At 69.3% G+C, this 55,854-nt stretch carries 60 protein-coding genes and 1 pseudogene (1 of these 61 only partly in view); 26 read left to right on the top strand and 35 right to left on the bottom strand.

What is annotated here, in order from left to right; translation table 11 throughout:
* From ABZV40_RS35655 to ABZV40_RS35645, 3 genes are all read right to left on the bottom strand, one after another.
* Positions 1–2,515, bottom strand: partial view of a PA14 domain-containing protein gene (locus tag ABZV40_RS35655; protein WP_355451966.1) — the 5' end (the start) only. Its footprint begins 3,677 nt before the window's first position; 2,515 of the gene's 6,192 nt are visible here — the first part of the coding sequence; it begins with the start codon at positions 2,513–2,515; its stop codon lies beyond the left edge, outside the window.
* A gap of 114 nt (positions 2,516–2,629) precedes the next feature.
* Entirely contained in the window at positions 2,630–5,650 is a 3,021-nt protein-coding gene (locus tag ABZV40_RS35650; RefSeq protein WP_355451963.1) for an amidohydrolase family protein, read from the bottom strand.
* A gap of 210 nt (positions 5,651–5,860) precedes the next feature.
* Positions 5,861–6,250: a hypothetical protein gene (locus tag ABZV40_RS35645; RefSeq protein WP_355451960.1), complete on the bottom strand. Its 390-nt coding sequence runs from the start codon at positions 6,248–6,250 to the stop codon at positions 5,861–5,863.
* 256 nt (positions 6,251–6,506) lie between these two features.
* Between ABZV40_RS35645 and ABZV40_RS35640 the strand changes: the two genes are divergently transcribed.
* A complete protein-coding gene (locus ABZV40_RS35640; protein ID WP_355451957.1) occupies positions 6,507–9,308 on the top strand; it encodes a S8 family serine peptidase in 2,802 nt (933 codons plus the stop codon).
* Between the two features lie 32 nt (positions 9,309–9,340).
* Positions 9,341–10,495 carry a metallophosphoesterase gene (locus tag ABZV40_RS35635; RefSeq protein ID WP_355451954.1) on the top strand — a complete coding sequence of 385 codons (1,155 nt, stop codon included), beginning with the start codon at positions 9,341–9,343 and terminating at the stop codon, positions 10,493–10,495.
* Here the strand turns inward: ABZV40_RS35635 and ABZV40_RS35630 are convergent.
* The 8 genes from ABZV40_RS35630 to ABZV40_RS35595 all read right to left on the bottom strand — a co-directional run bounded on the left by ABZV40_RS35630 (position 10,482) and on the right by ABZV40_RS35595 (position 18,097).
* Entirely contained in the window at positions 10,482–11,012 is a 531-nt protein-coding gene (locus tag ABZV40_RS35630; RefSeq protein ID WP_355451951.1) for a histidine phosphatase family protein, read from the bottom strand. The two genes, ABZV40_RS35635 and ABZV40_RS35630, sit on opposite strands and share 14 nt — an antisense overlap.
* A complete protein-coding gene (locus tag ABZV40_RS35625) occupies positions 11,009–11,926 on the bottom strand; it encodes a hypothetical protein (RefSeq protein ID WP_355451948.1) in 918 nt (305 codons plus the stop codon). Before ABZV40_RS35625 ends, ABZV40_RS35630 begins: the two co-directional genes overlap by 4 nt.
* A 289-nt stretch (positions 11,927–12,215) precedes the next feature.
* Positions 12,216–13,406, bottom strand: coding sequence for a sugar efflux transporter (locus ABZV40_RS35620; RefSeq protein WP_355451945.1), 1,191 nt, complete (start codon positions 13,404–13,406; stop codon positions 12,216–12,218).
* Positions 13,407–13,469: 63 nt separating this feature from the next.
* Entirely contained in the window at positions 13,470–14,822 is a 1,353-nt protein-coding gene (locus tag ABZV40_RS35615) for a gamma-glutamyltransferase (RefSeq protein ID WP_355451942.1), read from the bottom strand.
* 70 nt (positions 14,823–14,892) lie between these two features.
* Positions 14,893–15,675 (bottom strand): hypothetical protein, encoded by a 783-nt coding sequence (locus ABZV40_RS35610; RefSeq protein WP_355451939.1) that lies wholly within the window; start codon positions 15,673–15,675, stop codon positions 14,893–14,895.
* 180 nt (positions 15,676–15,855) lie between these two features.
* Entirely contained in the window at positions 15,856–16,482 is a 627-nt protein-coding gene (locus tag ABZV40_RS35605) for a response regulator transcription factor (protein ID WP_355451936.1), read from the bottom strand.
* Positions 16,479–17,540, bottom strand: a complete 1,062-nt coding sequence (locus ABZV40_RS35600; RefSeq protein ID WP_355451933.1) for a histidine kinase — start codon at positions 17,538–17,540, stop codon at positions 16,479–16,481. Before ABZV40_RS35600 ends, ABZV40_RS35605 begins: the two co-directional genes overlap by 4 nt.
* Positions 17,537–18,097 (bottom strand): DUF1453 domain-containing protein, encoded by a 561-nt coding sequence (locus tag ABZV40_RS35595; RefSeq protein ID WP_355451930.1) that lies wholly within the window; start codon positions 18,095–18,097, stop codon positions 17,537–17,539. The genes ABZV40_RS35600 and ABZV40_RS35595 overlap by 4 nt, the downstream gene beginning before the upstream one ends.
* A gap of 116 nt (positions 18,098–18,213) precedes the next feature.
* On the opposite strand from ABZV40_RS35595, the gene ABZV40_RS35590 reads away from it, so the two are divergent.
* Positions 18,214–18,807, top strand: a complete 594-nt coding sequence (locus ABZV40_RS35590; protein ID WP_355451927.1) for a DedA family protein — start codon at positions 18,214–18,216, stop codon at positions 18,805–18,807.
* Here the strand turns inward: ABZV40_RS35590 and ABZV40_RS35585 are convergent.
* Positions 18,714–19,940, bottom strand: a complete 1,227-nt coding sequence (locus tag ABZV40_RS35585) for an MFS transporter (RefSeq protein ID WP_355451924.1) — start codon at positions 19,938–19,940, stop codon at positions 18,714–18,716. The two genes, ABZV40_RS35590 and ABZV40_RS35585, sit on opposite strands and share 94 nt — an antisense overlap.
* A gap of 169 nt (positions 19,941–20,109) precedes the next feature.
* A complete protein-coding gene (locus ABZV40_RS35580) occupies positions 20,110–20,847 on the bottom strand; it encodes a carbonic anhydrase family protein (RefSeq protein WP_355451921.1) in 738 nt (245 codons plus the stop codon).
* A 325-nt stretch (positions 20,848–21,172) separates the two neighbouring features.
* On the opposite strand from ABZV40_RS35580, the gene ABZV40_RS35575 reads away from it, so the two are divergent.
* Together ABZV40_RS35575 and ABZV40_RS35570 are read left to right on the top strand one after the other, a co-directional pair.
* Positions 21,173–21,373, top strand: coding sequence for a hypothetical protein (locus tag ABZV40_RS35575; protein ID WP_355451918.1), 201 nt, complete (start codon positions 21,173–21,175; stop codon positions 21,371–21,373).
* Positions 21,373–21,717 (top strand): MmcQ/YjbR family DNA-binding protein, encoded by a 345-nt coding sequence (locus ABZV40_RS35570; RefSeq protein ID WP_355451915.1) that lies wholly within the window; start codon positions 21,373–21,375, stop codon positions 21,715–21,717. Before ABZV40_RS35575 ends, ABZV40_RS35570 begins: the two co-directional genes overlap by 1 nt.
* Before the next feature lie 2 nt (positions 21,718–21,719).
* Here ABZV40_RS35570 and ABZV40_RS35565 read toward each other — a convergent pair whose 3' ends face one another.
* Positions 21,720–22,586 (bottom strand): MBL fold metallo-hydrolase, encoded by an 867-nt coding sequence (locus tag ABZV40_RS35565; protein ID WP_355451912.1) that lies wholly within the window; start codon positions 22,584–22,586, stop codon positions 21,720–21,722.
* A gap of 82 nt (positions 22,587–22,668) precedes the next feature.
* Between ABZV40_RS35565 and ABZV40_RS35560 the strand changes: the two genes are divergently transcribed.
* From ABZV40_RS35560 to ABZV40_RS35550, 3 genes are all read left to right on the top strand, one after another.
* On the top strand, positions 22,669–23,493 hold the full coding sequence (locus tag ABZV40_RS35560; RefSeq protein WP_355451909.1) for a LysR substrate-binding domain-containing protein: 825 nt from the start codon (positions 22,669–22,671) through the stop codon (positions 23,491–23,493).
* 64 nt (positions 23,494–23,557) lie between these two features.
* Positions 23,558–24,955, top strand: coding sequence for a fatty acid desaturase (locus ABZV40_RS35555; RefSeq protein ID WP_355451906.1), 1,398 nt, complete (start codon positions 23,558–23,560; stop codon positions 24,953–24,955).
* A complete protein-coding gene (locus ABZV40_RS35550; protein ID WP_355451903.1) occupies positions 24,952–25,509 on the top strand; it encodes a TetR/AcrR family transcriptional regulator in 558 nt (185 codons plus the stop codon). The genes ABZV40_RS35555 and ABZV40_RS35550 overlap by 4 nt, the downstream gene beginning before the upstream one ends.
* A 3-nt stretch (positions 25,510–25,512) precedes the next feature.
* Here ABZV40_RS35550 and ABZV40_RS35545 read toward each other — a convergent pair whose 3' ends face one another.
* Entirely contained in the window at positions 25,513–25,923 is a 411-nt protein-coding gene (locus ABZV40_RS35545) for a MarR family transcriptional regulator (protein ID WP_355451900.1), read from the bottom strand.
* 55 nt (positions 25,924–25,978) lie between these two features.
* Here ABZV40_RS35545 and ABZV40_RS35540 point away from each other — a divergent pair, with 55 nt between their 5' ends.
* Positions 25,979–26,662 (top strand): alpha/beta fold hydrolase, encoded by a 684-nt coding sequence (locus ABZV40_RS35540; RefSeq protein WP_355451897.1) that lies wholly within the window; start codon positions 25,979–25,981, stop codon positions 26,660–26,662.
* On the opposite strand, the gene ABZV40_RS35535 is transcribed toward ABZV40_RS35540, so the two are convergent.
* On the bottom strand, positions 26,659–27,051 hold the full coding sequence (locus ABZV40_RS35535) for a hypothetical protein (RefSeq protein ID WP_355451894.1): 393 nt from the start codon (positions 27,049–27,051) through the stop codon (positions 26,659–26,661). The genes ABZV40_RS35540 and ABZV40_RS35535 overlap by 4 nt on opposite strands.
* 161 nt (positions 27,052–27,212) lie before the next feature.
* Here ABZV40_RS35535 and ABZV40_RS35530 point away from each other — a divergent pair, with 161 nt between their 5' ends.
* Entirely contained in the window at positions 27,213–28,577 is a 1,365-nt protein-coding gene (locus tag ABZV40_RS35530; RefSeq protein ID WP_355451891.1) for an alpha-amylase family protein, read from the top strand.
* Between the two features lie 7 nt (positions 28,578–28,584).
* Here the strand turns inward: ABZV40_RS35530 and ABZV40_RS35525 are convergent, their stop codons facing one another.
* Positions 28,585–29,115 carry a class I SAM-dependent methyltransferase gene (locus ABZV40_RS35525; protein WP_355451888.1) on the bottom strand — a complete coding sequence of 177 codons (531 nt, stop codon included), beginning with the start codon at positions 29,113–29,115 and terminating at the stop codon, positions 28,585–28,587.
* 160 nt (positions 29,116–29,275) lie between these two features.
* On the opposite strand from ABZV40_RS35525, the gene ABZV40_RS35520 reads away from it, so the two are divergent.
* Positions 29,276–30,451, top strand: coding sequence for an SGNH/GDSL hydrolase family protein (locus ABZV40_RS35520; RefSeq protein WP_355451885.1), 1,176 nt, complete (start codon positions 29,276–29,278; stop codon positions 30,449–30,451).
* A gap of 17 nt (positions 30,452–30,468) precedes the next feature.
* Here the strand turns inward: ABZV40_RS35520 and ABZV40_RS35515 are convergent, their stop codons facing one another.
* From ABZV40_RS35515 to ABZV40_RS35495, 5 genes are read right to left on the bottom strand one after another with little or no spacing between them, the layout of a single operon-like run.
* Positions 30,469–31,155, bottom strand: coding sequence for a phytanoyl-CoA dioxygenase family protein (locus ABZV40_RS35515; RefSeq protein ID WP_355451882.1), 687 nt, complete (start codon positions 31,153–31,155; stop codon positions 30,469–30,471).
* 4 nt (positions 31,156–31,159) lie between these two features.
* Positions 31,160–32,143 (bottom strand): ABC transporter ATP-binding protein, encoded by a 984-nt coding sequence (locus tag ABZV40_RS35510; RefSeq protein ID WP_355451879.1) that lies wholly within the window; start codon positions 32,141–32,143, stop codon positions 31,160–31,162.
* Positions 32,143–32,964 (bottom strand): carbohydrate ABC transporter permease, encoded by an 822-nt coding sequence (locus ABZV40_RS35505; RefSeq protein WP_355451876.1) that lies wholly within the window; start codon positions 32,962–32,964, stop codon positions 32,143–32,145. Before ABZV40_RS35505 ends, ABZV40_RS35510 begins: the two co-directional genes overlap by 1 nt.
* On the bottom strand, positions 32,961–33,839 hold the full coding sequence (locus ABZV40_RS35500) for a sugar ABC transporter permease (protein WP_355451873.1): 879 nt from the start codon (positions 33,837–33,839) through the stop codon (positions 32,961–32,963). Before ABZV40_RS35500 ends, ABZV40_RS35505 begins: the two co-directional genes overlap by 4 nt.
* Positions 33,820–35,199: an extracellular solute-binding protein gene (locus ABZV40_RS35495; RefSeq protein WP_355451870.1), complete on the bottom strand. Its 1,380-nt coding sequence runs from the start codon at positions 35,197–35,199 to the stop codon at positions 33,820–33,822. The genes ABZV40_RS35500 and ABZV40_RS35495 overlap by 20 nt, the downstream gene beginning before the upstream one ends.
* A gap of 124 nt (positions 35,200–35,323) precedes the next feature.
* Here ABZV40_RS35495 and ABZV40_RS35490 point away from each other — a divergent pair, with 124 nt between their 5' ends.
* From ABZV40_RS35490 to ABZV40_RS35480, 3 genes and pseudogenes are all read left to right on the top strand, one after another.
* The gene (locus ABZV40_RS35490; RefSeq protein ID WP_355451867.1) at positions 35,324–35,875 is read left to right on the top strand and encodes a BTAD domain-containing putative transcriptional regulator; all 552 of its coding nucleotides are present in this window, start codon (positions 35,324–35,326) and stop codon (positions 35,873–35,875) included.
* Positions 35,872–36,036 (top strand): annotated as a pseudogene (locus tag ABZV40_RS35485) (ATP-binding protein); the annotation flags it as partial. The gene ABZV40_RS35490 and the pseudogene ABZV40_RS35485, both read left to right, overlap by 4 nt.
* Before the next feature lie 134 nt (positions 36,037–36,170).
* Positions 36,171–36,506: a UTRA domain-containing protein gene (locus ABZV40_RS35480; protein WP_355451991.1), complete on the top strand. Its 336-nt coding sequence runs from the start codon at positions 36,171–36,173 to the stop codon at positions 36,504–36,506.
* 68 nt (positions 36,507–36,574) lie between these two features.
* On the opposite strand, the gene ABZV40_RS35475 is transcribed toward ABZV40_RS35480, so the two are convergent.
* Positions 36,575–36,976: a hypothetical protein gene (locus ABZV40_RS35475; RefSeq protein ID WP_355451864.1), complete on the bottom strand. Its 402-nt coding sequence runs from the start codon at positions 36,974–36,976 to the stop codon at positions 36,575–36,577.
* Positions 36,977–37,059: 83 nt separating this feature from the next.
* Entirely contained in the window at positions 37,060–37,455 is a 396-nt protein-coding gene (locus ABZV40_RS35470) for an ATP-binding protein (RefSeq protein WP_355451862.1), read from the bottom strand.
* 135 nt (positions 37,456–37,590) lie between these two features.
* Between ABZV40_RS35470 and ABZV40_RS35465 the strand changes: the two genes are divergently transcribed.
* Positions 37,591–38,139, top strand: a complete 549-nt coding sequence (locus tag ABZV40_RS35465; protein WP_355451859.1) for a copper resistance CopC family protein — start codon at positions 37,591–37,593, stop codon at positions 38,137–38,139.
* Here ABZV40_RS35465 and ABZV40_RS35460 read toward each other — a convergent pair.
* Complete coding sequence (locus ABZV40_RS35460; RefSeq protein ID WP_355451856.1) at positions 38,047–39,273, bottom strand: DUF6596 domain-containing protein; 1,227 nt, start codon at positions 39,271–39,273, stop codon at positions 38,047–38,049. The two genes, ABZV40_RS35465 and ABZV40_RS35460, sit on opposite strands and share 93 nt — an antisense overlap.
* Positions 39,270–39,620 carry a YciI family protein gene (locus ABZV40_RS35455; RefSeq protein ID WP_355451853.1) on the bottom strand — a complete coding sequence of 117 codons (351 nt, stop codon included), beginning with the start codon at positions 39,618–39,620 and terminating at the stop codon, positions 39,270–39,272. The genes ABZV40_RS35460 and ABZV40_RS35455 overlap by 4 nt, the downstream gene beginning before the upstream one ends.
* 67 nt (positions 39,621–39,687) lie before the next feature.
* On the opposite strand from ABZV40_RS35455, the gene ABZV40_RS35450 reads away from it, so the two are divergent.
* Genes ABZV40_RS35450 through ABZV40_RS35440 form a run of 3 tightly spaced genes read left to right on the top strand, consistent with a single transcriptional unit; the run spans position 39,688 to position 41,704 of the window.
* A complete protein-coding gene (locus ABZV40_RS35450) occupies positions 39,688–40,110 on the top strand; it encodes a helix-turn-helix domain-containing protein (RefSeq protein ID WP_355451850.1) in 423 nt (140 codons plus the stop codon).
* Positions 40,107–40,610: a hypothetical protein gene (locus ABZV40_RS35445; protein ID WP_355451847.1), complete on the top strand. Its 504-nt coding sequence runs from the start codon at positions 40,107–40,109 to the stop codon at positions 40,608–40,610. The genes ABZV40_RS35450 and ABZV40_RS35445 overlap by 4 nt, the downstream gene beginning before the upstream one ends.
* Positions 40,607–41,704: an MAB_1171c family putative transporter gene (locus ABZV40_RS35440; RefSeq protein ID WP_355451844.1), complete on the top strand. Its 1,098-nt coding sequence runs from the start codon at positions 40,607–40,609 to the stop codon at positions 41,702–41,704. Before ABZV40_RS35445 ends, ABZV40_RS35440 begins: the two co-directional genes overlap by 4 nt.
* 18 nt (positions 41,705–41,722) lie before the next feature.
* Here ABZV40_RS35440 and ABZV40_RS35435 read toward each other — a convergent pair whose 3' ends face one another.
* From ABZV40_RS35435 to ABZV40_RS35415, 5 genes are all read right to left on the bottom strand, one after another.
* Complete coding sequence (locus tag ABZV40_RS35435) at positions 41,723–42,211, bottom strand: RICIN domain-containing protein (RefSeq protein ID WP_355451841.1); 489 nt, start codon at positions 42,209–42,211, stop codon at positions 41,723–41,725.
* A 23-nt stretch (positions 42,212–42,234) separates the two neighbouring features.
* Entirely contained in the window at positions 42,235–42,624 is a 390-nt protein-coding gene (locus tag ABZV40_RS35430) for an RICIN domain-containing protein (protein ID WP_355451838.1), read from the bottom strand.
* A 516-nt stretch (positions 42,625–43,140) separates the two neighbouring features.
* Positions 43,141–43,434, bottom strand: coding sequence for an HPF/RaiA family ribosome-associated protein (locus ABZV40_RS35425; protein WP_355451835.1), 294 nt, complete (start codon positions 43,432–43,434; stop codon positions 43,141–43,143).
* Positions 43,435–43,578: 144 nt separating this feature from the next.
* Positions 43,579–44,049, bottom strand: a complete 471-nt coding sequence (locus tag ABZV40_RS35420) for a redoxin domain-containing protein (RefSeq protein ID WP_355451832.1) — start codon at positions 44,047–44,049, stop codon at positions 43,579–43,581.
* An 8-nt stretch (positions 44,050–44,057) separates the two neighbouring features.
* The gene (locus ABZV40_RS35415) at positions 44,058–44,849 is read right to left on the bottom strand and encodes a cytochrome c biogenesis protein CcdA (RefSeq protein ID WP_355451829.1); all 792 of its coding nucleotides are present in this window, start codon (positions 44,847–44,849) and stop codon (positions 44,058–44,060) included.
* 23 nt (positions 44,850–44,872) lie between these two features.
* On the opposite strand from ABZV40_RS35415, the gene ABZV40_RS35410 reads away from it, so the two are divergent.
* Positions 44,873–45,511: a DedA family protein gene (locus tag ABZV40_RS35410; protein ID WP_355451826.1), complete on the top strand. Its 639-nt coding sequence runs from the start codon at positions 44,873–44,875 to the stop codon at positions 45,509–45,511.
* Positions 45,512–45,717: 206 nt separating this feature from the next.
* On the top strand, positions 45,718–46,236 hold the full coding sequence (locus tag ABZV40_RS35405) for a lytic polysaccharide monooxygenase auxiliary activity family 9 protein (RefSeq protein ID WP_355451823.1): 519 nt from the start codon (positions 45,718–45,720) through the stop codon (positions 46,234–46,236).
* A 1-nt stretch (position 46,237) separates the two neighbouring features.
* Here the strand turns inward: ABZV40_RS35405 and ABZV40_RS35400 are convergent, their stop codons facing one another.
* The 4 genes from ABZV40_RS35400 to ABZV40_RS35385 are packed head-to-tail and all read right to left on the bottom strand — an operon-like array spanning position 46,238 to position 49,783.
* A complete protein-coding gene (locus ABZV40_RS35400; protein ID WP_355451820.1) occupies positions 46,238–46,645 on the bottom strand; it encodes a DUF1992 domain-containing protein in 408 nt (135 codons plus the stop codon).
* Positions 46,642–47,553, bottom strand: coding sequence for a prolyl aminopeptidase (pip, locus tag ABZV40_RS35395; protein WP_355451817.1), 912 nt, complete (start codon positions 47,551–47,553; stop codon positions 46,642–46,644). Before pip ends, ABZV40_RS35400 begins: the two co-directional genes overlap by 4 nt.
* Before the next feature lie 13 nt (positions 47,554–47,566).
* Positions 47,567–48,532, bottom strand: coding sequence for a hypothetical protein (locus tag ABZV40_RS35390; RefSeq protein ID WP_355451814.1), 966 nt, complete (start codon positions 48,530–48,532; stop codon positions 47,567–47,569).
* Positions 48,533–48,583: 51 nt separating this feature from the next.
* Entirely contained in the window at positions 48,584–49,783 is a 1,200-nt protein-coding gene (locus ABZV40_RS35385) for an MFS transporter (protein WP_355451812.1), read from the bottom strand.
* A gap of 199 nt (positions 49,784–49,982) precedes the next feature.
* On the opposite strand from ABZV40_RS35385, the gene ABZV40_RS35380 reads away from it, so the two are divergent.
* The 6 genes from ABZV40_RS35380 to ABZV40_RS35355 all read left to right on the top strand — a co-directional run bounded on the left by ABZV40_RS35380 (position 49,983) and on the right by ABZV40_RS35355 (position 55,647).
* Positions 49,983–50,309, top strand: a complete 327-nt coding sequence (locus ABZV40_RS35380; protein ID WP_355451809.1) for a hypothetical protein — start codon at positions 49,983–49,985, stop codon at positions 50,307–50,309.
* 103 nt (positions 50,310–50,412) lie between these two features.
* Complete coding sequence (locus ABZV40_RS35375; protein ID WP_355451806.1) at positions 50,413–51,480, top strand: PLP-dependent cysteine synthase family protein; 1,068 nt, start codon at positions 50,413–50,415, stop codon at positions 51,478–51,480.
* The gene (locus tag ABZV40_RS35370; protein ID WP_355451803.1) at positions 51,477–52,649 is read left to right on the top strand and encodes an MFS transporter; all 1,173 of its coding nucleotides are present in this window, start codon (positions 51,477–51,479) and stop codon (positions 52,647–52,649) included. The genes ABZV40_RS35375 and ABZV40_RS35370 overlap by 4 nt, the downstream gene beginning before the upstream one ends.
* A 75-nt stretch (positions 52,650–52,724) precedes the next feature.
* A complete protein-coding gene (locus ABZV40_RS35365) occupies positions 52,725–53,696 on the top strand; it encodes a C40 family peptidase (RefSeq protein ID WP_355451800.1) in 972 nt (323 codons plus the stop codon).
* 265 nt (positions 53,697–53,961) lie between these two features.
* Positions 53,962–54,906 (top strand): NlpC/P60 family protein, encoded by a 945-nt coding sequence (locus tag ABZV40_RS35360; RefSeq protein WP_355451797.1) that lies wholly within the window; start codon positions 53,962–53,964, stop codon positions 54,904–54,906.
* Positions 54,907–55,077: 171 nt separating this feature from the next.
* Positions 55,078–55,647: a LysM peptidoglycan-binding domain-containing protein gene (locus ABZV40_RS35355; RefSeq protein WP_355451794.1), complete on the top strand. Its 570-nt coding sequence runs from the start codon at positions 55,078–55,080 to the stop codon at positions 55,645–55,647.
* The last annotated feature ends 207 nt before the right edge of the window (positions 55,648–55,854 follow it).

Below are 55,854 nucleotides of genomic sequence, written 5' to 3'. Positions count from 1 at the left end.
GCACGCCGTCCTCACCGTCGGGCGCGGTGTAGCCGCCGGCGCTCTTCTTCGTCCAGGTGTGCTTCGCACCGGTGGCGTCGGTCAGCACAACCGTCTGGTCGGTCACCTGCGCGCTGGTGTACGTGGTCCCGCTGCCGTCGAGATCGGCGGACAACGTCCAGCCCTGCGGCAACGCGGGCAGGTCACTGCTGAACAGCCAGTCGGCCGGCACGATCTGCGCGGGCACCGTCGTCCCGTCGGAGGTGCGCGTGAACAGTCGCATCATCGCCGCACCCGTGACCTCCTGCAGCTCCACCTTGATCGGCACCCGCTGGCCCGCGGCGAGCGCGACACCGGTGGCCTGTGTCCAGTTCAGGTCGCTGGCCGTGTCCCCGTCGTAGACCTTGGTGTTGTCGATGAACACCTCGGCACCGTCGTCGTGGACGCCCGCGAACTGGTAGGTACCCGCGACCGGTGCCTGGAAGAAGCCCTCCCAGCGCGCGACGAAGTAGTCCGCCGGCAACGCGGGCGCGAAGGGTGACCCCGTGCCCCAGTCGACGTTGACCTGCGGCTCCGTGCGGACGAGCACCGGCTGCTGTCCGGGGTTGATGATCCCGTTGTGGCTCAGGTCCTCGAAGTAGGACGCGCGCAGGCCCTTGGCGTCGTGCTGCTGCGAGTTGTAGCCGAACGTCAGCCCGGCGTTGCCGCCGACCGTCGAGAAGGTCGGGCTGGCCTCGGACAGCGACACGTTGCCGTTGGCCAGGTTCACCGAGACCGCGCCCACGGCGTCGTCGGGCGACGGGCCGTGGTCACCGATCCGCTGGTCGATCCTGATGTGCCCGACCCACGTGGGCGTCACCATCGTGGTGCCGGAGTACGCCGCCGCGCGCCAGGTGTAGGCGACACCGTCCTGCAGGACGCCTTCCGGCACGGACCAGGACGGTGCCGGCAGGCAACCGGAGTCGACCACGACACCCGACTGCGCGTCGGGCCCGGTGGCCACCTTGAAGCAGTAGGTGACCTTGTCCCCGTCGGGATCCGTGACGGGGCTGACGGCCAGGGTCGGGGTCAGCGAGCTGAGCACGCTGTTGTCCGGCGGGGAGGCGAGGGCGGGAGCCGGCGCGGCCGAACCGGTGTCGACCACCAGCGTGGCGTTGAGGTGCTTGTACGTCCAGGTGCCGGGTTGTTCGGTGCCCGTCAGCACGAACGCGACGTTGGTGTCGTGGGCGTCGACGCGTCCGCGCAGGTAGTTGGTGAACACGTTGTTGCTGAAGCTGCCCACGTCACCGACCAGGGCACTGCCGAGATACTCGCCGAGCGCGTTGTAGTTGCGATCGGTGGCGTGGTACAGCCCGGCGTTCCACGACTTGATGGACCCGGTGGTGTCGGTGTCCCGTGTGACGTCCAGCCGTGCGCCGACGACGGTCTTGCCCATCAGCGACGAGTAGTCGACGTAGAACCAGCTGCGGTTGTACGAGTCGCCGCCGTTGAGGCTGTTGCCGATCCGCAGTCCGCAGTTGTCACAGGTGTAGCCGTCGGAGCGGTAGGTGTGCGACTCCCCCACGCCGAAGCTGAACGTCGGATCGACGCTCACCGGGTAGACCCGTTTCGGATCCCGCAGCCAGGCCGGATCCACCGACACCGTCAGCCACCAGGCGTCGCCCGCTCTCTCCAGCGCGTACTTCCCCCCGGTCAGCGCGGGAGCCTTGTGCTCGTCACCCGACGAGTCCCAGGTCTCCACCGGCGGGATGACCAGTTTCGCCGCACCGGCACCGTCTCGCAGCGACACCGAGCCGGTCGGCTCGACCTCGGGCGTCAAGCCGCCGGTGACGAGCCGGAACCGCCAGGACGCCTGGTCCGGCACCTTCTTGAGGGTGATCGTCTCCTTGACCAGGCCCGCGGTGACCTCGTACCCGAGGTCCGTGTCCGGGGCGACGCCGGGATAGTCGACCTTGTCCTTCGCGACCTTGGCGGTCGAAGGCGCCGCGCGGTCCATCGCGAGCGTCACCTTGTGCCCGTCGACCTCCACCGACAGCACCGAGGCGTCATCGGCCCGGCCCGCGAGCGACGGGTTCAGCGGATGCCTCTTCGCCGTGGCGCGCTTCGACTTCCCGTCGACCTGCAGACCGGTGTCGACCGGCTGCCACACACCCGCGTCGTCCTTGGCGTTCAGCGGATCCGTCGACTGCCGGACGGTGTGCGTGCCGTCCGGGTTCTCGTACTCCTCCGCGAACATCGACCGGGAGACCACCTTCGACCGCTTCGGGTCGAAGTGGCTGCCCTCGCCCGCTTTGGTCAGCGGGGTGAAGTCGGCGCCGGAGTCGACCACGACGGCACCACGCGGCGGAGCGGCCGGTGGGCGCAGGAGTCCGACGTTTCGCGGATCGGTGGCTTTGGCGGTTTTGGTGTCCGCCACCGCGTGCGGTGGCGGTTCGGCGGCGGTCAGGGCGGTGGCGCCCAGGCTCACCACCACCCCGAGCACCATCGCGTCTCTGAGCCGGCCGTACGGCCGTTGTCGGGCACGCCGAAAACGCATCGCTTCCCCCAGTTGATGAAACCTGCGCTTACGCGCTCCCACCTGCCGCACTGCCCCTCTGCCGCACGGCTTCGCGAGCGGCAGAGGGGGTGGCCGACCTGGAGCCCTGACGCGTCAGTGCTCGCAGCAGACGTGCTCGGACCACTCCGGCTCGTGCCACCAGTGCTTGTTCTCCGCCGACGGCAACGGGTCGAGCGCGTCCGTCGTGGACAGCGGCTGGGCCTGCTTCTGGTACGGCTTCAGCAGATCCGCGACCGAGTGCAGCCGTCCGCCGACCATGACCTGCCGGACGTTCGCCGCCGCCTTGATGTCCGCGAGCGGGTTGCCCTCGACGAACGAGATGTCCGCCGGGGCGCCGGGCTTGATCGCGCCGAGCGGCAGGCCGAGCCAGCGGGCCGGGTTGCGGGTGGCGGTGATCAGGGCCTCGCGCGGGGTGAAGCCGTACTTGACCATGGCGCGCAGGTTCATGTGGGTGGCGGTGGCCGGGGAGTCCAGTGGCGCGTCGGTGCCGCAGATGACCAGGCCGCCGCCGCGGTGCACGGCGAGGGCGAACGTGACCCAGCCGCGCAGGACGTCCGGCGACCAGGAGGAGGCCGGGGTGCCCGCGTTGTTGGCGTCGGTGACGTAGCGGTCGTACTCCCACGGCGGGAACAGCACGCGGGTGCGCTCGTCGGTCACCAGCGACTTGTCCTCGGTGAACAGGGCGCGGCTGTGGAACAGGGTCGGGGTCATCGACATGCCGGAGCTCGTGAAGATCTTCACCACGTCCTGGTAGGCGTTGCCCTGCCGGGTCACGGTGTGGGAGTAGCCGAGGCGGTTCGTGGCGCCGACGTGTTCCATGCCGTCCATGCCGAGGTTGGCGGCCGGGTAGTGGTAGTGCGAGGACAGCGGAACCTTCGAACGCTGGACGGCCGCGCGCTGCAGTTCCACGGGCAGGCGGACGTAGGTTTTGATCAGGTCGTACGCGAGCTCGTGGGCGCGGCGCAGTTCCAGGTCGAGCTGGGCCCGTGACAGCGTGGGGCGCATGAAGTTGTAGTAGACGCGGGAGCCGTCGACGGCCTCGCCGGTGGCGTAGAACCGCGGCCCGGTCAGGGTTCCCGCGGCCAGCGCCTCGCGGGTCTCGACCATCTGGTAGACCGGGTCGCCGGGCGAGCGGACCGTGGTGATGCCGTACGAAAGCCACAGGTTGCCCTGGCGCGCACCCCACTGGCGGCCGCGCAGGTGCCAGTGGTTGTGGGCGTCGATCAGGCCGGGGATGGCGGTCAGGCCCGACGCGTCGACGTCGGCACGGCCCTGGTGCGGACGGATTTCGCGGACCACGCCGCTCTCCACGACGATGTCGACGTCTTGGCGCAGGTCCTGCGCCTCGCCGTCCCAGTACGCACCGGCGTGGACGACCTCGCGCTCAGGCGCCTTGGGCCTGGCCCAGTTGAGGTGCACCCGGATCGTGGAGGTCTTTCCGTCCAGAGTGGACTTCCGGAGCCTGCCGTTGTTCAGGTACACCAACGCATCGCTGCCGTGCCACGCCAGCGAGTCGGTGACCTCGTGGGTGACCTGGCGCGGCTCGCCGGTGAAGTTCCCCTTGGCGTCCACGGGAACAACCCAGGCCACGCTCTCCACGACGAACGCGAGGTGCTTGCCGTCCGGCGACCAGACCGGACCGTCGTCGCCGCGGGTGGCGATCGACCGGAACGGCATGGGCTCGGTGTACTTGAGCTCGCCGCTGACGAGGTCGACGCTCAGGATCTGGCTCGTGCCCTCGCGGAACCGGCGCGAGAACGGCTTCACCGCCGCCAGCGCGACGACCGTGCCGTCCGCGGACCAGGTCGGGCGGCCGGGCTGGAAGAGCGTCGGCGTGATCTGACGACGGCCGGTGGCGTCGACGACCCACACCTGGCCGTCCTGGTCCACGTAGGCGACCTTGGTGCCGTCCGGGGAGAAACGCGGCGTGGTCTGCGCACCCGGCGCGGGCGCGTAGAGCTCGTCCTCACCCGTGTTCAGGTCGCGCAGCCAGAGCTGGGCGACGCCGGTGCGGTCGCTGGCGTAGATCAGCTTCGTGCCGTCCGGCGAGAAGTCGGGGTCGGAGTCGAAGTACCCGCCGTCGGTCAGCTTGGTCGTCTTGCCGTTGCCGAGCAGGTAGAGGGAGTTCAACGCGCGGAACGCGATCTTCGAGCCGTCCCTCGACACGACCGGTCCGGCGATGCCCTTGACCGGCCCGGCGACGAGGTTCCTGGTGCGCCGCTGCGGCCGTGCCGTGCGCACGGGAACGGTGACCTCGAACGGCACGTCGGTGACGGAACCGTTGGCGTACCAGCGAATCTTGCCGTCCGCGGTGTAGAGGGCGCGGTCGCCGTCCCACCGCGGCGCGAACCCGAACACGTCCTGACCGGTGACCAACGCCGTCGTGCCGAGCACCAGCTCGGCCTGCCCGGGCCGCATCCGCGTGTAGCTGGGCTGGTCACCGGGCCCGAACGCGGCACCGAACAGCTGGAAGCCCGCGGGTGCCGTGACGAGCCGTTCCCGCTTGCCGTCCAGCGTGACCGTGTCGACGGCCGCATTGCCGACGGTGAAGATGATCCGCTTGCCGTCCCGCGACCACTGCGGTGCGGCCGCCTCGTCCGGAACCCCGGTGAGCTGCGTGATCGCCCCGGAAGCCACGTCCAGCACGTGCACGCCGTAGCTGCCCGCCCGGTCGCTGACGAACGCGATCTGCTTGCCGTCCGGCGAGAACGCGGGCTCGCGGTGGTCGTACCTGCCCTGCGTGAGCTGCCGGAGACCGCTGCCGTCGAGCTCGATCACGTAGAGGTGGTAGTTGCCGTCCCGATAGGACTGGAACGCGATCCGGTTGCCCGGCCCGAACGACGGCAGCGTGGCGTCCTGCAGCTCGTCGGTCAGCTTCCGCGCGGCACCACCCGCGGCCGGCAACACCCAGATCGCCGTGACCAGGTCGATGGCGAGCCATTTGCCGTCCGCGGAACGGGAAACCGAGATGTTGGTGCCCTGCGTCAACCGGACACCGGACCCGGCCTGCGCAGAAGCGGCCTGCGCGGAGCCGATGGTGAGCGTGGACGCGGCCGTGGCGACGGCGGCGGCCTGGCCGGTGCGGGTCAGCAGTTCACGACGTGACAGATCCATGTTGCGCGGCACTCCCCCGAGAGTTGATCCCCAGTGGGTTCCACCCTGCCACCGCAGGTCCGGAACACATCGGCCATTCAGCCCAGCGTCCGGCCAGTGACCGCCTTGACGTCCGTCCCTCCGGCACCCAGTTGGCGTGCGGAGTGCCGGATGAAGGGCTCCTTCATCCAGCTGAGGTGCAGGAAGGAGCCCTTCATCGACGTCGGCCTACTAGATGACGAGCGCGCCCTCGATGCGGGCCACCATCGCGTCCTCGGCGTCCACCACCACGCCGTCGGCCTCAGCGACCTCGCGGCAGATGGCCAGCACGGCGCGCGGGAACGACGAGGCGTCCTCCGGCGAGCGGGCCGAGAGGATCTTCATCGAGCGGCGCAGTGCCTCCAGGATGACCGGCTCGATCTCCTCGTCCGTGCCGGCCGGGACGGACGGGCGGGCGGCGCCCATCACGGTGCGCAGGTCGGGGCTCAGGTTGCTCAGGGCGCGCAGGCCGGCGAACCGCTCCTCCAGCACGGGGCCGGGGTCGGCGTGGGAGACCAGCAGCATCGCGCCGTACACGGCGGTGCGCAGCGTGCGGCTCTCCTCGTCGGTGTAGAAGATCATGGGCCCCACTCTATGTCGGCTCGTTCGGACTACGGTCAACGGTTGTGGCCGTTCCGGCACTTGTCCCGGAACGGTCGGCGCCGGAAGCGTGACCTGCATGAAAACGTTTCGCAGATCCGCTCTGGCCACAGCCGCCGTCTTGTTATCAGGACTCGCGGTCGCGCCGGCGGTTGCCTCTCCAACGCGAACTGGGACCGTCCTCATCACCGGCGACCGCGTGAATGTCGTCACACAGCAGGGAAAACCACCGAAAGTCGTGATCAAACCCGCTCCCGGACGCGAGCGGATGCCGTTCCTGCAGACCGTCGACGAGGGCCGGGTGTCGGTCATCCCGTTCGACGCTCAGCAGCTCGTCGTCAACGGTGTGCTGGACGCGAAGCTGTTCGACGTCAGCAAGCCCGCGACCAAAGCGATCATCCACTACGCCGGCGACCACTTCACGTCGATGAACATCACCGAGAACCTGTGGCACCAGCTCAACCCCAAAGCACCCGCACAGGCCACCGAACTGCCCGGCATCACGAAGATCAGCCCGGACCGGATCTTCCGGCCGCTCGACCACGAGAGCGTCCCGCAGATCAAGGCCCCCAAGGCCTGGCAGCGCGGCTACACCGCGAAAGGCGTGAAGGTCGCCGTCCTCGACACCGGCGTCGACCAGGACCACCCCGACCTCAAGGGCCGCATCAAGGCCACGAAGAACTTCACCGGCGATGACAACGATGTCACCGACGAGCACGGCCACGGCACGCACGTCGCGGGCATCATCGCGGGCTCGGGACCGGAGCCGGGCACGGCACCGGACGCGGACCTGTTGATCGGCAAGGTCTGCGGGCCGAGCTCTTGCCAGGAGTCCGCGATCATCGCGGGCATGCAGTGGGCGGCCGAGCAGGGTGCCAAGGTCGTGAACCTCAGCCTGGGCGGTGACGCGACCGACGGCACCGACGAGCTCAGCCAGGTGCTGAACACGTTGAGCGCCAAGTACAACACGCTCTTCGTCGTCGCGGCGGGCAACGAAGGGCGCGAGGAGTCGGTCGGCTCACCGGCGGCGGCGGACGCGGCGCTGGCGGTCGCGAGCGTGACCAAGCAGAACCGGCTCAGCTACTTCTCCAGCCGCGGCCCGCGTCTCGACGGCGCCGTGAAGCCGGAGGTCAGCGCGCCCGGTTACGCGATCGCGGCGGCACGGGCGCGCAACACGTCCATGGGCTACCCGCTCAACGACCGGTACACGCTGGCCAGCGGCACGTCGATGGCCACCCCGCACGTCACGGGCGCGGCGGCGATCCTGGCAGGCCGGCACCCGGACTGGTCCGCCGCCCGCCTCAAGGCCGCTCTCACGAACACCACGGATGCGGCCGGCGCGCAGGTGTTCGAGGAGGGCACCGGCGTCGTGAACCTCGACAGGGCAACGAAAACGCAGGTCACCGCCGAGCCCGCGACCCTGGAGCTCGGCACCGGCACCATCACCTACCGCAACGACGGCCCGCAGAAGATCAAGCTCACGATCACCAAGCCCAGCAACGTCGAAGCCGACCGCACCACCGTCGAGGTCCCGGCCAAGGGCACCGCGACCGCGACGTTCAAGGCCGTCAGACCGGGTGCCGGTGACGTGATCATCGCCAAGGACAACAACAACGTCCTCCGCACGGCGGTCTCCACACGAACGAAGAACGAACCCACCGGCCGGCTCGAGGTCGGGTCGATCGCCAGGGACGGCGCACCGAACGGCACCGGCGGCTACGGCTTCCTGGTCGCGATGGCCGATCACACGAACAAGAAGCTGTACGCCGGTGGCATCGGCAACGGCCGCGGCCTGCAGGGCGACGTCCCGCAGGGCCGCTACACCGTCTTCGCGTGGGTCCCGAGCCCGATCGACGGCCGCCCGCCGTGGGAACCGTCGCAGACCCTCGTCGCCCAGGACGTCATGGTCGGCCCGAACGGCGCCGAGGTGACGCTCGACGCGCGCGCAGGGCAGCGGCTCCAGGCCACGGTCAACGGCGCCACCGGCACCGGACTCCTCGGCACCAGCCTGGGCACGCCGAACGGTTCGGCGTTCGCGAGCCAGGGCGACGACGTGTACGTGGTCCCCGGCACCGCGAACGGCATGATCTACACGGCGGTGCAGTTCGCCAGGAACGTCCAGGGCAGCACGTCCTGCGGTGACACCACGAGCACCTGCGCGATCGCGGTCAGCGAGGAGAACGCCCTCACCGCGACGTTCCCGGACGTCAAGGACGCCGACCTGGCCAAGGCAACCGCCAAGATCGGCAAACCGGAAGCGACCGGCGAGTGGATCACGTTCGCCGAGCACCCGCTCTCCACGCCCCCGCCCGGTGACGCGGCCGAGAACGTCACGTTCCCCGGCACGCACACGACCTGCTACCACTCGACCGGCGACGTCGAGTGGTGGTCGGCCCAGACGCGGGACCAGCTCGTCCTGCAAGCACAAACCTGGCGCCCGTACACCAATGGCAAGACGTACGAGGAGAAGTGGAGCCACGGCGCGTACGGCCCGTCCGTCACGTCCACCACGATGCGCCGCGACGGCGACATCATCACCGCCAACACCGCGCTGCTGTCCGACTCGACGCCCGGCCACTACGGCTTCGCGGGCGACCGGGAGATCGAGGGCCGCGTGGAACTGCACCGCGACGGCAGGCTGGTCGACGGCATCAGCCACCCCGACGGCGGCACGTTCCAGGTCCCGCCCGGCAAGGCCAGGTACCGGCTGGAGGCCGTCACCAAGACCGTCCAGGCGGCGTGGGAGTTCGACTCGAAGGAAACCGGCCCGCTCCCCCTCACCGCGGTCCGGTTCGACGACCGCGACGGCGGCACCATCCCGTTCCGCCTCGACCGGACGACCACGGCCGGTCGAACCAAGAAGCTGACCGTGGACGTGTCCTACGACGACGGCACGACGTGGCAGCGGGCGTCCTACGCATTGTTCGGCGACCACGGCGTTCTGCTCAAAGTGAAATCCGGCCCGATTTCGCTGAGAACACGTGTGACCGACGTCAACGGCAACTCGGGCGAGCAAACCCTCATCCGCGCGTTGACATAAATTGAAGTTCAGGACCCTCAGGAGGATGAGCGATGACGACCACGGCGACCCGGCCCCGCATCACGGTACGGCGTGTGGTCTTCACGCTCGTCCTGCTGAGCGTCACGACGCTGCTGTTCTGGGTCCCGTTCGAGGGCCTGTTCGCCGCGAGCGCGGAGTGGCCCGACCCGGTCCGCCCGATCGCCGCGGTCGTCTTCGCCGCCGGCGCCATCAGCATGATCGTGCTGTTCACGCAGCGCACGAGCGACCGGGCCGCGCGGATCTCCCAGTTCCTGCTCGGCTTCGTGTGGATCGCGTTCGTGTGGACGCTGATCACCGACGTCCTGCGGCTCGCCCTGGCGATCGGCGGCGTGGAGAACCCGTTCCGCTCCCGCCTCATCGCCGTGTTGTTGGCCGTTCTCATCGTCACGATCACGGCCTACGGCGTGTACGAGGCCATGCGGGTGCCGCGGATCAAGCGCCAGGACGTGACGATCCCGCGCCTCGACCCGGCGTTCGACGGCCTGACCGTCGCGGTCATCACCGACACCCACTACGGCGCCATCAACCGCACCAAGTGGTCCAAGGGCATGGTCAAGGCGGTCAACGAGCTGAACGCCGACATCGCCGTGCACGTCGGTGACATCGCCGACGGCACCGCCGACCAGCGCCTGGAGCAGGCCACCCCGCTCGGCGACGTCAACACCGAGCACCGCTTCTACATCACCGGCAACCACGAGTACTACTCCAACGCGCAGGGCTGGATCGACCTGATGACCCGCCTGGGCTGGAAGGCGCTGCACAACGAGCACGTGGCGCTCGAACGCGGCGACGCCCGCCTGGTGTTCGCGGGCATCGACGACATCACCGCCGACCACTCCGGCGAACCCGGCCACGCCGCCGACCTCGCCCTGGCGCTGCGCGGCACGTACGGCAGCGACCCGGTCGTGCTGCTCGCCCACCAGCCGTCGGAGATCCGCAAAGCCGTCGAGGCGGGCGTGGACCTGCAGCTGTCCGGGCACACGCACGGCGGGCAGATCTGGCCGTTCCACTACCTGGTGCGGCTGCAGCAGCCGGTGGTCGCCGGCCTGAGCAGGCACAGCGACCGGACCCAGCTCTACACCAGCCGCGGCGCCGGCTTCTGGGGCCCGCCGATGCGCGTCTTCGCCCCCAGTGAGATCACCTTGCTGACGCTCAAAGCCCGCTGAGGTGGCCGCCGTCGTTGAACCTGAGCAATGACGGCGGTTTGCCCGTGGTGTAGCGGATGACGGTCAGCGCGGCGTTGTCGTGGTTCAACGACAGCCACCGCTCGGGCGGGGCGTCCAGCGCGTCCCGCACCAGCCAGCCGATCAGGAACGAGTGCGTCACCACCAGCACCGGGCCGTCGCCGGGCCGGGCGAACCGCGTCTCGGCCTCGTGCGCCAAAGCAGGACCGCGCGTGCGTTCCGACTCGGGGAACTGGTCGAAGAACTCGTCGTGGTCGGGAACGAAGTGCGGCACGAAGTCGTCCGCCGCGGCCTCGACCCGGCAGGGCACCTTCAGCACCTCGGCGATGATCGACGCGGTCTCGGTCGCCCGCGGCGCCGGACCGTGGTGCACCGCCGCGAAACCAGTACTCCGCAACCGTTCCGCGAGCAGCTCGGACTGCCTGCGGCCGCGTGCGGTCAGCCTCGACTCGTCCTTCGTCGCCTCACCGTGCCGGACCAAGTGCAGATCTCTCGTCACGCCGTGCAGTCTGCCTTGATGGCACTCGCGGCGTGATGGGCGTAGGTGGGTCCGGAGTTGTTCCAGTCCTGACCTCGCGTAAGAAGCTGCACGGTGAGGTTTCCGCTGGCCTTGAACTTCCCGACGCCGACCCACTGGCCGCGCTTCTCGACCTGCTTGATCGCGAACGACGCCATCGGGGTGCCGCCGATGCCGTTGCGGTCGAAGACGTAGTACACGGTCGGGTTACCGCCGACCTCCTCCAGGCTGCCGTTCGGGATGAACACCGAGACGTCGCAGCTGCCGGCGGCGGTGAACGTCCACAGCCCGTACGCCGAGGGGTCGTCGCGGCGCGCGTCGCCGGACATCGGGATGGACACGAACGTCGACCCGCACTTGCCGTCACCGTGGTCGACCCAGCCCTTGCGGCCGTCGCGGTACTCGCCGACGCTGCTGTAGCCACCGCAACCGGGCCCCATCGTCACCGACCTGGGGCCGCCAGGAGCCTTGTTGTCGGCGGGCGGCGGTGCGTTGACGGGCGTCGTCGTCGGCGTGATCAGACCTAGTGCCGACGACGCGAGCGTGGGGTCCATGCTGTTCGACGGCGCCGACGACGACTCGTCCGGCAGCTCCTCCGGCGGCGTGATCAGGCCGGGCACGTAGCTGTGCGAGGGCTGCGCGACGTTGGTGTCCCCCTCGCCCGACCCGCCGCTGAACGTCACGATCGCCACCCCGGCGAGGACGAGCAGCGCGACCACCGCGACGATCACGGCGACGCGCGGCGTGAGCTGGCGGCCCGGCGGCTTCTCCTCCGGTGCCGGCAGGTCACCGGCCGCGGCCCAGCGTTCGCGGCCCCTGGCGCGGGCGGCCTCCATCAACGCCGGGTCGGGCGCGAGGTGACGCTCGGTCGGTTCGTCGGGGTACTGGGTCGGCACGGAGCGCAGTGTGCCAGCACCACAGGGTCACCCGAACGCGTGGTTATTTCACCAATAGGTCGTTTGTGACCAATTAACCGCACGCTGTGTTGACGGGCAGACTGTTTCGTCTACGTTCCGTCACGATGAACAGGTAGGCCACCTGACCGTTCTTGACTCGTGAGTCAGGCTAACTACCGCCCCGCACCTGCGCACACTCGATCCGCCTGTGACACACGACCGGATCTTGTCCCGCTCGTCCGGTCACGGTCGGGAAACACCTGCAGCACGCCTTGATCTCACGGGCGGTTCAGCGCAGCAGAACCGGTTCGGAACGGCGGGTGAACCTGCCCGCAACGAGAAGCAACATCAGTCCGAGCACACACATAGTGAGGGTGAACCCGTAGATCCAGCGGAACCCGAACTGCTGCGCCACGCCGAGCAGCGCGCCCGAGATCATGCCGCCGACGACCTGGGTGTTGCTGAAGATCGTCGTGGCGTGGCCGGGCCGCTCGGGGTCGAGGCTCTGGAAGTACGTGATGCCCACCCCCATCACCAGCGAGATGACGGTGGCGTGCAGCACCTGCAACGCCAGCACCTGCCAAACGGCGTGCGTGAACAGCATCAGTCCGTGGTAGCTCAACGAGATCGCGGCACCGATCACCACGAGCTTGTGCTGCGACATTCGGTTGGCCAGCGCCCCGAACCACAGCATCATCGGGATCTCCAGCGCCGCGCACAGCCCCATCGCGAGTCCGGCGTCGCCCGCGGTGCCCTTCAGCTCGGTCGTGACGAACAGCGGCAGGCCACCCACCGCGAGCCCGACCGAGCCCTGCAGGAACACGAAAGCCGCAGCGACGAACGGGAAGCCGGCGCGCGTGTGGCCCGTTTCCTCGACCACCGGCGTTTCCTCGGGCTCCGCGGCCGGCACCGGCAACAGCACGGCGAGCACCGCGACGCCGAGCTGCAGCAGGGCCGTCGCACCGTACAGGCCCACCCAGCCGACGTTCGCGACGACCAGCGCGGCCAGCGGCGGGCCGGCCACCCACGCGACGGAGAGCAACGTGCGCAGGACGCTGACGACCATCGACGGTCCTTGTGAGACCTGACGGCCGTACGCGAAGAGCTGGGGCAGCAACGACGACGTGATCGCCACGAAGATCACCGTGGTGCCGAGCAGGAGCCAGTAGTCGCGCAGGACGGCGAACAGGCCGTAGCCGATCACGCCGGCGACACCGCCCGCGGCCAGCGTGTACCGGCGCTGGACCCGGCCGTCCGACAATTTGCCCAGGATCGTGCTGGCGACCACGGACGCGAGCGGGCTCGCGATCAGGAACACGCTGAGCTGGAGCGGTGTGACCTTGACCTCGGTGGTCAGGAACAGCGAGTTGAACGGCAGCGCGAACGCCATCGAGACGCCGCACACGACGCTGATGACGGAGAGTTGCAGGAACGTTCGGGACAGGAGCGGCGAGGATGTTCTCTCGCGAAGTGCCGTCACCGCTCCATCGTGCTTGTCGACCCGTCAATCAGGAACTGAATTTCCCATTCTGCGGGCAAAGTCTCACACAATGATCACCGCACCGTCGCGACGGTGATCCCCACCACCCCTGAGCAGTCCTGATCCGGTCATCTCGACGACCTGGCAACCGCCGAAGAACATGTTCAGCGCGCGGAATCGCGTCACCGGGAGTTCACTTTCCGGTCTGATTCCCGGTTCGACGTGGAGGTGGTCTCCACCCAGGTGCAGCCGGGGCGCGTCCACGGCGTCCTGGGCGGGCATGCCGCGGTCGAGGACGTTCACGAGCACCTGCAGGATCGCGCCGCAGATCCGGCTCGACCCGGCGCTGCCCAGCACGAGTTCGGCCTGGCCGTGCCGGGTGACGACGGTCGGCGCCATCATCGACGGCAGCCGGTCGCCGGGCGCGTGGCTGAAGAACCCGTCCGGTGACAGGTCCTCCTCGCCCATCATGTTGTTGAGGTGCACGCCCGCGATGGAGATGCCGGAGCCCGCGCCGTTCGTGGTGGTGACCGAGCAGGCCGTGCCGTCGGCGTCGAGCACGGAGATGTGCGTGGTGGAGCCGAGGCGGTTCAGGTGCGTCTTCGGCGCCGCCATCGCGCGGATGAGGTCTCGCTGCGACGGGTTGTCCGGCAACGCTTCCAGCATCTGCGTGAGCAACGCACCGCCCGCCGCGGGTGGTGGGTTCGTGTGCACGTCCCGCCCGCGATGGCGCACGTGCAGCGGTTCCCTGGACACGACCCGGTAGGCCGCGAGGTCCGCGCGCGAGAGATCGCCGCCGTCCGCGGTGATCGTGTCGGTGATCTCGGCCGCGATGTCCCCGGTGTAGAACGGGGCGGCGCCGTCCTGGCCGAGCCGGTCGAGCGCCTCGGCGAGCTCGGGCTGGACGAGGAGCTCGCCCTCCTCGAACGCGGTCAGGCCGGCACTGCGGGCGAGCGGCACCAGCAGTGAGGTGACGTAGGCCTGGTAGCGGTTGACCCGGTGGCCTTCGCGGGCGTGTTTCGCCGCCGTGGCCACGAGTTCGCTCAACGGCGCACGGCCGTACGTGGCGGCTTCGGCGGCACCGGCGGGCATGCCGTAGGCGGCGACGGAGGACGGTCCGACGTGGAACTCCTGCTCGGCGTCACCGAAGTGGACGATGATCGGGGTGAGCGGAGCCCTTGTGCCACTTGCGTTCCGGCCCGGCGCCTCGGCCGAGAAGTCCAGCAGCACCGGAGGTTCGCCGACCGGGGCGATGAGCATGTACCCGGCCGCGCCGAGACCGGTCAGCAGCGGCTCCGTCACGCACGACGTCAGCATCGCCGCGATGGCCGCGTCGACCGCGTTCCCCCCGTCGCGCAGCATCGCCGCGCCCGCCTGTGCGGTGAGCGGGTGGCCCGCCGCGATCGCGCCTCGCACCGTTGACCTCCACAAAAGAGAAGGCAATCAACGGTAGACCTGTCCGCGATCAGCGGACCACCCGACCCACTTACTTCTTCGTGGCCGTGTAGTTCCGGAAGTTGATGTACGTGTCCAGGATGTCCGAGGAGTCGCTCTGGACGGACCGGTAGATGCCCCACTTCGGGCGCACGTAGTCGCCCTCGTCCGGGATCTTGACACCGGAGCGCTTGCCCTGCGCCGCGATCGGCGCGCTCGAACCCGTGCCGTTGCGCAGCACGAAGCCGACCGTGCCGCTGGCACCCGGCGTGATCGTCCACTCGACGGTGACCCACTTGTCGCGCAACGGGGCCAGGTTGGTGGAGGCGATGTCCGGTGCGCCGGACGTGCTGAACGCACGCGCCCGGATGGTTTCGGTGCTACCGCTGCGGCTCAACGACAGGGTCGTCCACGGGCCGCCGTTGGTGCTGGGCGTCTTGGTCTGGAAGATGTGCGTGAACTTGCTGGTGCCGTGCAGGGACGACGGCATGTACATCTCGTACGAGATGACCCACGTCTCGCCGTTCTTCATCTTCAGCGCGTTGCCGTTGCTCACCATGCCTTTGGACTCGGTGCGCTGACGGTCGCCGCCACCGGTCGAGTCGCGGTCGTTCTTCCAGATGTTGAACCGGTAGTGATCACCCTCGACGACGATGTACTTGTCCTTGCGCTCCGGGAACTTGCCGGCCCGGTCGACCTCGATGCCCTCGAAGGCCTTGAGGCCGTCGGTCCCGGGGTTCGGGTTCCACGCGGGAGCCGCGTTGGCCGGGCTCACGGTGACGAGCATCAGGGCGGCGGCAGTCAGCGCAGCCCTGCGGGTGATGCGAGATTCCATCGTTCGGTGCGTCCTTCCTGGCGGCGTACGACAGGGGGAGCACATCGGGCGGCGGATCGATGCCCGTGCACGAAGGTAGGAGGTCTCTACCTGTTATGTCAACGAAAGTGACCGAGGTTGCCGACGCTTGACAAGATTCATCGGATTAGTTCCGCTGGAAACGCGATCATTCCTCATGAGTCAGGAGCGCAGGGCGAGGGCGAGCCGGACCGCGTCGGCGCGGGAGTGCAGGCCCGCCTTGGCGAACAGGTTGTTGATGTGCGTCTTCACGGTCGCCTCGCTGATGAACAGCCGCTGGGCGATCTCGCCGTTGCGCAGGCCCTCGCCGATCAGGTCGAGCACCTCGCGTTCGCGGGCGGTGAGGTCCACGCCCGGCTGCTCAGCGGGTCTGCGGCCGGCGAGGTCGAGCAACCGCAGCTGCACCGCCGGGTCGAGGATCGCGTTGCCCGCGTGCGCACCGCGCACGGCCTGGATGATCGTGCCGCGGTCGGCGTCCTTGGTCAGGTAGCCGCGGGCGCCCGCGCGCAACGCCGCCAGGATCGACTCGTCGTCGTCGAACGTGGTGAGCACGACGACCGGCAGCCCGGGGTGCGACTCGCGCAGCGCACCGGTGGCCTCGGCGCCGCCCATCACCGGCATGTTGAGGTCCATCAGCACGACCTCGGGCGCCAACTCCTCCACGGCGGCAAGGGCTTCCCGCCCGTTGGCCGCGGTGCCGACCACGGTGATGTCCGGGTCGAGGTCGAGCATGACGGCGAGCCCGTCGCGCACCGCCGCCTGGTCGTCCACGATCAACAGCCTGATCACCGCGGCAGCTCCATCCGCACCGTCCACCCCGCACCTTCCGGTCCGGCCACCAGTTTTCCACCCAGCAGAGCGGCCCTCTCCCGCATCCCGGCCAGCCCCATCCCGCTGCCGGCGTGCTGCTCCCCCGCCGAACCGGTGTCGGTCACGGTGAGCCGGACGATCTTCGGTTCGTACTCCAGCACCAGGCGCACGTCCGCGCCCGGTGCGTGCTTGTGCGCGTTGGTCAGGGCTTCCTGCGCGGCACGGATGACGGCCTGCGAGATCCCGACGCTCACCGGTTCCGCCGTGCCCTTGACGCGGAACGACGCGCCGTGGCTTTCCGCGAGCTGGGAGATCGCCTCCGGCAACGGCAGGGCGTTCTCCCGCAACGCGTGCACCGCGCGCCGTGTCTCCTTGAGCCCGGACACCGCCAACGCGCGTGCGCGCAGCACGGCTTCGTTGGCCTCATCGGTTTTGCCCGCGGCGTGCAGGGCATCTGCCATGTCGAGCTGCACCGCGATGCCCGACAGCGAATGCCCGACGACGTCGTGGATCTCGCGGGCGATCCGGCCGCGTTCCTCCAGCGCCGCCGCGTACTCGGCGGCGGCCTGCGCGGCGGCGCGTTCCCGGCGGATCAGGCCCAGCAGCACCGGCAGCCCCGCGGTGAGGCACAGCCACCACGGCGGCACGTCCGGAGCTCCCAGGGACTCGGCCACCCACGTCGACAGCATCCCGAGCACCGCGCCCGCGCCGGCCAGCGCGACCGCGACCTGCCGCGACCGCAGCACGCGTCCCGCCCTGCCGGTGGCGAGGAAGATCAGCGCGACCGCCGCGGTGGCCGGTGCCAGCGCGAACAGCGGTGCCGAGGCCAGCACGAACACCGCCAGCAGCGTGATCTGCCACCGTTCGGGCAACCGCTCGACCACGAACACGGACGTGACCGCCGCGGCGATGGCCACGGCGGTCACGGTCCAGGTCAGCGCGGGCAGGCCCGGCGGCCGGTTGACCAGCTGGATCACCGTGATCGCGGAGATCACCAGCGTGGCCACCGGGCGGAACAACTCGTCTGCGACCGTCATCGGGAGGAATCATGCCCGTTGCGGACGCCGTGCACCTTCTGCTGCCACGAGTCCAGCAACGGCGAGGTGCGGTGCGGCGCGCCCCGGCGTCCCTTCGACCACACGACCTGACCACGCACCCGGACGGCCTTGGACATGACGACCAGGCCCTCGGCGAGCAGGCCGGCGCCGACCACGAGCATCAGGCCGTTGGCCGCCGGTACCGCGTTCGGGCCGACCAGGTTCATCGCGAACGTCGCGGCGAACCGCACGGCGATGCTGACCGCCCACAGCACGATCGTCATGACCGTGTAGCGCAGCATCACGATGCCGTTCTGCTCGTACGTCCGGATGGTCAGCCCCCGCAGCGCACCGAAGACGACGCTGAGCACCGCGCTGGCCGCCAGGAACCCGAGCGCGGTCACCGAGTGCACCGACGTCTGCGCCAGCCCGATCACGCCGAACACCGCCGGGAGCACCAGCAGCCGCTTGCCCACGGCGGGCTCCCCCATCAGCCGGCGCGCCATCACGTAGATGATCACGGCGGCGATCAACACCACCTGCAGAGTCGCTGTCATGGCGGCAACGTTAGGAATTCGGGCAGCCCGGCGCGTGGGTCACGGGTTGGAGCTCGGGTGGAGATCCCTCTCCACCCGAGGGTTGAGAGGCGAGGCAAAACGGGTAAATCAGACGAATGGAGTGGATCATCCGGTTGATGGAGGCGCTGGGCTCGCCCGGCGCGGGACTGGCGGTGGCGCTGGAGAACCTGTTCCCGCCGGTGCCGAGCGAGGTGATCCTGCCGCTGGCCGGGTTCACCGCGGGGCAGGGCAGGATCTCGCTGCTCGCCGCCATCCTGTGGACCACCGCGGGATCGGTCGCCGGCGCGCTGGTGCTGTACGGCCTCGGCGCCTGGCTCGGGCTGGACCGGGTGCGGCGGATCGCGGACCGCCTGCCGTTCGTCTCCGTGTCCGATGTGGACAAAGCCGACGCGTGGTTCGACCGGCACGGCAACGCCGCCGTGTTCGCCGGGCGGATGGTGCCGGTGGTGCGGAGCCTGATCTCCGTCCCCGCCGGGGTGTCCGGGATGCCGATCGTCCGGTTCACGCTCCACACCGCGGCGGGCAGCCTGGTGTGGAACACCGCGCTGATCCTCGCGGGCTACGCGCTCGGCGAGAACTGGGAGCTGGTGGGCCGCTACCTGGGCTGGGTCTCCACGGCCGTGCTGGCCACGCTCGCCATCGCCATCGCCCGGTTCGCGGTCTCCCGCCTGAAGGCACGCCGTTCGTAGGCCACCGCCGCGGCCGCGATCACCAGTCCCGCCAGCGAAAGCGCGACACCGACCCACGCGGTGGAGGTGTAACCCCAGCCCGCCGCGATCGCCAGGCCACCGAGCCACGCGCCCGCGCCGTTGGCGACGTTGAGCGACGAGTGGTTCGACGAGGACGCGAGCGAGGGCGCGTCCGGCGAGGCGTCCATCAGCCGGATCTGCAGGGCGGCGGCCAGGATCTGGACGACGAACCCGAGCAGGAACAGGAAGAGGAACATGAACGCGGGAACGGTCGCGGTGAGTCCGAAGAGGACCAGGATCAGGCAGACCGCGACCAGGCCGCCGAACACCGAGCCCATCGCGGACCGGTCCACGAACCGGCCGCCGAACGTCGCACCGAGCGTCATGCCCAGCCCGAACACCGCCAGCATCCACGGCACCGCACCGGCCGGCAGCCCGGCGACCTCGGTGGTCAGCGGGGCGACGTAGGAGTAGACGGCGAACATGCCGCCGAAGCCGATCATGCCGGTGAAGATCGCGAACCACACCGTCGGCCGGCCGAACGCGCGGACCTCGCCCTTCATCGACGCGCCCTCGACCTTGGGCACCCGCGGCACCCACACCGCGATGGCCGCCGCCGTCACCGACGCGATCACCGCGACCGCCAGGTACGCGGTGCGCCAACCGATCTGCTGCCCCGCCGCCGTCGCGAGCGGTACGCCCACGAGGTTCGCCACGGTCAGACCGACCATCACGCGCGCAACGGCCGTGCCGCGCCGTTCGGGAGCAACAAGAGTTGCCGCCACCACGGCCGCGATGCCGAAGAACGCGCCGTGCGGCAGTCCAGCGACGAACCGCGACACGAGCAGAAGCGTCTTGTCCTGAGCCGCGGCCGACAGCCCGTTGCCCAGCGCCACCGCGAGCATCAGGCCGATGAGCATGCCTTTGCGGGGCAGCTTCGCCCCGAGCACCGCGATCAACGGCGCCCCGACGACGACTCCGGCGGCATAGAGGCTGATGGCGTGGCCGGCCTCGTAGTCCGGGATCTGGAAGGTCGCCGCGATCTGGGGCAGCAGCCCCATCGTCGCGAACTCGGTCGTACCGATGCCGAACCCGCCGAGCGCGAGCGCGGTCATGGCGCGGGTCGTGTTCAAGACTTCCCCAGACTGCAGACTAGTTAGCTACCGAAACGATTTTACGTCCCTTCTGACGCGCTTCAGAAGCCTTCCCGCCGGTGCCGCTGCTCACACCCCGCCCGAGATCGATGAAGGGCGCCTTACTCCACCTGAGGTGCAGTAAGGCGCCCTTCATCGAGAACTGGGTTCAGATGAACGGCACCTCGGCGAGGGTCCGCCCGTTGAGCGGCTGCGTCGCACGGGCGTTGCCCGCGGTGAACAGCCCCTTGAAGCGCGCGATGGTCGCGGCCGTCACGTGCTGCTCGCCCGTGAGGTACCACTCGACGCCCTCGGTGAACGGCGCCGTGGTGAGCGAACCGGTGTAGTGCAGCGTCTCGTGGCTGTACACCGGCAGCAGCCGGTTGAGGTCGATCGGCGCGATCTCGACCGGCGTCCCGCACTCCGGTGCGAGCGTGGCCAGCACGTCGTCCACGACCGAGTGCGCGCCGACGACCAGCGGAACGCCGATCACCAGCAGCTTGCCCTCCGCGCTGCGGTGGACGAGGTGCATCTCGAGCGGGGTGCCGTGGCCACCGAACCGGTGCTCGGACGGCGTGTGGAAGTGGAACTGCACCAGGTCGTACCGGGTGCCGGCGACGGTGACGTGCCCGGCACCGGGCTCGACGTCCGCCTCCTCGGTCTCCTCGTGGTCGCGGGTCGTGCAGCCGTCCGGCTTCGCCGCGTCCTTGCGGATGTACTTCAGCGCCAGCGCCGAGTGCCCGTACGCGACGTCGGGCTCGGGCGTGTCCGGGTCGAACCGGATCGCACCGAACGTGACGTCGACGGGGCTCTGCTTGGGCGTGACCGACTCGGCCGGACCGGCCGCGAAGAAGGACGCGGCGAGCGCCAGCGATAACAGAGCCGGAAGGGACCGTCTTGAGTTCATTGCGCCACTTTTCACCCGATCGAGTGAAAAGGGAGCGCGAGTGTGGTCCCGCTCTCACCATTCCGGAATTCACACCCGATCTCAATTGGCCTTCCGCCTCGGTAGGGTCTTTCCATGGGGTGGAACCTGACGGAACTCGTTGCGCGGCACCAGGTGCCGGGCGCGCAGGTCGCAGTGCTGGCCAACGGCGAAATCGAGGAACACTCAGCGAGTGCGCTGCCCCTCCGGACACGATCGTTTCGATCACGAAAATCTGGACCGCGACTTTGGCTCAGCAGTTGGTGAACGACGGCGTTCTCGATCTTGATTGTCCGATTCGTAGTTATTGCCAGATTTTGCGCTGAGCAACCCTTCCGCCGCGGAAACCGTCACCGCCAGGCCCCTGCTCACCCGCACGACCGGCGTCTCCGACGACGCCGTTGCGAAGTTCGCCGCCACCCTGCAGGTCATGTCCCTGATCGGTTCCGATGCGCACGGCCGCGCGAACTACCTGCACAACGGCGCCGCGGCGTACAGGATTGCCTGATGGTCACCGTCGCCGACATCCGTGCCGTGGCGCTGTCGTTGCCGCGTACCACCGAACACCTGATCCGCGACCGCGTGAAGTTCCGCGTGGGCCGGATCGTCTACGCGGCGCTGTCGCGCGACGAGACCGTGCTCGGTTTCGGCTATCCGCGCGAGGAACGCGAGGCCCTGGTCGCGAGCGACCCGGTCAAGTTCGCGTTCCCGAGCCGGTCCGACATGCGGTTCCAGTGGGTGCACGCCTCGATGGCCGAGCTGGACGTCGAGGAGATGACCGAGCTCGTCGTCGGCGCTTGGACCATGTGCGTGCCCAAGAAGGTCATCCGCGAGCACCTCGGCGAGGTCTAGCTTTAGTCAGCACTGAAATTACAGAAGCAACCAACACCGCGCTCGATCCACTCCTGCCCGGTCCACTCCGGGTACCGCTCGACCAGCACCGCCCGCACCTCGGCGGCGACGTCGGCGGAGTCACGACGGCGCCACGTCTCGTCCCGCAGCTCGCGCAGGTAGTCCCGCATCCCGGCGAGCACCTCGGGGCCACCGACCGTCCCGTGCCCCGGCACCACGATCCGCGGCGCGGACGCGACCAACCGGTCCATCACCTCGATCCAGCCCACCCCGGAGACGTCGGTGTCGTGCGGCGGGAACCACGGGAAGATCGCGAACTGACCGGTCTCGGCGAGGTCGCCGGTGAACAGCACGCCCGCGTCCGGCACCTCGACCACCTGGTCCCCCAGCGTGTGCCCGCGCCCGGTGGGCCTCAGCACCACCGAACGGCCGCCGAGGTCGAGGGTGCGCACGCCGTCGAACACCTCGTCCGGCACCGGCACGGACACGTCCGCCAGCCGGTCGGCGACCGCGCCGCCGAACCCGCGGAACATCTCCAGGTAGCCCGCGCCCTTCCGGGCGAGATCCAGCGCCTGCGCCCGGTTCACCAGGTAGGAGCCGACGAACACCGCGGCCCCGAAGGCGTGCTCCGGGTGGAAGTGCGTCGTCGTCAGGTGGATCCGCCGTCCGCGCGCGATCTCCGAAGCGAACGCGAGCACCTCCGAGGCGTTGGCAGCACCAAGTCCGGTGTCCACCACGAGAACGGCGTCGGTGCCACCGATGACACCGATGTTGGGCACGAGGCCGACGTGGCCGTTCGGGATCACCACCACGTCCGGGGCCACCTCGACGGCGGAGGAAACCTGGACGACCGGGTCAGGAAGGTTCATGCCCCAACCCCACCGCCAGAACCCACTGGCCGTCCAAGACCAAGTGCGCACCGCCGATACCGCACCAGTATCGTGGCTGGTCATGGAGCTGCGGACGCTGCGTTATTTCGTCGCGGTCGCCGAGGAGCTGCACTTCGGCCGCGCCGCCCGGCGACTGCACCTGAGCCAGCCGCCGCTGAGCCGGGCGATCAAACACCTCGAAGCCGACCTCGGCGTCACGCTGCTGCACCGCTCCCCCGCCGGCGTCACGCTCACCGAGGCCGGCCGGACCCTGTTGCACGAAGCCAAGGTCCTGCTCGACCACGCCGACCGCATCCGCACGACGCTCGCGCGCAGGACGCTCACCGTCGGCATCCTCTCCGACCGCGGCGCCGCCCGGATCGCCACCGCGTTCCGCCGCAGGCACCCCCACGTCGAGATCCGCATCCGCGAGGCCGACCTGACCGACCCCACCTGCGGCCTGCGCACCAACCAGGTCGACGTCGCCCTGACTCGCGGCCCGTTCGACACCCGAGGCCTCAAAACCCTGGTGCTGCGCGAAGACCCGGTCGGCGCGGTGCTGCGCGAGGACGACCCGCTCGCCCAGCGCGACCACCTCACCACCGCCGACCTGGACGACCGCACGTGGTTCCAGTTCCCGGAAGGCACCGACGAGATCTGGCAGAGCTACTGGAACGGCGGCCGGCCGCGCAGAGGCCCGGTCGTCCGCGCGGTGCAGGAGTGCGTGCAGTCCGTGCTGTGGAACGGGACCGTCGGCCTGGCCCCGCTCGGCCACGACCTCGGCGAGCTGAAGGTCGTGCCGCTCACCGACCTGCCGCCCAGCCCCGTCGTCCTCGCATGGGTCCAGGACGACCCGCTCACCTGGGCGTTCGTGGAGGCCGCGAAGCAGGCGTCGCTTTACATCTGACGCCCACTTGTCAAACCGACTTTACATCTCCTACCGTTTTGTCAAGGTAACGGGAGGAGCGGCGATGACAGGCACTGTCACAGAGAGCTCGACCGAGCAGTGGAAGGACCGCAAGCGCTACCTGTGGCTGATCGGCCTGGTGGTCCCGTCGCTCGCCTTCGTGGCGCTGGGGCTGCACGCGCTGACGGGCTGGGGCGTGTGGCTGTGGACCGGCCCGATCGTGGTGCTGGTGATCGTTCCCGCCATCGACCTGCTGGCCGGGCTGGACCGCTCCAACCCGCCCGACGAGCTGATCGAGGCGCTGGAGCAGGACCGCTACTACCGCTGGATCACGTTCCTCTTCCTGCCGATCCAGTACGCGGGCCTCGCGGTGGCGTTCCACACGATCGCGACCGGCGATCTGTCCGTTGTGGACAAGATCGGGCTCGCGGTGTCGATCGGCGCCATCGGCGGCATCGGCATCAACACCGCGCACGAGCTGGGGCACAAGAAGGAGAGCCACGAGCGCTGGCTGTCCAAGATCGCGCTGGCGCAGAGCTTCTACGGCCACTTCTACATCGAGCACAACCGCGGCCACCACGTGCGCGTCGCGACGCCGGAGGACCCCGCGAGCGCGCGGGTCGGCGAGAGCTTCTACCGGTTCTGGCCGCGCACCGTCGCCGGGTCGGTGAAAAGCGCGTGGCGGCTGGAGAAGAAGCGCTACGGCCGTCGCGACCGCCACCCGTGGCGGATCGGCAACGACGTGCTCAACGCGTGGCTGATGTCGGCGGTGCTGTGGGGCGCGATGATCTGGTGGCTCGGCTTCGGCATCCTGCCGTACCTGGTGTTGCAGGCCGTCGTGGGCTTCTCGTTGCTGGAAGTCGTGAACTACATGGAGCACTACGGCATGCTGCGGCAGAAGGTCGGCATCCCCGGCCGCGTCCGGTACGAGCGGGTGAACCCCAGCCACAGCTGGAACTCCAACAACATCGCCACGAACGTGCTGCTGTACCACCTGCAGCGGCACAGCGACCACCACGCGAACCCCGTGCGCCGCTACCAGACCCTGCGGGACTTCGAGGAGTCACCCGTGCTGCCCACCGGCTACGCGGGCATGATCCTGCTCGCGCTGGTGCCACCGTTGTGGCGCCGTGTCATGGACCCGCGGGTGCTCGCCCACTTCGACGGAGACATCAGCCGGGCGAACATCCACCCGCCGCAACGCGAGAAGGTCCTCGCCCGCTACCCGCTGCCGCCCGCGCCGGTCGGCTCCCAGTCCACTGAGGACACCGCCGCGCAGCTCGACGAGGGTGCCGAAGGTGCCCGCTGCCCAGGATGCGGTTACGTTTACGACGCCGCGGTCGGTGCTCCCCGCGAGGGGTTCCCGGCGGGAACGCCGTGGTCGGCCGTCCCCGACTCCTGGTGCTGCCCCGACTGCGGAGTGCGGGAAAAGGTCGACTTCGTAGCCATCGGAGCCCCATGACACCACTGCGTGACGCGATCCTGTCGGTCACCGCCAAGCTCATCACCGACCAGGGCTGGCAGGCCGTCACCATGGCGCGCCTGGCCGCCGAGCTGGGCGTGAGCCGGCAGACCGTCTACAACGAGGTGGGCGCCAAGCCCCAGCTGGCCGAAGCGGTCGTGCTCGCCGAGCTCGACCGCTTCCTCACCGTGGTCACCGCCGCGTTCGACGAGCACCCGGACGACGTGCTGGAAGCCATCCGCGCGGCCGTGCGGAACGTCCTGGAACTGGCGCAGGGCAACGCTTTGCTGCACGCCGTGGTCTCCGCGACGCACGGCGCGAACACCGAGCTCCTGCCGTTGCTCACCACCCACACCGAGGGCCTGCTGGACGCGGCGAAGGCCGTGGTGTCGCGGTGCCTGCAGTCCTACGCGCTGTCACTCGGCGGCCAGGAGCTGGACATCGCGATCGACCTGATCGTCCGGCACGTGCTCAGCCACGTGATGCAGCCGTCGAGCTCACCGACCGCGACGGCCGACGCGGTGACGTGGGCAGCCGCGAAACTGCTGGCCTGAACGTCAGGAGCCCAGCGCGGCCTGAAGCAGGTCGCCCAGCTGGTCGAGCTGTGCGGCCGACAGCGCGTCGAACGACGACTCGGTGACGCGGTCGACCAGCTCCTGACCTTCCGCGCGCAGCCGCGCCCCCTCCTCGGTGAGCCGGTGCCGCACCGCTCGCCCCGGCCCCGCCACCCGTTCGATGAGCCCGCGGTCGGCCATGCGCGCGGCCAGCGAGCCGAAGGACTGGTCGGTCTGGAACGTCAGCACCGCGAGGTCGTGCAGCGAGGCGTCCGGCTGCCGGTGCAGGTGGCGCAGGGTGTCCCACTGCACGAGGGACAGCCCGAGCGGCGCGAGCGCCTGGCTCAGCGCGCGGTGGTGACGGTGTTGCAGTCGCTTCACGGCGAGCGCGACGTCAGCGGGGCGGTGCTTCACACCCGAAAGCTTAACCACCTTGCTTATATAAGCAACCTTATCTAAGGTTCCTTACATGCAGACCACACAGACCTACCTCCTCCTGCACGGCGGAGGCGGCGTGCACACGATGACCAAGTTCGGCGACCTGCTGCGCGAACGCACCGGCGCCCAGGTGCTGGTGCCCACGCATCCGGGGTTCGGCGGCACCCCGAAACCCGCCGGGCTGACCGGTGTCGCCGAGCTCGCCCGGCACTACGTCACGATGCTGGACGAGCTCGGCCTGGAGAACGTGACCGTGCTCGGCAACTCGTTCGGCGGCTGGCTCGCCGCCGAGATCGCCCTCTGCGCGAGCCCGCGCGTCAGCGCGGCCGTGATCGTCAACGGGATCGGCGTCGCGGTCGAGGGCCACCCGATGACCGACATCAGCGGCTTCAGCCTCGCCGAGATCCAGGCGCACTCGTGGCACGACCCCGGCAAGGCACCCCGGCCCAGCGGCACCGGTCCGAGCCCGGACGTGCAGGCGCTGATCGGCTACACCGGCGCGTCCATGACCGACCCGACGTTGCTCGACCGGCTCCGCGACGTGCGGATCCCGGTGCACGTGCTGTGGGGCGAGAGCGACCGCATCGTCGACTCCGCGTACGGCAAGGCCTACGCCGCCGCGATTCCGGGATCGACGTTCACGCTGCTCCCCCGGACCGGTCACCTGCCGCAGCTGGAGACGCCGGAGGAGCTGCTCGAAGCGTTGCCCCGTTAGAAGTCGTCGCCGCTCGTCAGCTCGTGCTCGATAGCGTCGGCACGGGCGACCAGCAGGGTGAGCGGCCGCTCGAACTCCTCGCGGATGCTCAGGTCCTCCAGCGGCGCCGTGTGCTTGAGCAGCGCGAGACCGTCCACGACCGCCGCGCCACCGAACTCCGGCGCGCCGGCCAGCTCCAGGAAGCGGCGGAGGTCGACCTCGTCGGCACGGCCGACGGGCGAGGAGATCTCCACCCACTCCTGGCCGTCCAGGTCAGGCAGGTGGTGCACGGCCACCTGCTGAGTCCGCTCACCGGCCGTGTCCAGCCGGAAGCGCAACCAGTCGCCGGTCTCCTCCAGCACCTCGTACCGGAGCCGGACATAGTTGATCACATCGAGCCACGACGTCACGCCGCTACCGTAGCGCCCGCGAGCGCGCGGACACGCGCGAATCACCGGCATTCCACTGTGGACCGGCCGGACGAATTCGGCCCGAAAGTTCTTGCATCCCCTCCCGAAGGGCGCTACCGGCTGGTACGACCGGGTGAGCATCCCTGCGGCAAGGAGACAACGTGGTTTCCTCGGCTCTTCGCGCGCTGCTCGTGGCCGTCCTGGTCACCGGCCTGTGCGCACCTGTGCAAACTTTTGCGGCCCCTCCGGGCAGCAAGGACGTCACCGTCACCCTGTTCCAGTGGCCGTTCGCCCGAGTGGCCGCGGAGTGCACCGGCGTCCTGGGTCCCAAGGGCTACGGCTACGTGGAGGTGTCCCCCGCCACCGAGCACGTCCAGGGCTCCCAGTGGTGGACCTCCTACCAGCCGGTCAGCTACTCCGTCGCCGGTCGGCTCGGTGACGAGACGGCGTTCCGGAACATGATCACGACCTGCCACAACGCGGGCGTCAAGGTCATCGCCGACGCGGTGGTCAACCACATGAGCGCCGGATCGGGCACCGGCACCGGCGGTTCGAGCTACTCGAAGTACAACTACCCCGGCCTGTACAGCGACTGGGACTTCCACTCGTGCCGCACGGCCATCACGAACTACCAGGACCGGTCCGACGTCCAGAACTGCGAGCTCGTCCAGCTGTCCGATCTGGACACCGGCAGCGACTACGTGCGCGGCGCGATCGCCGGCTACCTCAACCGGCTGATCGGCATGGGCGTGGACGGGTTCCGGATCGACGCGGCCAAGCACATCGCCGCAGCCGACCTCGCCGCGATCAAGGCGAAGCTGACCAACCCGAACGTCTTCTGGGTGCACGAGGTCATCTACGGTGCCGGTGAGGCCGTGCAGCCGGGCGAGTACACCGGTTCCGGCGACGTGGACGAGTTCCGCTACGCCTACGACCTGAAGCGGATCTTCCTCAACGAGAGGCTCGCCTACCTGCGCACGTTCGGCCAGTCGTGGGGCTACCTGCCCAGCGGCCAGGCCAGGGCGTTCGTCGACAACTGGGACACCGAGCGCAACGGCTCCACGTTGTCGTACAAGGACAACTCGACCTACACGCTGGCCAACGTGTTCATGCTCGCCTGGAACTACGGCGCGCCGCAGGTCTACTCCGGCTACGAGTTCACCGACAAGGACGCGGGGGCTCCCACCAGCTCGGTGTGCTTCAGCGGCTGGAAGTGCCAGCACCTGTGGACGCAGATCGCGAACATGGTCGCGTTCCGCAACACCGTCGCCGGCACCGACGTGACGAACTGGTGGGACAACGGCTACCAGGCCATCGCGTTCGGGCGCGGCAGCAAGGGCTTCGTCGCGATCAACCGGGAGACCTTCCCGGTGACGCAGACGTTCCAGACCTCGCTGCCCGCCGGAACCTACTGCAACGTGCAGGAGAACGGCTGCGTCCGCGTCACCGTCGACTCGTCCGGCAGGTTCACCGCCACGCTGGGAGCGGGCACCGCGCTCGCGTTGCACGTCAACGCGCGGGGGTGAGCCCAGGTCAGGCCAGGTGGACCGACACCGCGTAGTCGCCGCCGCGGAACTCCTGCCGGTCCCAGGTGGCGAACCGCTCGGCGAGCCGCAGCCCGGCCCGCGCGCAGTGCTCGTCGTACTCCTCGACCGAATACCCGCGGTCGAGGCTGAACCCGGCGACCAGCACCTCGCCCACGTGCCGCGCGACACCCGCCACCAGCCTGTCCTGCGTCCCCGGCGCGGTGAACAACGGCACGTTGCCCGCCATGACGACCACGTCGAACGTGCGCTGGAGGTCGAGCTCGGCCAGGTCGGACCGCACCCACGTGATGTCCGGGGCGTGGGTGCGGGCGTAGGCGAGCATCGACTCGTCGAGGTCCGCGCCGACGACGTCGATGCCGTGCCTGGCCAGCTCGATCGCGACTCGCCCGGTGCCGCAGCCCGCGTCCAGCACGGTCTTCGGCGCGTAGGCGCGCACGAACGCCGCCTCGCCGTGCACGTCCACGCCCGACTCGGCGAGCTCGTCGAACCTGCGCTGGTACTCAGTCCCGTTCCACACAGCTCGCAGCCTAGGCCGCGCCTCACGCGTTCGACGTCGATGAAGGGCGCCTTCATCCACCTCAGGTGCAGCAAGGCGCCCTTCATCGAGCACTCGGCACAACGCGGACCCGAAGATCGGCGGCTACCGCAGCCGCGAGAGCGCTGCCAAGGTCGAGTGCATGACACGCTTTCTGCTGGCAGTGGCGTTGTTCGTGGCGGCAGCCGCACCCGCGCAGGCCGCACCCGCGAGATGGGTCGGCACCTGGGCCACGGCACCGTCCTCCGCCGTCCCCGGCACGGAGAACGGCTACCCGAACTTCTCGATCCGCAACATCGTGCACATCAGCGCGGGCGGCCGCGAGCTCCGCGTCCGCCTCTCCAACGCCTACGGCCGCACGCCCGTCCAGTTCGGCGCGGTGACCGTGGCCCGCGCGGCCGGCCCGGACACGCCCACCGCGGTGCCCGGCACGATGCGCACCCTGACCTTCGGCGGCTCCCCGTCGATCACCGCGCCACCCGGCGCCGACGTGGTGAGCGACGGCGTGGCCCTGACCGTCCCGGCCGACTCGGACCTCCTGGTCAGCGTCTTCACCCCGGCGCCGGGCGGCCCGGTCACCCACCACCAGCTCACGATGCAGAACTCGTACTTCACCCGCGACGGTGACCACACGGCCGACGAGTCCGCCGCCGCCTTCCGCGAGCGCACGTCGGTCTGGCACTACGTCTCCGGCGTGGACGTCCGCTCGTCGACCTTGCGCGGCAGCGTCGTGGCCCTCGGCGACTCGATCACCGACGGCGCCAACTCGACCTGGGGCGCGAACCTCCGCTGGCCCGACCAGCTCGCCGACCGCGTCAACACCCGTCTGGGCGTGCTGAACGCGGGCATCAGCGGCAACCGCCTCCTGCTCGACGGCGACTCGGCGGGCCCGAACGCCCTGGCGCGCCTGAACCGCGACGTGCTGACCCAGTCCGGCGTCCGCACGGTCATCGTCTTCGAGGGCATCAACGACATCCAGCAGACCCCGCACGAGACCGACCCCGCGAAGATCATCGCCGCGCTGAGGCAGATCGCCTCCCGCTCCCACGACCGCGGCCTGCGCGTGATCGGCGCGACCATCACGCCGTTCAAGGGCTGGCACAGCTACACCGACGAGCTGGAGGCGGTGCGGCAGGCCGTGAACGCGTTCATCCGCGCCGGCACGGACTTCGACGCGGTCGTGGACTTCGACGCGGTGATCCGGGATCCGGCCGATCCGCAGCGGATCCGGCCCGACTACGACCAGGGCGACCACCTGCACCCCGGTGACAAGGGGTTCGAGGCGATGGCGAAGGCGGTCCGGCTCTCCACGCTCTGACGACAACGGGTGCAGGATCACGGCACCGGCGCGTAGGTGTTGCCGGCGTGGTCGCGGCCGCGCGCGAGATAGATCCGGTGTTCGCCGGCCTTCAGGAAACGAACGGTCGTCGGCATGTACCGCATCGTGTAGCCGCAGCGCCGCGTCGTGCTGCGGTTCGGCGGGCTGCCGTGCACCAGCAGGGCCGAGTGGACGCTGCACGCGCCGCGCGCCAGCTCCACGTCGACCGCGCGCGACTCGTCGACCGACGTCTCCTGGTTGAAGAACGAGTCGGCGTTGCCGTGGTGCGAGACGGCCGTCAGATGGCTGCCGGGGATCACGCGCAGGCAGCCGTTCTCCACGGTGGAGGGGTCGATCGCGAGCCACACGGTGACGGCGTCGCCCGGCGGGTCGATGGTGTCGCGCCAGAAGTGCGCGTCCTGGTGCCACGGCACGGGCTTGCCGTCGCCCGCGGGCTTGCAGATGAAGTGCGACGAGAACAGCGCGATGTCCGGGCCGATCAGCGACTCGACGAGGTCCAGCACGTCCGGGTCGAGCAGCCACTCGAACAGCGCCGGGTCGGTCAGGTGCGGCACGTCCATGTGCTCGGGTCGCGCTCCGGCGGGCAGCGCCGCCAGCTTGCGGTCGAAGTGCCGGGCCAGCGCCTCGAACCTGGCCGGCGCCAGCAGGTCGCGGTACGTCTCGTAGCCGTCGGTTTGGAACATCTCCTCACCTCACGAGTAGGCCGGTCTCCTTGTCGTAGCGCAGAACGCGGGCGGCAGGGGCGTCGACGGTCACCGTGGTGCCGACGGCGGGCTCGTGGTCCTCCGGCACGACGTAGCCGATCTGGTCCTCGCCGCAGTCCAGCGTCACCAGCGACGTCACGCCGAGGTTCTCCACAATGGACACACAGCCGGTGAACAGGCCCTCGGCGGCGGGCGTCAGGTACTCCGGCCGCACACCGATGATCTCGGAACCGCGCGGCACCAGGTTCATGGGCGTCGAGCCGATGAAGTTCGCGACGAACGTGTCCGCGGGCCGCTGGAAGACCTCGCGCGGCGTGCCGAGCTGGCGGATCCGTCCGGCGTCCATGACGGCGATCCGGTCGGCCAGCGCCAGCGCCTCGGCCTGGTCGTGCGTCACGAAGACGGTCGTCAGCTCCAGTTCACGTTGCAGCTTCTTCAGGAAAGTCCGCGCCTCCAAGCGCAACCGGGCGTCCAGATTGGACAGAGGCTCGTCCAGCAGCAGCACCTCGGCGGACGCGGCGACCGCGCGGGCCAGCGCCGCCCGTTGCTGCTGACCGCCGGAGAGCTGGCCGGGGCGGCGATCCAGCAACCCGCCGAGCCTCAGCCCGTCGGCCGTGCGCACGGCGGTGTCCTGCCGCACTGACTTCGCCACGCCCCGCACCCGCAACGGGTAGGCGATGTTCTCGCCGACGGTCATGTGCGGGAACAGCGCGTAGTCCTGGAACACCATCGCGACCCGGCGGTCACCGGGCGGCAGCCGCGTGACGTCCCGCGCACCGATCCCGACCGCCCCCTCGGAGGCGCCTTCGAGGCCCGCGATCGTGCGCAGCAGGGTCGTCTTGCCGCAGCCGGACGGGCCGAGCAACGCGAACAGCTCGCCGTCGAGGACGTCGAGGTCGAGCGAGTCCACCGCCCGCACCCCGTTGGGGTAGACGGTGGACAGACCGGCGATCGTGATGCCCGCCATCAGCTCTTGATGCCTCCGTGGAACCGGAACCCGTACCGCTTGCTCACGAACAGGTACAGCACGACCACCGGAATCGAGTACAGCAGCGAGAACACCGGGATCACCCTCAGGTTGGCGCTGCCGCCCTCGTCGTAGAGGGTGCGCAGCAGCACCGCCGCCGGCTGCTGACCGACGTCGCGGAGCAGCAGGAACGGCAGCAGGAAGTTGCCCCAGGCGTTGACGAACGCCCACACGAAGATCGTCGCTACCCCGGGCCGCGCGACCGGCAGCACGACGTGGCCCAGCACCTGGCGCGGTGAGGCGCCGAACACCCGCGCCGACTCCTCGTACGAACGCGGCACGGCGTCCATGAAGTCCTTGAGGATGAAGATCGCCGCGGGCAGCATGCCGCCCGCGATCACCAGCGCCGTGCCGAACTGCGAGTTGATCAGGCCGAGCTGCAGCATCATCACGAAGATCGGCACCATCGCGGCCGTGCCGGTCACGACGCTCGACAGCAGCAACAGCAGGTACAGCAGGAGATCCCGGCCGGGGATCCGCACGCGCGACAACGCGTAGGCCGCCAGCGCGGCCAGGACCGTCGTCACCGCGGTCGCGATCGCGCACAGCACCAACGAGTTCATCAACGACGTCAGCGCGTACGGGTGGTCGAACGTCGCCGCGACGTTGGCCGGCGTCCAGTCCGGCCACCGCAACCCGAGACCGGGCTTCGCGTCGAACGGCGCCGAGGCCAGCCACAGCATCGGCACCGCGAAGAACACCAGCACCACCGCGATCAGCACGTAGAAGCCGATCCGCCGAACCATCCACAGAGGACTCACGCACGCCTCCGCAGCAACCTCAGGTACACCAGGGCGATCACCAGGTTGCCCACCAGCAGCAGCAACGACATCGCGGACGCGTAACCGAGCTGCCCGCTCTCCAGCGCCTGCCGGTAGATCAGCACCGGCAGCACCTCGGACTCGTGGTTCGGCCCGCCCGCGGTCAGCAGGAACGGCGTGAAGTCGTTGGCCGTCCACAGGCTGATCAGCAGGGTGTTCGTCAGCACGTGCCCGCGGATGTGCGGGAACACCACGTCCCGCACGGTCTGCCACGCCGACGCTCCCATCAGCCGCGCGGTTTCCAGCTGGGACGGCGGCACCGCGGCCAGCGCCGAGGTGTAGAGCAGCATCGAGAACGCCGTGCCGCGCCAGACGTTGAAGACGACCAGGCTGGTCATCGGGTACTGCACCAGCCACGCGGTCTGCGGCGACCCGAGCAGCACGCCGAGCGTCCCGGTGTCGCGGCTGAGCACCGCGAACCACAGGTACGCCACGACCGTGCCCGGCAGGATCCACGCCAGCAGGACGAGCCCCTCGACGGTCCGCCGCAGCCCCGGCCGCACCGTGCGCAGCAGCCACGCCAGCGCGAAGCCGAGCGCGTTCTGCCCGACCACCGCGGACCCCAGCACGAACAACGCCGTCAGCCACACCGAGTTCGTGAACAACGGATCGCGCACGGCGTTGAGGACGTTGTCCAGTCCCACGACCTGAGGGTGGGCCGCCGCGGGCCCGGTGAGCTGGTAGTTCGTGATGCCGATGTAGAGCGTCCAGAGCGCCGGGAACACGAGGAAAACCCCGATCAGCACCAGCGCGGGCGTCACGAACGCGACCGCGCGCCGCACGCCCAGCCCGGAGCTATCCAACGTTGCCCTCACCGACCGCCTTCACCAGCGCCTCGCGATAAGCACGAGCCGCGTCGTCCGGGCTCTTGCCCGCCACCACGTCCGCGGTCGCCTGCTGCAGTGCCGCCGACACCTTCGGGTAGTCGGCGAGCCCCGGCCGGTAGCGGGTGATCGGCAGAACCTTCTCCGCGACGAACGTCAGCATCGGGTCGCCCTTGAGCACCTGGTCGTTGACGTCCTGGCGCTGGGTGAGCTGCGCGGTGCCGGCCAGCGACTCCTTCACCGCCTCGGCGGAGTTGAGGAACTGCATGAACTCCCACGCCTGCTTCGGGTACTTCGTGTTGGGGTTGATCACCCGCACGCCACCGCCGGACATGCTCACGAAGTCCTGCCCGCCCACACCCGAGCCGGGTCGTCGAGCCGGTACCAACGCCCAGCCCAGGGCGGTGTCGCGGTCGGCCATCTTCGCCACGCCGTTGCGGGGCTCCAGCACCGAACGCCAGAAGTAGTCGCTCTCCAGCAGGATGCCGATCTTGTTCTGGCTGAACAGCTGGAACGACCGGTCGCGGCCCTTGGCCTCCTGCTGCAGCACGGGATCGCCGAGCCCACCGCCGTAGATCTTCTGGTACAGCCCCAGAACGTCCTTGAGCTGAGCCGAATCCCCTTGCCACTTCCCGTTCTCGTGGATCGGCCTGCCGGTGCCGGCCAAGGCGGGCAGCACGCCCTGCATCGTCGTCGCCTCGCCCATCGCGGTCCCGGCGTTGAGCTGGACAGGCGTCACGCCCGGCAAAGTCTTCAACCGGGCACCGGCGTCGAGCACGTCCTGCCACGACCTGGGTTGCCAGTCCGCGGGCAACCCGGCCTGCGCGAACAGCTTCTTGTTGAAGAACAGCACACGCCCGTCGGTGCCCATCGGTACGCCGTACCGCTTGCCGTCGAACTCGCCGAGCCCCTGCACGGCCTTGGGAATCTGGTTCCAGCCGTCCCAGTCGGTGTTGCCGACCACGTCGTTCAGCGGCTTGATCTGCCCGGCCTGCGCGAACTCGCCGAGCCAGATGCCGTCGATCTCGATGATGTCGCCGCCACCACCGGTCTTGAGGTCCAGCGCCACCTTGGTCTTGTAGTCCTCGTCCCCGGCCCCGTTCTGCTCGAACCTGACCGCCGCCGTGACGCCCTTCGCCTTCTGCAGTTCGGTGAACCTCGGGATCACCCAGTTCTGCAACCAGTTGGCGCCGCGGGCGTTCTTCCCGCCCGCCGCCGCGTTGGCGACGATCGTCAGCGTGATCTCCTTGGCGTCGGCGTTGCGCGCCTGATCGCCCTCCCGCGTCTGCCCCAGACAGCCCGCCGCGAGTCCGCACACCGCCAGCAGCCCGAACACCGTCGTCCGCCGCATCCGTGATCTCCCCACCCAGAGGACCAGTCGGTACGTCAACGACCAACCTGGCACCGGATCGGCGCGACCACAAGGGCATCCGTCTGGTGGAGTGACGCACAGCCGACTCACAGACACCGGCGGTATGGTCCAGACCGATGTCTGTCGAGTTCACCGTGCTCGGACCGCTGCAGGTCCGCGTGGACGGCCACGAGGTCGCGCTCGGCGGGTTCACCCGCCGACGGCGCGCGGGATCCTGCGGGACGCGCTGGCGTTGTGGCGCGGGCCGGTGCTCGCGGACCTGGTGGCCGACGGCGTCACGTGGCCCGCGCTCGTGGAGATCTCGCACCTGCGCGAGGAAGCGCTCGTGCGGGACCATCCACTCCGGGAACGTTTGCAGGGCCAGCTGATGCTCGCTCTCCACCGGTCCGGACGGCAGGCCGACGCACTGGCGGTCTTCCGCGCGGCACGGGAGCGGTTCGCGGTGGAGCTCGGCATCGACCGCGAGGACGACGCGGCACGGGCGGTGCGCGCGGCGTTCGAGATCACCGGTCGCCACCCGGCCGCGGCGGCGTGTGCACGGGTCCGGCGCTGGTCACGTCCGGCGATCGGCTGGAAATCAGCGGCACGTTGCTCGACGCGGGACTGCGCAAGGTCGCTCAGGCCGCCGAGGGCGAGGTCAGGACGTGCCCGGTGACCGACCGCACGCTCACGCCCGCCGGCGACGACACGCCGTTCGTCGGCCGGTCGAGCGAGATGGCCGTGCTGTGCGAGAGCTACGAGCAGGTTCGGCGCACGAACCGGCCGCGGCTGATCACGCTGGTCGGTGAGCCCGGCACGGGCAAGTCCCGGCTGGTCGGGGAGTTCGCCGCGGGGCGACCGGGACGAAGCCGTCCGGGCCTACCGGGAGATCGGCTCGGTCCCGGACGCGCGCGAAGCTCAGTGAGTCGCCAGTTATCGGCCGGAAATAGCTCGTTCGAGGGGACGAACCCATCGGTGTCAGGTCGACGTACCTGCGCGCCTCCCAGTTCCCCGGCCTCGCCGAGGTCTACGACCGCGGTGCGCCGCTGCGGAGGTTCCTCGTGGACAGGTACGCGGTCCGGTTCGGCGAGCTGCACCCGTGGTGCGCGACCACCCTCGCCACGCCGCGCATCGCCGGGATGCTCGACATCAGGCCCGCCACACCGGTCCTGTCGATCGCGTGGATGGCCCACGACGTCCGCGGTGTCCCGATCGAACGGTCGTGGGTCGTCCTGCGGAGCGATCGCGCGCACCTCACGATGCACCTACCGCGAACCGATCACGTCGTGCGCCGGTCGACCGCCTGAGAGCCCTTCATGCCCTCAGCGTGCCACCGGCACGTGGCCGAAGGCCCGTGCTGGGCTGGACCAGGGCCTCATCTGACCGTGGACACGTCCGCCCACACCGTCTTCAGGTCCGGGAACCGGTTGTGCCCCCAGACCTGCGCCAAGCCGTTGACCAGCAACAACCCCCGCTGTCGGCGCCCCAGGAAGCCCATCCGCCCCAGCTGGGGGAACCGGCCTGGTGTCCCGTCGTCGACCTCGACCCGCACCACCTGGCGTTCCGGCAGGTGGAGAACGCGCGCCCGCCGCGGTGGCGCGGCGTGGTGGTAAGCGTTGCTCACGAGCTCCGTGGCCACGACCATCACGTCGACCACGACGTTCTCGTGCATCCCCTGCAGGAGGCGCCGCACCTGTGCCCGCACGTCTGCGAGCGGCAGCATTCCCTCTGGTAGGACGAGGTCCAGTCGTTCGCCGGACCGTCCTGCGATACCCATCAGCGTCTCCCCGCGCCCTGTTGGTTCAAGGCAGGAGGTTCCGTACCCAGCAGCGCGCAGATCGAAACCCACCCAACTGGAATTCACATCTCCCTCGGCAGATCCGCCCAGACCACGGTGCCGCCGTGCGCGCGGTCGACACCCCAGCGATCCGACAGCCGGGCCACCAGCACCAGCCCGTAACCGCGCTGCGGGCTGGACACCTTCCGCAACGGCGGACGGGCGAGGCCGTCATGGGCGATCTCGACCCGGATCCTGCCCGTCTGCACCGCGACCCGCAGGAACGACGGCTCGGACGTGTACCGGTAGGCGTTGCTGACCAGCTCGTTCACCACCAGCAACACGTCGGCGACGCACTCCGGCTGCTCCCCGGTGAGCTCCAGCCGGACCCAGCGCCGGACGGTCGCCAGTGACGGCCGCTGCCTGCCCAGCGGCAGATGTGCCGGCTCACCCGCCCTCGCTGCCCGGTCGCGCGCCAAACCGCTCCTCGTGCCGAAGTTGATCAGGTCGGGCGCGGGTTACCCGACTGCATCGGCCACCAAACCATCACACAACGCGGGTGTGAGGTTTGTCCGTGGCCCGCTTCGAACTGTGCTGACCACTACGCTGCGCGCGTGAGGCGTTACTTCAGCGCGCTCGTGCTGGCACTGCTCGCCGCGACGGCCGTGGCCGTCCCCGCGCAGGCCCACGCCGAGCTCAAGAGCAGCAACCCGGCGTCCGGCGCGACCCTCGACGCCCCGCCCAAGACCGTCGAGCTGACGTTCAGCGACACCGTCAGCCTGCCCGACGGTGACGCGATCACCATCACCGGACCCGACGGCGCGAAGTGGCCGATCAGCCAGGCCCACGCCGTCGACAAGACGATCACGGCGACGGTCGGCGCCGACGCGATCGCACACGCCGGGGCGCACACACTCGCGTGGCGCGCGCAGTCCGACGACGGAGACGTCATCTCCGGCACGCTCACCTTCACGGTGAGCCTGGTGGCGCAGACCTCTTCCGCCGCCTCGACGACCTCATCCGTGACGATGAGCGCGCCGGTGACGAACGCTCCCCCGTCGACCACGCCGTCATCCGGCGGCGTGCCCGCCTGGGTGTGGATCCTGGTGGTCCTGCTCGTGGTCGTGGGCGCGGTCCTGCTGATCCGCCGTCGCAAGACGTAGCCTCCTGCGCAGGAGGTCGCGTTCAGCCGGGTGCTCCGCCAGGTCGAGCGCGGCCTCCAGCGCCGCACGCGGGTCCTCGCCGAGCCGTTGGAGCAGGTCGGCGCGGACGGCGTGGAACAGGTGGTAGCGGCCGAGGTCGAGCGCCTCGACTTCGCGCAGTGCGACTTCCGGTCCTTGCGTTTCGGCGACCGCCACGGCTCGATGCAGTGCCACGACCGGGCTCGGCGTGATCGCCAGCAGCTGGTCGTAGAGCGCCACGACCTGATGCCAGTCGGTGGGCGGATCGCTGTGCACGGCGTTGATGGCGGCCTGGATCTGGTACGGACCCGGCCGGTTCCAGCGCAGGCAGCGGCGCACGATTTCCTGGCCCTCGGCGACCAGGTCCGCGTCCCACCGCCGCGGGTCCTGGTCCTCGAGCAGCACCAGTTCCCCGTCGCGCAGCCGGGCTTCCCGCCGCGAGGCGACCAGCAGCATCAACGCGAGCAGGCCCCACACCTCGGGTTCGTCGGGCATGAGCCCCGCCAGCACCCGGCCGAGCCGGATCGCCTCGGTCTCCAGCTCCTGTCTGCCGAGGTAGCCCTCGTTGAAGATCAGGTAGACGACCGCGAGCACCGCCTTGAGGCGTTCGGGCAGGTCGGCGTCCCGCGGCACCCGGTACGGGATGCGAGCCGCGCGGATCTTGCCCTTGGCCCGCACGATCCGTTGCGCCATCGTCGGTTCCGGCACCAGGAACGCCCTGGCGATCTCGGCCGTGGTGAGCCCGCCGAGGAGCTTGAGCGTGAGCGCGACCCGGGCGGGCAGCGCGAGCGACGGGTGGCAGCAGGTGAAGATCAGCCGCAGCCGGTCGTCGGGCACGTCCTCCACCTCCTCCTCCGGTTCGTGCTGGAGCAACGCGACCTGCGCGTACTTCTCCCTGCCCTTGGTGTCGCGGCGCAGCTTGTCGATGGCGCGGTTGCGGGCGGTCGTGATGATCCAGCCCGCGGGTGCCGGTGGAACGCCCTTCACCGGCCACTGCTCGGCGGCCGTGGTGAAGGCGTCCTGCACCGCCTCCTCGGCGAGGTCCAGGTCGCCGAGGACGCGGGTCAGGACGGACACCGCACGGCCGTACTCGGCCCGGAAGACGTGTTCGATCATGCGAACGCGATCGGCCTCACCTCGACCGACAGCGGGCTCAGCACGGTCGCGAGCCGCCGCCCCCACTCCAGCGCCTCGTCGAGGTCCTCCGCCTGGATGATCGTGAAGCCACCGATGTGCTCCTTGCCCTCGGTGAACGGGCCGTCGGTCATCAGCACGTCGTCGTCCTTGGCCTTGAGCACGGTCGCGGTCGACGGCGGGTGCAGACCGACCGCGAACACCCACGCGCCCTTGGCCCGCATCTCCTCGTTGAGCCGCTCCAGGTTCGCCATGATCGGGTCGAGGACCTCGGGCGGCGGTGCGTCACCATCGGGCTGATAGATGCTGAGCAGGTACTTCTGGGTCATGATGTTCTCCTTTCACCCCTGGTACGAACGCGAAAGGCTCGTTTCGACAGCCGTATAGTGTCGATCTGTGACAGAGCCGGACGAGGGCGCCAGCCGGATCGCCGACAAGCTGAACCACCTCTTCCGCACAGTGCGCCGGGGCGAGGACGAACACAGCAACAAGGCCGTGGCCGAGGCTATCGCCGAGCAGCAGGGCGTGCCGATCTCCCACACCTACATCTGGCAGTTGCGCACGGGCCGGCGCGACAACCCCACCATCGGGCACCTCACCGCGCTCGCGACGTTCTTCGGCGTCCCCGTCGCCTACTTCCTCGACGACGCCGAGAGCGCCAGGATCGACCAGGACCTCGAGCTGCTGTCCGCGATGCGCGAGGCGGGCGTCACCGAGATCGCCCTGCGCACGGCCGACCTCTCCGACGGCAGCAGGGCCGCGGTGTCCGACATGATCAGCCAGCTGTGGCGGCTGGAGCACCCCGGCGCGGACAAGTGAGCCAGGACCGGCTGACCGAGATCGTCGCGCTGCTGGACGTGCCCGACCCGTTCACCGTCGAGGAGCTCGCCCACCGCATCGGCGCCGTCCGCGGCCGCCCGATCGTGCTGCGCGCCGCCGACCTGCCGGCCGACGGCCCGAGCGGCCTGTGGATCGCGACCCGCACCACCGACCACATCCGGTACGCCGCCGGCACGAGCCCGTTGCACCAGGACCACATCGTGCTGCACGAGCTCGGCCACCTGCTGTGCGGCCACTCGGCGCCGCAGCCGGACCCCGACACGATGCTGAAGTTCCTGATGCCTACGCTCGACCCCGCGGTCGTCCGCTCGGTGCTCGGCAGAACCGCCTACAGCGATCCGGAGGAGCGGCAGGCGGAGATGTTCGCGATGCTGGTGCTCGAACGCGCCCACCGGCTCCCGTCCCGGCGCCGCCGCCTGTCGCCGGAGCTCGCCGAGGTGCTGGACCGCGTCGAAGCCGCGCTGGGGGCCCACCGGTGAACCAGACGCTCCTGGTGGCCATCGTCGCGGTCGGCTGGGCCGCCCTGGGCCTCCGCCTGTACCTCCTGTACCGCGGCCGCACCAGCGCCGCGACCGCGTGGATCTGCGCGTCGGTCGCGGCGTTCGCCCTCGCGATCACCCTTCAGATCGCCTTCGTGCACGCCGCACTGGACTCGGTGACCACGCTCAACACCGCGGGCACGCTCTCCAACTGCGCCACGCTTCTCGCCGCTGTGACCGCCCAGTGCGCTCTTCGCAGCACGGTCAATCCCGACGTGGTCGTCCGGCCGCGTCTGTTGTGGACGGTCGCGGCGATCGTGCTGATGCTGGTGCTGTTCTTCACCACGCCGTCGAACTACGCCGCGAAACTCGCGTCCCAGGACGCGCCGGTGCAGATTCCCCTCGTGTCCGCCGCCGCCTTCGTGTTCGTGACCGGCCTCGCCGTGCTGGCCGTGGGCCTGATGCGCACGGCCTGGGCGTACCGGCTGATCGCCGAACGGTTCTCGCTGCGCTACGGCCTGCTGTCGTTCGTGCTCGGCGCGGTCTGCAGCTTCGCGTACGCCGTGCTGCGGCTCACGGACATGCTCACCTACCAGCTGGGCATCGACATCCTGTGGTTGCGGGGAAACCTGCTCGGCAAGCTGTTCGGCCTCACGACCGTCCTGGTGCTCGTCGGCGTCCTGCTGCCCATCGCCGGAGCGCGCCTCGGCCTCGACCACCTGGCCCGCTGGTGGCGGATCAACCGGTGGTACCGCTCGCTCCACCCGCTGTGGAAGGCCCTGCACGACGAGTTTCCCGCTCTGACCCTGGACGTTCCCACCGGCCGCAACGTCTCCTTCCGCCACCCGGAGCACGCGTTGTACCGGCGGATCATCGAGATCTGGGACGGCAGGCTCCGGCTGCGCCCGCACCTCGACCCGTCCGCGGCGCCCGGTGACGGTGCCGCAGAAGCGGCTCTGATCGCGGACGGGTTGCGACGCCGCCGAAACGGCGTCGCGCCCACCGACGGCCGCTCGGCGCCGGACAACCGGCCGGACGACCCCGACGCCGAGCTCGACTGGTTGATCGCGGTCTCGCGGGCACTGCCCCGCTGAGCCCGGACGACGCTCCGGTCAGACGTTGAAGTGCCTCCACTGCTGGCTCTTGTTGCCGTTGACGCACGGATAGAGAGTGATCGGGGTTCCGTCGTTGTAGGAGGTCAGGTCCATGCACATGTTCACGGCCATCGCGGGCATGATCGTGCCGTCACTACCGGCGGCCCACACCTGGCTCAGGTGGGTGCTGTCGCAAGGTCGCAGGTGCACCACGGCACCGGGTTGGTAGGAGCTGACGTCGAGGCACTGGTCCGCTCCGTAGCTGCGGATCCTGCTGCCGTTGTCGTCGTAGAACTTCTGGCTTTCGCGACCGTAGTGGCACCGGTACAGCGTGAGCGGCGTCCCGGACGCGTAGGACGAGAGGTCCCAGCACCCGTTGACACTGCCGACGTTGTACGTCGTGTAGTTCCCGGCCGCGGCGGCCTCGCTGGTACCGCTCAACCCGACCATCGCGACGATCGCCGCCGCGATCGCGATCCCTTGTGAAACACAGCTTCTGACACGCAAGTGGGCGCCCTTCTCCCGATTTGTCACGTCAGGGCCTGCCACTTCTGGCTGCGCTGGGAGCCGCACCACTCCAGGGTCAACGGCGTTCCGTTGTTGTAGGAACGCAGATCCATGCACAGGCTGGCATTGCCCAGGCTGTAGATGGTGTCGTCGTCGGCGTGACGCCACTTCTGACTGGTGCCCCCGTGGCAGACCTCCATGTGCACCACCGCACCGACGGTGTAGGAGCTGACATCCATGCAGAGACGCGAGATCTTGCTGCGGAACGAGTTGTCGCCGTACTCGAACACCTGACTGTCGACCGAACCGTTGCACTTGTACAACGTCACCGGAGTACCCGCGGCATAGGACGTGAGGTCCATGCACCCGTTGACACTGCCGACGTTGACCAGCTGGACCAGAGTTCCAGCCATGATCTTGCTCCTGGCGGCCGCGTTACCGGTTCCGGTCAACCCGGTGAGCGCGGAAGCGACCACCGCCAGAACCGCGAATCCCCGTAGGACAAGGCTTCTTGAGCGCATGCTTCAACGTCTCCCAGACCTGTTTGGCGAATGACCACAGGCGGAGCCCCCAGTGTCGCTCCCCCATCGCGCGGCTCCCCAACCGCACACGGGAAGCCTCTCGTGAGCACCCGGACACTGTCAACCTCAGTTTGGATCTTCTGCCGGAGTGTTCAACTTCAGCTACGTCCCAGGCGGCCTCGTGCACATTGCCACGGCGACGACGGCAGTGCTGGTGCCGCCCACCCCCAGGTTGCGCGGCACCAGCACAGCGCCGCACGAGCCTGTCGCAACAGCCGCCACATGTCAACTTCAGCTTCCCAATGACGAATGAGACATAAACCTCAGCTGTAGCGAGCACTGGAAAGAGAGCGCGGTGAACCCACCACCCGTCCGCAGCCAGGTGGTGGGGTCCCGGTCAACCGAGGTTCAGTTGTGCGCGGGCACGCAGCTGTTCATCGAGACGAGCTGACGTTTCATGCGTTCCCGCAGCAGATCGATCACCTCGGTGACCGTGTCCGCCTCCGCGTACGCCTGCACCTCGACCCACTTCAGGTCGAGCCGGGCGTGGGCGTGGATGACGGACTTGTCCGAAGTCAGGTTGACCCAGGCGAAGTCGACCCGGTCGGGCGCGTACCGGTCCAGCGAGCCGATCCGCGCCGACGCGTAGTCCCTGGCCTGCTCCGGAATCGCGTCCGCGAGCGAGACCTGGATGTAGTCCATCGACACCTGCCTCCTCAAGACCACGCGACAACGCCGCGTGGCCAGTCCGACGATACGAATCCGATCGCAACGCCGAACCAGGCGTTGGTCCCGACAGCGCAGGGTCTTTCTACTGAGATGGTGCAGTTGTGCGCGCTAGTGATGTCACTGGACCAAAGCGGACAGACGCTGGTCGAGCTGTTCCTCGGTCGGTGAGCCGGTGAGCAGCTCGAAGGTGCCGTCCTTGCGGACGAACGCGAACGTCGGCTGGGCGGTCACGCCGAACCGCTTCCACACCGCCCCGTCGAGGTCCGCCAGGTGCGGGAAGGCGGTCATCCTGTGGTCGGACACGAACTTCTTCATCGCGTCGAGCTTGTCCTCGGCCGCGACGCCGACGAACTCCACCTTGTCGTGCCGCTTGGCGATGCCGTCGACGGTCTCCGCCTCGGCGTTGCACGACGGGCACCACGGCGTCCAGAACCACAGCACGGCGGGCTGACCGACGATCTTGTCACCGCGGAACTCCGCTCCCTCCAGCGTCTTCGCGGTGAACTGGAACTTCTCCGGGGTGGGCGCCTTCCCCGCGCACCCCGTGAGCAGCAGCACGACTCCCAGCAGTACTCCGAGGATGCGCATCGGGCTCCTCACCTCCTGTCTGGGCGTACGGCCTTGCGCCTCCTCCGGTTCAGCCACCACGCGCCCGCGAGCACCAGGACGACCGCGAACGGCCACGGCCCGAGCGCGCCGACGATCTCGGCCAGCCGGTTCTGGAACCAGCCGGCCGCGCCCACGACCGGGTCGACCGCACTGCCGCCGGCCAGGAACAACCGCAGCTCGTAGACGCCGTAGTAGGTCACGTACGCACCCATCACGACGAGCACCACACCGCCGATGCGCCCGACGTGCGGCAGAAGCTTCCTGATGCGCGGTGCGAGCAGAGAGCCGGCCACGGCCAGTGCGGTGACCACGAGACCCATGCCCAGCGCGTAAGCGACGAACGCGATGAAACCCGACTCCAGCGACGCACCGACGAGCACCAGGAACGGGCCGATCGTGCACGAGAGAGACGCGATGGCGAACGCGATGCCGTAGCCGTACATCGACCAAAGGCTCTTCGGCGCGGCCTGCACCTTCGGCAACCGCAGGTAGAGCTCGCGGCCGAGCAGCAGGAGCACACCGATGGCGAGCATGGCGAGCCCGATCACGACCGTCACGAACGGCAGGTAGCGCTTGAGGGTCGTGGCGATCGGCGTCAGGACGAGTCCGAACAGCCCGAAGAACGTGACAAAACCGGCAGTCATCACCAAACCAGACGAAACGGCGCGCCCGGTGTTGTCCCGCGCGATGAGTGCCAGATACGCAGGCAGCATCGCGAACCCGCACGGGTTGACCGTGGCGAGCATTCCGGCGAGGACCGCTAATGCGATGTCGTTCACGGCGGCGACGGTAGTGTTGAGAGGTGCCGATCCAACAGTGGCTCGAAGCCATCCCACCTCTGCTCGTGTACGTGATCGTCGGCCTGGTGATCGGCATCGAGTCGCTCGGGATCCCGCTGCCGGGTGAGATCGTGCTGGTCACGTCCGCGCTGCTGGCCTCGCAGCACGCGGAGCTCAGTCCGTTGTGGATCGGCGTGTGGGCGAGCGCGGGCGCCATCATCGGCGACAACTTCGGCTATCTCATCGGCCGGCGCGGCGGGCCGCGGCTGTTCGCCTGGATGGGCGAGAAATTCCCCAAGCACTTCGGCGAAACACAGCTGAGCCACGCCCGGCGGGTCTTCCAGAAACGCGGCGCGTGGGCGGTGTTCTTCGGCCGTTTCGTGGCGCTGCTGCGGATCCTCGCCGGACCGCTGGCGGGCTCGCTGCACATGAACTACGGCAAGTTCCTGGTCGCCAACGCTCTCGGCGGCATCGTGTGGGCGGGCGGCACGACGGCGGCCGTCTACTACCTCGGCGTGGTCGCCGAGAAGTGGCTGAAGGGCTTCTCCTACGCGGGCCTGGCGATCGCCGTCGCGGTCGGTGTCGCGGGCATCTTCGTGATGAAGAGGCGGTTGGCCAAGAGCGGGGAGAAGGCCGACGAGGACGAGATCACCCTCGCCTGAGCCGGGAACGCCTCGACCGTGAGCGCGGCAGCGGGCCTGACAGCCTGAATGCCGCGCTCAACGCTGCCGACCCCGGCGGCTCCAATCCCGACAAATAAGCCAGACACACCTTGTGGCTCCCCGATTACGCGCGGTATGGTCTAGACCTTCACCGCCGCCGCGATGTCAGCGCACCTACGCAACAACATCAAGGCAAAGGAAGTCACATGAAGAATCGACCCAGGCTTGCTGCCGCTGTGGCAGGCGTTCTGGCGGCTCCGTTGGTCCTCGTGGCTCTCCCGACCGGTACGGCGTTCGCGCACGGGTACGTGTCGTCGCCTCCCAGCCGTCAGGCCCAGTGCGCCAACGGCACCTTCAAGGACTGCGGAGCCATCCAGTACGAACCGCAGTCGGTCGAGGGCCCGAAGGGCCTGAAGAGCTGCAACGCCAACCTGTCGCAGTTCGCCGTGCTCAACAACGACAACAAGGGCTGGAAGGTCACCAGCACCGGGCGCTCCGTGACGTTCCACTGGACGTTCACCGCCCGCCACCGCACCCGCGACTACGACTACTTCGTCGACGGCCGCAAGGTCGCGAACTTCAGCGGCAACAACCAGCAGCCGCCGGCCACCGTGTCGCACACGGTCAACGTGGGATCCGCGGGCAGGCACAAAGTCCTGGCCGTCTGGAACATCGCCGACACCTCGAACGCGTTCTACTCCTGCATCGACATCAACGCGAGCTGAGCTAGTCGGCGCGTGAGGTCCCCTTCCGCTCACGCACCAGCTTCTCGACGTCGAACGGCATGAGGTTCAACGGCGGGCCGGACAACGGTTTCCGCAACGCGTCGAGGATCTTCGCGTTCATCTCCTCGATGATCGCGCGGGCCTCGTCGTCGGTCCCGGCCGCCAGGGCGCGCGCCTTGGCGGTCTCGGCCTGCTTGCGCAGGACCAGGGAAGGGGGCAGCCCTGCAGTGCCCTCTTCCTCCCGCACCTTCTTCTTGAGCCACCAGTCCTCCTCCAGCGGCTCGCCCGCACCGGGCAGCGGTTTGCCGGCGCTGGGCAGGTCGTCGAACTCGCCGCGCTCCTCGGCTTCGCGGATCTGCCTGTCGATCCACGACTCGAAGCCCATGCCGGGCGGTTTCCGTTGCGTCACGGGGAGAACCTCCTGACCGCGGCCTGCACCGCCTCCGCGAACGCGGGACTGCCCTTGTGGCCGCTGTCGTCCACCAGGGTCAGTTCGGCGTCCGGCCACGCCTGCGCGAGCCGCCACGCCGTGTCGGCCGGGCAGCTCATGTCGCGCCGGCCGTGGATCAACGCCGCCGGGATGCCCGCGAGCTTGCCCGCGTCACCGAGCAGATCCCCGACGAACCCGAGGTTCGCGTAGTAGTGCGCGCAGATCCGCACGAACGCGATGAGGTCGTCCGACGCCCTGTCGCTGAACATGTCCGGTGTGCCGAAGTCCTCGAACGAGAGAACCGTGTCCTCCCACCGCGCCCACTCGATCGCGGCCTGCTCGCGCGCCGCGGGATCCTCCATCAGGTCGGCGTAGGCGCGCACCACGTCCGGCGCGTTGCCGGCATGCGCGCTGTACCGGGCCCACGCCTCCGGGAAGAACCGGGAAACGCCCTGGTACAGCCAGTCCAGCTCGCGCCGGGACGCCGTCGTGATCGCGATCAGGATCATCTCGGTGACGCGCTCGGGGTGCCGTTGCGCGTAGGCGAGCGCGAGCGTCGTGCCCCAGGAACCGCCGTACACCAGCCACTTCTCGATGCCGAGGTGCTCGCGGAGCTGCTCGATGTCGGAGATCAGGTGGTCGGTGGTGTTCACGCTCATGTCCGCGGCCGGGTCGCTCGCGTGCGGCGTGCTCAGGCCGCAGCCGCGTTGGTGGAAGACCACGGCCTTGAACTTCCGCAGGTCGAACGACTTGCCCGCGTTCTTCGCCGGAGCGCCGGGCCCGCCGTGCAGGTGCACGGCGGGCTTGCCGTCGGGGTTGCCGACGATCTTCCAATAGACCTGGTTGCCGTCGCCGACGTCCAGCATCCCCTGGGCAGGAGGCTCCATGACCCCAGAATAGCTAGATCGTCAGGAGCTTCCAGTTCAGTCCGGCGTCATCGGACCGGTAGACCTCGGCGAACTCCTGACCGGGCCCACCGCGCACCAGCGTGGCGTGCCGGGCGTCGGAGAACGCCAGGTCCTCGAACGCCGGACCGCCGAGCGTGAGCGGCGTGGTCCACTTGTCGCCGGGACCCCGGTGCACGAACGACCAGTCGCGTCCGGTCGCGGCCACGAGCGCCGCTTCCTGCGAGATCGCGAAGCCCGTCGTGATGCCCTCGCGCGGCGGCACGCTGACGGTCTTGAACACACCGTCCACGGCCTTGCGCAGCTCCTTCGTCATGTTCCCGAAGCCGGGATCGAAGCTGCACAGGGCGTAGCGGTCGGTGCCGACCGTGCCGAGCCGGGTGGCCGAGAAGACGTCACACGGCGCGGTCTCCTCCTGCCAGCCCGCCGGAGACCGGGTCCAGTACCGGTTCTCCTGCCCGAACGTCGCGAGCGACACCTGGCCGTCGGCGATGGCACCGAAGGCCTGGCCCTTCACCTCGACGCCCGGCACCGGCTGCCACGAGCCGAACCACAGCTCGCGGTGGAACAGCCGCGACGACGTGCCGTCGTAGATCACCGCGAGGAACCCGGAGTTGTCGAACCCCAGCGCCCCCGCGGTTCCCTTGATGCCGGACGGTTCCCAGCGGGTGCCGCCGTTGCTGGTGACGAACAGCTGCTCGCCGTCGGTCACCATGCCCGCGGCGTCGTTCGCGAAGAGCACCCGCAGCCGGTCGGTCTCCGGCACCGACAGCGGCGGCGTCTTCACCCGAGTCCACGACGCGCCGCCGTCGAGCGTGCGGACGAGCTGCACGCACTTCGCGGTCGGGCACACCGTGTCGACGCCCAGCACCCAGCCGCGGTCAGCCGACACCCACGACGTCGACGCGGGTACCACCCCGGTGCTCGCGTGCGCGACCGACGCCGCCGCCGCGGTCAACAACAGTGAAATTGCAAGGACAGCAATGCGTTTCCCCCACATCGCCTTCTCCCCTCAAGAGGCTGATTCCCACTCAACACCTCTTGCCCGTGAAGCGGCAACCACCCAGACCGCCACCAGCACGCCCGCGCCGCCGCCGAGAACGAACGTCAGCCGCGGCCCGGCCGCGTCCAGCAGCAGACCACCACCGATGTACGAAACCGCTGCGGCGACACCGATCCCGCCGTAGAAGTTGCCGAACACCCTGCCTGTTCGATCACCGGGCACGAGCCGCTGGATCAGCGTGCTGTGCGCGACGTCCATCGCCGCGATGCCCAGCCCGCGCACGACCTGCAGCGCGAACGCCGACGCGACGCCCCACGCCAGACCGGTGAACAGGTTGCCCGCACTGCTGATCGCGAAGCCGGTGACGAGCAACGCGACCATGCTCAGCCGCGAAGACCCCTTGGCCAGCAAGGCATATCCGGTCAGCAGACCAATGCCCACCGCGCCGAGGACCACACCGGCCACCCTCTCCGGCGCGCCGAACACCACGACGGTCAGCTGCAGCACCGCCACGTCGTCGATCGCCGTGCACGCCACGACCCCGCAGAAGCCGAGGAAGACGATCCGCAACGCCCTGTTGCGCCAGATCTCCCCCAGACCTTGCCTGGCGTCGGCGAAAACGGACTCGCCGGGCACCGACGGCACCACGAGTCTCGGCAGCCGCAGCAACAACAACGCGGACGCTGCGAACGAAACGGCGTCCACGAGCAGAACTCCGCGGGTGTCCAGGAAAGTCAGCAGTGCGGCGGCGAGGAACGGCCCGATCACGTCGGCGCTGTTGGTGCCGAGGCCCAGCGCGGTGTTCGCCTGCCCGAGGTCCTTCTCGGCCACCAGGCTCGGCACGGCGGCCCGTGACGCGGGGATGAAGATCTGCCCCAGCACCGCGCGGATGCCGACCAGCGCGAGCAGGACCGGCAACGGCGGCAGGGTGAACGCGATGACCGCCAGCAGGACGCCCTGCGCCACCTCGCAGGCGATCATGACCGTACGCCGGTCGAACCGGTCGCTGATCACGCCCGTCAGCGGGCTCAGCAGTGACGGCGCGAAGTCGCCCACGAGCAGCAGTGCGGCCACCGCGACGGCTTTTCCCAGCACGGACTGCACGTGCAGCATCAGCGTGACCAGGCTGAGCGCGTCCCCCACGACAGAAACGACCCGTGCGGTGCTGAGCACGCGCAACGGGCCGTTCTCCTTCAGAAGCGTCAGCACGCGGTCATCGTGCCAACACCTGTTCGAACTGGTCAGCCAATTTGTTCATGATCTTGGCGTAGGAGGCAAGCAGCAGAACCACGGCGACTGCCTCGCACACCGTCCACCTCCGAGATCAGGCTTACCTAACCCAGCAAAGGACCTTTACAAGATCGCGCACACCGGTAGTTTGGTAACCGTGCGGAATCAACTGACGACAGTGCGTCGAATCGCTGTCGTCGTCGCACTGGCGCTCGTCGCGGTGTTCGTGCTGTATCCGGCGTGCCAGGCCGAGACCGCGCACCACGGTGCGTACGTGCCGGGCATCTCCGGGGAGTTCTGCCACCACGGCGACGCCCACCACCTGACCGCCGCCTCACCCGCCGAGGCCGCCGTTCAGACCGGCGCCACCTTCCTCGCCGTGCCGGACGCCCACGGCGAGCCCGCCGCGCGTCCCGCCGCCACAGGACCGTCGTGTCTCAGGCGCTCCGAGCCGTCCAGCTCGGGGCGCGCACTGCTGCTCGATCTCGGCATATCCCGGACGTAGACCGGCCCGTTCCGCGCGCCACGACAGGACTTCCCGTGGTCCTGCCGTCGCTGTCGCGCGCCTTCCGAACCGGCCCGTCCCCATCTCTTCTGAGGGAATCTCCATGTCTGTTCCCGTTCTGGACCGCAACACGCCCGCAGGGATCGTCGGCAACACGCCCGTGCTGTGGATCGACGAGCTCTCCCGCACGTCCAAGTCCGGTTTCTGGGCGAAGCTCGAATGCGCCAACCCCGGCGGCGGCATGAAGGACCGCGCCGCCCTGCACATGATCGGCCGCGCGCTGGAGCGCGGTGATCTGCGCCCGGACGGTCACGTCGTCGAGTCGACCAGCGGCACGCTCGGCCTCGGGCTGGCGCTCGCCGGGGTCGTGCACGGCATTCCGGTCACGTTGGTGACCGATCCCGGCCTGGAGCCGATCATCCGGCGGATGCTCCGCGCCTACGGGGCCACCGTGGATCTCGTCGAAAGCCCGCACCCGACCGGCGGCTGGCAGGAGGCGCGGCGCGCGCGGGTGGCCGAGCTGCTGTCCACGGTGCCGGGCGCCTACTGCCCCGACCAGTACAACAACCCGGACAACGTGGCCGGGTACGCGCCGCTGGCCGACGAGCTGGCCGCGCAGCTCGGGCGCGTCGACGTGCTGGTGTGCGCGGTGGGCACCGGTGGCCACTCCGCCGGGGTGGCTTCGGCGCTGCGCAAGCACTTCCCGTCGTTGCGACTGGTCGGCGTCGACACGATCGGGTCGACGATCTTCGGCCAGCCCGCGCGGACCCGGCTGATGCGCGGGCTCGGGTCGAGCATCTTCCCGCGCAACGTCGACTACCCGGCGTTCGACCAGGTGCACTGGGTGAACCCCGGTGAGGCCGTGTGGGCGTGCCGGACGCTGGCGTCGCGGCACTACGCGAGCGGTGGCTGGAGCGTCGGCGCGGTCGCCCTGGTGGCGTCCTGGCTGGCGCGGACCTGCGTGGCCGGCACGAGGATCGCCGCGGTCTTCCCGGACGGGCCGCAGCGCTACTTCGACACCGTGTTCAGCGACGAGTACTGCGCCGCGCACGCCTTACTCGACGTCGTCCCGGCCGCCGACCCGCTGGAGATCTCCTCACCGGGAGAGCGGGAAGTGCTGTCCTGGACCATGTGCCGGTCCGTTGTGGACCCGCTGGCGGTGACCGCGTGATCACGCAGTTCCGCTCGTTCGACCGAAGCGTGCAGTTGTTGCTGCTCAACCAGTTCAGCATCAACGTCGGCTTCTACATGCTGATGCCGTACCTGGCCGCGCACCTGTCGGTGACGCTGGCGCTCGCCGGGTGGGCGGTCGGACTCGTCCTGGGGGTGCGGAACTTCGCGCAGCAGGGCATGTTCCTGATCGGTGGCACGCTGGCGGATCGCCTGGGGTACAAGCCGTTGATCGTGGCGGGCTGTGCGTTGCGGACCGGCGGGTTCGCGTTGCTCGGGCTCGTGGACGGGCTGCCGGCGCTGGTGATCGCGTCGGCGGCGACCGGGTTCGCCGGGGCGTTGTTCAACCCGGCCGTGCGCGCTTACGTTGCCGCGGATGCTGGTCCACGGCGCGTGGAGGCGTTCGCGTTGTTCAACATCTTCTACCAGACCGGAATTCTGGTGGGGCCGTTGATCGGGCTCGCGCTGACCGCGGTGGACTTCCGGCTCACGTGCCTGGTCGCGGCCGGTGTCTTCCTGGTGCTGACGGTGCTGCAGTGGCGGTCGTTGCCCGCGCGGGCCGGCACGTCCTCGGGCGACTCGGTGCTCGCCGACTGGCGGCTGGCGTGCTCCAACCGGCGGTTCGTGCTGTTCGCGGCGGCGATGACCGGGTCGTACGTGCTGTCGTTCCAGGTCTACCTGGCGCTGCCGCTGGCCTCCGGCTCGACGGTGCTGACGGCAGTGCTGTTCGCCGTGTCGGGCGTGCTGGCGGTCGTCGGCCAGCTGCGGGTCACGGCGTGGGCCCGCGCGCGGTTGGGTCCGGACCGGTCGTTGACGATCGGCGTGCTGGTCCTCGGCCTCGCGTTCCTGCCCGCCGTCCTCGGCGGCTGGACCGGGTTGATCCTGTGCGCGGCGCTGCTCGCGCTCGGGACGATGGTGGTGTTCCCGTTCGAGATGGACAAGATCGTCTCGTTGTCCGGTGACCGGCTCGTGGCCACGCATTACGGCCTCTACAACACGGTCGTGGGCGTCGGGATCCTGCTCGGCAACCTGCTCACCGGAATCGCGTTCGACGCCGCTGCGCGCGCGGGTGTGCCATGGGCGCCGTGGCTCGCTCTCACGTCAGTGGGACTCGGGTGCGCGTGGGCGTTGAAGAAGCTGTCGACCGCCGTGCTGGCGACCACCGCCTGACCGGGAACTGAACCCGGTCGGCCGTTCGGCCGTAGGCCTCCTCAGAAGTCCGACTACGACTGCTGAGGAGGCCGCGTGCCCGGCCGACGTGCTGCAAGGACCACCGCTCTGGCCGCCGTGATCGCCGCGACAGTGGTGTCGCTGCCGTCGGCGCACGCGCAACCGGCCGAGGACGCCCTCAAGACGTACAACGACCTGACGCAGCAGGCCGAGAAGCTCACCCAGGACCACCTCAAGGCCACCGGTGACCTCGCGAAGGCCAACGCGATCGTGGGCATCGCGACGGAGGCGGAGAAGAAGGCGCTGGCCGAGTCCGAGCAGTACCGCGGCCAGGTCGACGTGCTCACCACGGCGTCGTTCGAGGGCGCCCGGCTCAACAACCTGTCGGCGTTCCTGACGTCGACGTCCCAGCAGGACTTCCTGGAGCGGATGCAGGCGATGAACATCATCGCCGCCGACCAGAACGCCGCTGTCACGCGCATGAACGCCACGTTGAACGCCGCCAGGAAGGCGCGGGCCGACGCCACGGCCGCGGCCGCCGCGGCGGAGAAGCTGGTCAAGGACGTGACGGTCCGCAAGGCGGCGATGGACGAGCAGGTGACGGCCGCGCGCACCAAGTACCAGTCGTTGTCGGCACCGCAGAGGCAGACCTTGGCGGCGTCCGGTCCCAAGGTGACCGTCGCGGCGCCGGCGGGAGCGGCGGGAGCGGCGCTGACCTTCGCCCTGAACCAGCAGGGCAAGCCTTATGTGTTCGGTTCGAACGGACCCGACTCGTGGGACTGCTCGTCGCTGGTGCAGGCCGCCTACCGGTCCGCGGGCGTGAGCATCCCGCGCGTCACCTACGACCAGGCGAAGATCGGCCGGGCGGTGAGCCGCGCCGAGGTCGCGCCAGGCGACCTGATCATCTACTACTCGGGTCAGTCGCACGTGGCGATGGCCGTGGACAGCGTCCGCGCGGTGCACGCGTCCACCGAGGGCGTGCCGGTGAAAGTTGCGAACATCGACTCGATCGGCCCCATTTCGGTGATTCGCCGGGTCGTCGGGTGACGCTTCTCTCCCACCCCCCGATAAACCGATGTAGACGACTGTGAGAGCGTGCTGGCGAGTGAACTGTTGAGGACCCGGTGGTAGACGAACAGAAGGCCGTTCCGTAACCTGTCCGAGACCTTCGGCCCAGCAGTTAACCCACTCGGGGCAGACGCCAAGGTTGCCGCCTCACGCGCAGTAGTTCTCGCGGGGGCGGCTGCCAGGACAAAGGAGGACCCGCGACGTGGTGTCGCAACCCTCACGCCGTACCGCGCGTGGAGCGCTCGTGGCGACCGCTGCTGTCGTAGCCGCGGCTCTCCCCACGGCTCCGGCCACCGCACAGCCTTCGGCCGCCGACGCGCTCAAGAAGTACAACGAGCTCTCCGAGCAGGCCTCCAAGCTCAACCAGGACCACCTCAAGGCCCAGGACGACCTGAAGGCCAAGCAGGCGGAACTGGACAAGGCCAAGAGCGACCTCGCCACCGCCCAGAAGGCCGAGGAGTCCCTCCGCGGCCAGGTCGACGTCATCACCGAGTCGACGTTCGAGGGCGCGCGCTTCAACCAGATCTCGGCGCTGCTCGTGAGCGACTCGCAGCAGGACTTCCTCAACCGCATGTCGGCCATCAACATCCTCGCGGCCGACAACGCGGAGGCGATGAAGAAGCTCACGGACGCGGTCAACGCGGCGGACAACGCCACGAAGACGGCCAACGAGGCCACCGAGGCCTCGAAGAAGCTGCTCGCCGAGATCGAGCAGAAGAAGGCCGACCTCGACAAGCAGCTCGCCGAGGCGCAGAACCAGTACCGGTCGCTGAGCCAGTCCGTGCGCAACCAGCTGGCCAACTCCGGCGACATGTCGAACATCTCGGTGCCGCCGGGCACCGCGGGCAAGGCGCTCGAGTTCGCCCTGCAGCAGCGCGGCAAGCCCTACGTCTACGGCTCGAACGGTCCGGACACCTGGGACTGCTCGTCGCTGATCCAGGCCTCGTACCGCTACGCGGGCGTGACCATCGGCCGCACCAGCTACGCGCAGGCCACCGCCGGACGCCCGGTCAGCCGCAGCGAGGTCAAGGCCGGCGACATCATCGTGTACTACTCCAGCCAGTCCCACGTGGCGATGGCGGTGGACGGCATCCGTGCCGTGCACGCGTCGACCGAGGGCGTGCCGGTGAAGATCGCCGACATCGACTCGATCGGCCCGATCAGCACCATCCGCCGCATCGAGGGCTGACAGCGCTTTTCGTTCGCGCCCCCTTCCCGCAGTTGCCGGGAAGGGGGCGCTTTCGCTTTCACTCCAGTGGGTGCACGTGCCGCCGTGGCCGGGCGAGGTGCGCCGCCGTTGGCTAGGTTCCGGTTCGGGCACCGCCGGTTCCGGCGGTCAACGTCCGAAGTGGAGCGTTCATTGGACACCTTGGAAGCCGGGCAGGAACTCACCCGCGGCCAGCAGCTCACCAGCGCGAACGGCTACATGCTGACCCTCCAGTCCGACGGCAACCTCGTTCTCTCGGAGAACACCGGCACGGTCTGGGCGAGCGGCACCGACGGCAAGGGCGCCGTCCGGGCCGCGCTGCAGGACGACGGCAACTTCGTGCTCTACTCGAGCGACAACAACGCGGTCTGGGCCACCAACACCGCGGGCAACGCAGGCTCGCGCCTGGTCCTGCAGAACGACCGCAACCTCGTCGTCATCGGCGGTGACGGCAGCCCGAAGTGGGCCAGCAACACCAACACCGACAGCCCGCAGGCCGCCCCGGAAGCCGCAGCCCCCGCCCCCGCCCCCGCTCCGGCTCCGGTCGAGGAGGCACCTGCCGCGCCGGCCGTGCAGACCTACACCGTGCAGGGCGGCGACACGCTGTGGGCGATCGCCGAGCGCTACTACGGCGACGGCAACCGGTACGGCGAGATCGCGTCGGCGAGCGGCATCTCCAACCCGGACCTCATCCACCCCGGCCAGGTGCTGACGATCCCCTGACCTGCGGCGCTGGTCATCTGGATGTGGAACGGCCCGGACTTCTCCACGGAGGGGTCCGGGCCGTTCCTCGCGTTGGTGACCGGGTTGGGACGGATGACGAGACGGGTCGATTCACCTCGCACCCAAAGTCAAGCCCCAATCGCAGTCGTGCGTGGTTGCGCTGGCACCGCCGATTTCCGGCATTACCGCTTACCGGGTCGGCATCAG

Origin of the sequence: Lentzea sp. NPDC004782 (assembly GCF_040609115.1) — a bacterium.
In the GTDB taxonomy this organism is placed as follows: domain Bacteria; phylum Actinomycetota; class Actinomycetes; order Mycobacteriales; family Pseudonocardiaceae; genus Lentzea.
Note: the sequence above shows the minus strand (reverse complement) of the source record. Positions and strands in the feature narration are given on the sequence as shown.

Bases quoted from the DNA above. Each gene is read 5' to 3' on its own strand.
- ABZV40_RS35580 (WP_355451921.1), bottom strand. From the start codon at position 20,847: ATGAACTCAAGACGGTCCCTTCCGGCTCTGTTATCGCTGGCGCTCGCC.
- ABZV40_RS35495 (WP_355451870.1), bottom strand. From the start codon at position 35,199: ATGCGGCGGACGACGGTGTTCGGGCTGCTGGCGGTGTGCGGACTCGCG.
- ABZV40_RS35430 (WP_355451838.1), bottom strand. From the start codon at position 42,624: ATGGCTGGAACTCTGGTCCAGCTGGTCAACGTCGGCAGTGTCAACGGG.
- ABZV40_RS35425 (WP_355451835.1), bottom strand. From the start codon at position 43,434: ATGGACTACATCCAGGTCTCGCTCGCGGACGCGATTCCGGAGCAGGCC.
- ABZV40_RS35610 (WP_355451939.1), bottom strand. From the start codon at position 15,675: ATGGAATCTCGCATCACCCGCAGGGCTGCGCTGACTGCCGCCGCCCTG.
- ABZV40_RS35590 (WP_355451927.1), top strand. From the start codon at position 18,214: ATGGAGTGGATCATCCGGTTGATGGAGGCGCTGGGCTCGCCCGGCGCG.
- ABZV40_RS35555 (WP_355451906.1), top strand. From the start codon at position 23,558: ATGACAGGCACTGTCACAGAGAGCTCGACCGAGCAGTGGAAGGACCGC.
- ABZV40_RS35520 (WP_355451885.1), top strand. From the start codon at position 29,276: ATGACACGCTTTCTGCTGGCAGTGGCGTTGTTCGTGGCGGCAGCCGCA.
- ABZV40_RS35510 (WP_355451879.1), bottom strand. From the start codon at position 32,143: ATGGCGGGCATCACGATCGCCGGTCTGTCCACCGTCTACCCCAACGGG.
- ABZV40_RS35375 (WP_355451806.1), top strand. From the start codon at position 50,413: ATGTCTGTTCCCGTTCTGGACCGCAACACGCCCGCAGGGATCGTCGGC.
- ABZV40_RS35420 (WP_355451832.1), bottom strand. From the start codon at position 44,049: ATGCGCATCCTCGGAGTACTGCTGGGAGTCGTGCTGCTGCTCACGGGG.
- ABZV40_RS35540 (WP_355451897.1), top strand. From the start codon at position 25,979: ATGCAGACCACACAGACCTACCTCCTCCTGCACGGCGGAGGCGGCGTG.
- ABZV40_RS35515 (WP_355451882.1), bottom strand. From the start codon at position 31,155: ATGTTCCAAACCGACGGCTACGAGACGTACCGCGACCTGCTGGCGCCG.
- ABZV40_RS35550 (WP_355451903.1), top strand. From the start codon at position 24,952: ATGACACCACTGCGTGACGCGATCCTGTCGGTCACCGCCAAGCTCATC.
- ABZV40_RS35455 (WP_355451853.1), bottom strand. From the start codon at position 39,620: ATGACCCAGAAGTACCTGCTCAGCATCTATCAGCCCGATGGTGACGCA.
- ABZV40_RS35645 (WP_355451960.1), bottom strand. From the start codon at position 6,250: ATGATCTTCTACACCGACGAGGAGAGCCGCACGCTGCGCACCGCCGTG.
- ABZV40_RS35560 (WP_355451909.1), top strand. From the start codon at position 22,669: ATGGAGCTGCGGACGCTGCGTTATTTCGTCGCGGTCGCCGAGGAGCTG.
- ABZV40_RS35460 (WP_355451856.1), bottom strand. From the start codon at position 39,273: ATGATCGAACACGTCTTCCGGGCCGAGTACGGCCGTGCGGTGTCCGTC.
- ABZV40_RS35490 (WP_355451867.1), top strand. From the start codon at position 35,324: ATGGTCCAGACCGATGTCTGTCGAGTTCACCGTGCTCGGACCGCTGCA.
- ABZV40_RS35565 (WP_355451912.1), bottom strand. From the start codon at position 22,586: ATGAACCTTCCTGACCCGGTCGTCCAGGTTTCCTCCGCCGTCGAGGTG.
- ABZV40_RS35570 (WP_355451915.1), top strand. From the start codon at position 21,373: ATGGTCACCGTCGCCGACATCCGTGCCGTGGCGCTGTCGTTGCCGCGT.
- ABZV40_RS35405 (WP_355451823.1), top strand. From the start codon at position 45,718: ATGAAGAATCGACCCAGGCTTGCTGCCGCTGTGGCAGGCGTTCTGGCG.
- ABZV40_RS35650 (WP_355451963.1), bottom strand. From the start codon at position 5,650: ATGGATCTGTCACGTCGTGAACTGCTGACCCGCACCGGCCAGGCCGCC.
- ABZV40_RS35600 (WP_355451933.1), bottom strand. From the start codon at position 17,540: ATGACGGTCGCAGACGAGTTGTTCCGCCCGGTGGCCACGCTGGTGATC.
- ABZV40_RS35595 (WP_355451930.1), bottom strand. From the start codon at position 18,097: ATGACAGCGACTCTGCAGGTGGTGTTGATCGCCGCCGTGATCATCTAC.
- ABZV40_RS35635 (WP_355451954.1), top strand. From the start codon at position 9,341: ATGACGACCACGGCGACCCGGCCCCGCATCACGGTACGGCGTGTGGTC.
- ABZV40_RS35475 (WP_355451864.1), bottom strand. From the start codon at position 36,976: ATGGGTATCGCAGGACGGTCCGGCGAACGACTGGACCTCGTCCTACCA.
- pip (WP_355451817.1), bottom strand. From the start codon at position 47,553: ATGGAGCCTCCTGCCCAGGGGATGCTGGACGTCGGCGACGGCAACCAG.